Annotated in this window: 7 protein-coding genes (2 of these 7 cut by a window edge); all 7 read left to right on the forward strand. The window is 75.0% G+C overall.

Annotated elements, in window-relative coordinates; genetic code table 11:
- On the forward strand, window positions 1-524 hold the end of the coding sequence (locus OHB56_RS37145; protein WP_406358249.1) for a type I polyketide synthase. It extends 11,857 nt beyond the left edge of the window; 524 of the gene's 12,381 nt are visible here — the last part of the coding sequence; its start codon lies off the left edge, out of view; its stop codon occupies window positions 522-524.
- Between the two features lie 45 nt (window positions 525-569).
- The gene (locus OHB56_RS37150; protein WP_406358251.1) at window positions 570-15,425 is read left to right on the forward strand and encodes a type I polyketide synthase; all 14,856 of its coding nucleotides are present in this window, start codon (window positions 570-572) and stop codon (window positions 15,423-15,425) included.
- 99 nt (window positions 15,426-15,524) lie between these two features.
- On the forward strand, window positions 15,525-16,592 hold the full coding sequence (locus OHB56_RS37155; protein ID WP_359735361.1) for a glucose-1-phosphate thymidylyltransferase: 1,068 nt from the start codon (window positions 15,525-15,527) through the stop codon (window positions 16,590-16,592).
- Window positions 16,589-17,374 carry a futalosine hydrolase gene (locus tag OHB56_RS37160; protein ID WP_326756100.1) on the forward strand — a complete coding sequence of 262 codons (786 nt, stop codon included), beginning with the start codon at window positions 16,589-16,591 and terminating at the stop codon, window positions 17,372-17,374. The genes OHB56_RS37155 and OHB56_RS37160 overlap by 4 nt, the downstream gene beginning before the upstream one ends.
- A gap of 507 nt (window positions 17,375-17,881) precedes the next feature.
- On the forward strand, window positions 17,882-41,938 hold the full coding sequence (locus OHB56_RS37165; RefSeq protein WP_406358253.1) for a type I polyketide synthase: 24,057 nt from the start codon (window positions 17,882-17,884) through the stop codon (window positions 41,936-41,938).
- Between the two features lie 66 nt (window positions 41,939-42,004).
- Window positions 42,005-52,138, forward strand: coding sequence for a type I polyketide synthase (locus OHB56_RS37170; RefSeq protein WP_406358255.1), 10,134 nt, complete (start codon window positions 42,005-42,007; stop codon window positions 52,136-52,138).
- Window positions 52,139-52,175: 37 nt separating this feature from the next.
- A protein-coding gene (locus tag OHB56_RS37175; protein ID WP_406358257.1) for a type I polyketide synthase crosses the window boundary here: on the forward strand, window positions 52,176-57,671 show its 5' portion. It continues 5,325 nt past the right edge of the window; only the first 5,496 of its 10,821 coding nucleotides appear in the window; its start codon is at window positions 52,176-52,178; its stop codon lies beyond the right edge, outside the window.

Genomic DNA, 57,671 nt, shown 5'->3' on the forward strand with positions numbered 1-57,671 from the left:
GCGCTGCGAACGGACTGCGCGCCGAGCTGGCCGCCCTCCCGCCGGCCAAGCGCGGACGGCGACTGGCCGAGCTGATCCGGACTCACGTCGAAGCGGTGCTCGGCTCCGGTTCGGCGAAGGCAGTCAGGCCCGGAAAGGCCTTCCGCGACATGGGCTTCGACTCGCTGACGGCAGTGGAACTGCGCAACCGGCTCGGCGCGGCCCTGGGCACCAAGCTCTCCGCGACGCTCGTGTTCGACCACCCCACGCCGAACGCGCTCGCCGACCACCTGGGAGCGGAACTGTTCCCCGCCGACGACGGCGACCCCGCCCTCGACCCCCGGCTCAGGGAGGTCGAGGCGGCCTACCGGGCCACCACCGACCCGGTCGGCAGGAAGGAACTCGCGGACGCACTGCGAGGCCTGCTCGACTCCTGGGCGGCACCCACTGACGAGCCGACTTCCGTGGGCGTCGACGAGGAACTGGTCGGCGCCTCCGACGAAGACATGTTCGACCTGATCGACAAGGAACTCGGGATCTCCTGACGGTCCCCCCGACACGACTTCCCGATTCTCGAAGGGCTGACTGGCATGGGCAACACGGGCAACACCGAGGACAAGCTGCGGGACTACCTCAAGCGCGTCACCACGGACCTGCGGCAGACCCGCCGCAGGCTCGGCGAGCTGGAGACGCGGGCGCACGAGCCCATCGCCATCGTGGCGACCGCCTGCCACCTGCCCGGCGGAGTGCGCAGTCCCGAGGAGCTGTGGCAGCTGGTCGTCGACGGCGTCGACACCGTCTCGGACCTGCCCACCGACCGCGGCTGGGACATCGACGCGCTGTACGACCCGGACCCCGAGCGCATCGGCACCAGCTACGTCCGCCACGGTGCCTTCCTCTACGACGCGGCCGAGTTCGACGCCGGGTTCTTCGAGATCTCGCCGCGTGAGGCGACCGCGATGGACCCCCAGCAGCGGCTCCTGCTGGAGACCACCTGGGAGGCGTTCGAGCGGGCCGGCATCGATCCCACCATCCTGCGGGGCAGCGACACCGGTGTCTTCGTCGGCGCCAGCAACCAGGCGTACGCACCCGACGGCACCCGCGCCCCCGAGGGCATCGAGGGACACCTGCTGACCGGTGGTTCCGCCGCCGTCCTGTCCGGCCGCATCGCCTACAGCTTCGGCTTCGAGGGCCCGGCCGTCAGCCTCGACACCATGTGCTCGTCGTCGCTGGTCGCCCTCCACCTGGCCGTGCGTGCCCTGCGGTCGGGCGAGTGCTCCATGGCCGTCGCGGGCGGCGCCACCGTCATGGGCAGCATGCGCAACTTCGTCGAGTTCAGCCGCCAGCGCGGACTGGCCGCCGACGGCCGCTGCAAGCCCTTCGCCGCCGACGCGGACGGCACCGGCTGGGGCGAGGGCGTCGGCGTGCTGCTCCTGGAGCGTCTGTCGGACGCCGAGGCCAACGGACACCAGGTCCTCGCCGTCATCCGGGGCTCGGCGATCAACCAGGACGGTGCCTCGAACGGCCTGACTGCCCCGAACGGCCCCTCGCAGCAGCGGGTCATCCGCGCGGCACTGTCCGACGCGGGCCTGTCGGCCGCTGACGTGGACGTGGTGGAGGCGCACGGCACGGGCACCAAGCTGGGCGACCCGATCGAGGCGCAGGCGCTCCTGGCCACCTACGGGCAGGAACGCGACGCCGACCACCCGCTCTGGATCGGATCCCTGAAGTCCAACATCGGCCACACACAGGCCGCCTCCGGTGTCGCGGGCGTCATCAAGATGGTCGAGTCGCTGCGGCACGGTGTGGCGCCCAAGTCGCTGCACGGCGAGGAGATCACCCCGCACGTCGACTGGTCCTCCGGCACCCTCCGCCTGCTCACCGAAGCCGTCGACTGGCCCGAGAGCGGACGGCCGCGCCGGGCCGGCGTCTCCTCCTTCGGAGGCAGCGGCACCAACGCCCACGTCGTCCTCGAACAGGCGCCGGCCCCCCAGCCCGCCGAGGAGCCGACCACGAGCGATGCCGTCCTGCCCTGGCTGCTGTCGGCCCGCTCGGAAGCCGCGCTCAAGGAGCAGGCCCAGCGGCTCGCCCACCGTGTGGAGACCGCCGACCTGTCCGCGCTGGACGTCGCCCACACGCTGGCCACCGGACGCGCCGCTCTGGAGGAGCGCGCCGTCGTGATCGGCGCCGACCGCTCCGCCCTGCTGGCCGGCCTGCACGCCCTGGCACGGGGTGAACGGCCCGCGACCGTGACCCGCGGCCTCACGGAGAGCCCCGACGCACCTGTGGACCCCGTGTTCGTGTTTCCGGGGCAGGGGGCGCAGTGGGTGGGGATGGCGGTCGAGTTGCTGGACTCGTCGCCGGTGTTCGCGGTTCGGTTCGGGCAGTGTGCCGAGGCGCTGGGTGAGTTCGTGGAGTGGTCGCTGGTCGATGTGGTGCGGGGTGTGGAGGGCGCGCCGGGCTTGGACCGGGTGGACGTCGTGCAGCCGGTGTTGTGGGCGGTGATGGTGTCGCTGGCGGCTGTGTGGGAGTCGTTCGGTGTGAAGCCGGCTGCGGTGGTGGGGCATTCTCAGGGTGAGATCGCTGCTGCGGTGGTGTCGGGTGCGTTGAGTGTGCGTGATGGTGCGCGGGTGGTGGCGTTGCGGTCGCGTGCGATCGTGGCGTTGGCCGGGTGTGGGGGCATGGTGTCGGTGGCGCTGCCCGCGCAGGGTGCTGTGGAGTTGGCGGGGCGGTGGCCGGGGCGGGTGTCGGTTGCGGCGGTGAACGGGCCGACGTCCACGGTGGTCTCCGGTGACGCGGACGCGTTGGATGAGCTGGTGGCGTGTGCGGAGGCCCAGGGTGTCCGGGTGCGTCGTATCGACGTGGATTACGCCTCGCACTCGGCTCATGTGGAGGCCATTGAGGGTGAGTTGGCTGAGGTGTTGGCGTCGGTGGTGGCGTTGGAGCCGTCGGTGCCGTTCCTGTCGACGGTGACGGGGGAGTGGATCGACTCGGCTCGGACCGATGCCGGGTACTGGTACCGCAACCTGCGGCAGACCGTGCAGTTGGAGCCGGCGGTTCGGCGGCTGGTGGAGGCCGGGCACGGAGCCTTCCTGGAGATGAGCCCGCACCCCGTGCTGACCGTGCCGGTCGCCGAGACGGTCGAGGACGCGGGCGTGGACGCGGTGGTCATTGGTTCGTTGCGCCGGGGCGAGGGCGGTCTGGACCGCTTCTGCCTCTCCCTGGGTGAGGCGTGGGCGCGGGGTGTGGCCGTGGACTGGGCGCCTGCTTTCGAGGGGGTGTCACCGCGCTTGGTCGATCTGCCGACGTATGCCTTCCAGCGCAGTCGTTACTGGCTTGAGGTGCCCAAGGCCCAGGCGAGCGCCGACCCCGCGGAGGAGCAGTTCTGGCGCAGTGTCGAGGAAGGCGACGTGGAGGCGCTGGCCGGCACCCTCGGGCTGGACGGCACCGACGGTCTCGGCGACCTCGTTCCGGCGCTCTCCGCCTGGCACCGGGGGCGGCGGGGCCGTGCCCGACTGGACAATTGGCGCTACCGGGTGGTGTGGCGGCCGTACGGTCTGCCCGACGGGGACAGGCTCGACGGCACCTGGCTGCTCGCCGTGCCCGCCGAGCAGTTGGCGTCACCGTTGGTCAGCGGTGTGGCCCGCGCACTGGGCCGGGCCGGGGCGACCGTCGTCACCTTCGTCATGGCCGCCGACGACCTCGACCGCGAGCAGATCGCCTCCCGGCTCGGCGCCATCCCCGGGGCCGACGGGGCCCCCGTGCGGGGCGTCGTCTCCCTGCTCGGACTCGATGAGCGCCCGGCGGCGGCCCACTCCGGCGCCACCGCGGCCATGGTCTCCTCGCTGCTCCTGGTGCAGGGTCTGCTGGATGCCGGCATCGAGGCCAGGACGTGGATCCTCACGAGTGGGGCCGTCGCAACCGGTGCGGAGGGCGACGTCGTCGACCACCCGGTCCAGGGCGCCCTGTGGGGCCTCGGTCGTGTCGTGGCCCTCGAACAGCCCCGGCGCTGGGGCGGATTGATCGACCTGCCCGCGGACGTCGACGACGACACCGCACGCGCAGTGGTCGCCCTCCTGGCCGCCGGGGGTGACGAGGACCAGGTCGCCCTGCGCCCGGGTGGCGCGTATGTCCGCCGCCTGATCCGCACGCCGCTCGCCGGTCGCGGCGCGCCGCGTACCTGGCGCACCAGCGGCGCCGCGCTCGTCACCGGCGGCACCGGTGGCCTCGGCGCCCACGCCGCCCGGCTGCTGGCCCGCAACGGTGCCGAGCACCTGGTGCTGACGAGCCGGCACGGTCCCGAGGCCCCCGGAGCGGCCGAACTGGAACGCGAGTTGACCGACCTCGGCTGTCGGGTGACCATCGCCGCCTGCGACGTGGCCGACCGGGACGCGCTCCGCCGCCTCGTCGAGCACGTCGAATCCGACGGGCCCGCCATCCGCACCGTCGTGCACACCGCGGGCGTCGGAATGCTCGCCCCGCTCGCCGACACCGACCTCGACTTCTTCGCCGAGGGCGCCCGCGCCAAACTCCTCGGGGCGGCGAACCTCGACGAAATCTTCGACCACGACCGGCTGGACGCCTTCGTCCTCTACTCGTCCGTGGCCGGAACGTGGGGCAGCGGCGACCACGGCGCCTACTCCGCCTCCAACGCCTACGTGGACGCCCTCGCCGAGAACCGCAGGGCCCGCGGTCTGACCGGCACGTCCCTGGCGTGGGGCATCTGGAGCCCCGAGGGCGGCGGCATGGCCGTCAACGTCGTGCGCGAGCAACTGCGGTGGCGCGGCATCCCGTTCATGGACGCCGACATCGCCGTGACCGGTCTCCAGCAGGCACTCGACCACGACGAGACCTTCCTCGCGATCGCCGACATCGACTGGGAACGCTTCGTCCCCGTCTTCACGGCCGCCCACCCCAGGCCGCTGCTGCACGAGGTTCCCGAAGTCGCCGAGGCCATGAAGGCCGACGAAGCCGTCCTCGACCGCGCCGCCGACTGGCGCGGAGGACTGCGCGCCGAACTCGCCGCCCTGCCCGCCGCCGAACGCGACCGCGTCCTGACCGACGTGGTCCGCGCCCAGGTCGCCGCCGTCCTCGGCTACGCCGACGGCGACGACATCGCCGCCACCCGCGCCTTCCGCGAACTCGGCTTCGACTCCCTCACCGCGGTCGAACTGCGCAACCGGCTCAACGAGGCGACCGGCCTGGCCCTGCCCGCCACCATCGTCTTCGACCACCCCAACGTCCGTGATCTCGTACGCCACCTGCGCGGACACCTCGTCGACGACGGCGCCGACGAGCAGCCCGCCGCGCTCCCGGCACTGCCCGCGGCCCGCCCGGCGCACGAGGACGAGCCGATCGCCATCGTCTCCATGGGCTGCCGCTTCCCCGGCGGGGCGCACTCGCCCGAGGACCTCTGGCGGCTCGTCCTCGGCGAGACCGACGCCATATCCGGTCTGCCCGTCGACCGCGGCTGGGACGTGGAGAGCCTGTACGACCCCGATCCCGACCGGGCGGGAACCACCTACGCCCGTGACGGCGGTTTCCTGCACGACGCGGCCGAGTTCGACGCCGCCTTCTTCGGCATCTCGCCGCGTGAGGCGACCGCGATGGACCCGCAGCAGCGCCTGCTGCTGGAGACCACCTGGGAGACCCTGGAGCGGGCCGGCATCGCGCCGGACAGCCTGCGCGGCAGCGACACCGGCGTCTTCGTCGGCGTCTCCCACCAGGGCTACGGTGCGTCCGGCGAGGTCCCGGAGGGCCTCGAAGGCCACCTGATCACCGGCACGGTCACCAGCATCGCCTCCGGCCGCATCTCGTACACCCTCGGCCTCGAAGGGCCGGCCGTGACCATGGACACCGGGTGCTCCTCCGCACTCGTCGCCATGCACCTGGCCATGCGCTCCCTGCGGTCCGGCGAATGCTCCCTCGCCGTGACGGGCGGTGCCGCCGTCATGGGCGAGCCGGTCGGCCTGATCGGCTTCAGCCGTCAGCGTGGCCTCGCCGTCGACGGCCGCTGCAAGGCCTTCGGCGCGGGCGCCGACGGCATGGGCATGTCCGAGGGCGTGGGTGTGCTGCTGCTGGAGCGTCTGTCGGACGCGCAGGCCAACGGCCATCAGGTCCTTGCCGTGGTGCGGGGCTCGGCGATCAACCAGGACGGTGCGTCGAACGGCCTGACCGCTCCCAACGGTCTGTCCCAGCAGCGTGTCATCCGTGCGGCGTTGTCCGATGCGGGTCTGTCGGCTGCGGACGTGGACGTGGTGGAGGCGCACGGTACGGGTACGAAGCTGGGCGATCCGATCGAGGCGCAGGCGTTGCTGGCCACGTACGGGCAGGAGCGTGAGGGTGACCGGCCGTTGTGGCTGGGCTCGGTGAAGTCCAACATCGGGCACACACAGGCGGCATCCGGCATGGCCGGGGTCATCAAGATGGTGCAGGCCATGCGCAACGGCATCCTGCCCAAGTCCCTGCACACCGACGAACTCTCCACGTTCGTCGACTGGTCCGTCGGCCAGGTCAGGGTCCTCACCGAGGCACGCCCCTGGGAACGGAACGACCGACCCTGCCGGGCGGGCGTCTCCTCCTTCGGCGTCAGCGGCACCAACGCCCACGTGATCCTCGAAGAACCGGAGCCCGCCGAGGGCCCGGCGCCGGCCGTCGTCGACCGGCCGGGGGTGACGGTGCCGTGGCTGGTGTCGGCTCGCTCGGAGGCGGCGCTGCGTGAGCAGGCCTCGCGGCTCGTGGCCCGGCTGGAGGGCACGGAGACCGACCCGCTCGACGTGGCGCACGCGCTTCTCACCGGTCGTGCCGCTCTGGAGGAGCGCGCCGTCGTGATCGGCGCCGACCGCTCCGCTCTGCTGGACGGCCTGCGTGCCCTGGCCACCGGAACCGCCGACACGGGCTCCGTCCGGGGTGTCGCGCCCCACAACGGTGAGTCCGTGCAGCCGGTGTTCGTGTTTCCGGGGCAGGGGGCGCAGTGGGTGGGGATGGCGGTCGAGTTGCTGGACTCGTCGCCGGTGTTCGCGGTTCGGTTCGGGCAGTGTGCCGAGGCGCTGGGTGAGTTCGTGGAGTGGTCGCTGGTCGATGTGGTGCGGGGTGTGGAGGGCGCGCCGGGCTTGGACCGGGTGGACGTCGTGCAGCCGGTGTTGTGGGCGGTGATGGTGTCGCTGGCGGCTGTGTGGGAGTCGTTCGGTGTGAAGCCGGCTGCGGTGGTGGGGCATTCTCAGGGTGAGATCGCTGCTGCGGTGGTGTCGGGTGCGTTGAGTGTGCGTGATGGTGCGCGGGTGGTGGCGTTGCGGTCGCGTGCGATCGTGGCGTTGGCCGGGTGTGGGGGCATGGTGTCGGTGGCGCTGCCCGCGCAGGGTGCTGTGGAGTTGGCGGGGCGGTGGCCGGGGCGGGTGTCGGTTGCGGCGGTGAACGGGCCGACGTCCACGGTGGTCTCCGGTGACGCGGACGCGTTGGATGAGCTGGTGGCGTGTGCGGAGGCCCAGGGTGTCCGGGTGCGTCGTATCGACGTGGATTACGCCTCGCACTCGGCTCATGTGGAGGCCATTGAGGGTGAGTTGGCTGAGGTGTTGGCGTCGGTGGTGGCGTTGGAGCCGTCGGTGCCGTTCCTGTCGACGGTGACGGGGGAGTGGATCGACTCGGCTCGGACCGATGCCGGGTACTGGTACCGCAACCTGCGGCAGACCGTGCAGTTGGAGCCGGCGGTTCGGCGGCTGGTGGAGGCCGGGCACGGAGCCTTCCTGGAGATGAGCCCGCACCCCGTGCTGACCGTGCCGGTCGCCGAGACGGTCGAGGACGCGGGCGTGGACGCGGTGGTCATTGGTTCGTTGCGCCGGGGCGAGGGCGGTCTGGACCGCTTCTGCCTCTCCCTGGGCGAGGCCTGGGCCAAGGGGCTCGCCGTCGACTGGACGCCCGTCTTCGAGGGCCACGCGCCGCGCCGGGTCGACCTGCCCACCTACGCCTTCCAGCGCAAGCACTACTGGCTGGAGCCGGTCGTCCGACGACAGGACGCCGACGACGTGCGCTTCGGCGGCGTGGACCTCGTCGACGACGGGTTCTGGGCCAACGTGGAGAACCAGGAAGTCGATTCCCTCGCAGAGAGCCTGGGGATCGAGGACGTACGCTCGCTCGCCGAGGTGGTCCCCGCGCTGTCCTCGTGGCGGCGTGACCGGATCAACCGCTCGACGCTGGACGGCTGGCGCTACCGGGTCACGTGGCGGCCGCGCGTCGAGCAGTCCGCCCGCGTCGAGGACCTGCCCGGCAGCTGGCTGATCGTCGTGCCCGCCGGACACGAGAGCGACCCGGTGGTGCGGCAGATCCAGGAGGCGGTCGACGAGCGGTCGGCCGGGGCGCTGCTGCTGGTCGCGGGGCCGGAGGCCGCCGAACGTGACCGTATGGCCGACCTCGTACGACAGTGCGCGGACGACGCCGAGATCGGTGGCGTGCTCTCGCTGCTCGCCCTGGACGAGTCGCCCTGGTCCGCCGAAGGCGTGCTGCCGACCGGACTGGTGCTGACCACCGCGCTGCTCCAGGCGGTGGGTGACGTCCGGGTCGACGCGCCCGTGTGGTGCGCGACCCGCGGTGCGGTGTCCGTGCACCGCGGTGACGTGCTGCGCACCCCGCTCCAGGCGATGAGCTGGGGCCTGGGCCGCATCGCGGCCATGGAGTACCCGCAGCGCTGGGGCGGTCTGATCGATCTTCCCGAGACGCTGGACACCCGGGCCGTGCGCCGTCTGCTCGCCGCGCTGTCGGGAACACTGGAGGAGGACCACCTGGCCGTACGGCCGTCCGGGCTCCTCGCCCGTCGGCTGGTCCGGGCCGGTGACGGCCCCCGCCCCGACGGCAACTGGCGGCCGTCCGGCACCGTCCTGGTCACCGGTGGCACCGGTGGACTCGGCCGGCACGTCGCGCGCTGGCTCGCCCGGGGCGGCGCCGAGCACCTGGTGCTCGCCTCCCGGCGCGGCCCGGACGCTCCCGGGGCGGGCGAACTCGTCGCGGAGCTGGCCGAGCTGGGCGCCACGGCGACCGTGGTCGCCTGCGACGTCGCCGACGCCGACGCGGTACGGCAGCTCGTCGACGAGCTGCCGGGCGGCGGCACCCTGACCGCCGTCGTGCACACCGCCGGCATCATCGACGACGGACTCATCGACGCGCTGACGCCACAGCGGGCGCACGGCGTGCTGCGTCCCAAGGTGGACGCGGCGCTCGCGCTCGACGCGGCCACCCGACACCTCGACCTCGACGCGTTCGTCCTGTTCTCCTCCATGGCCGGCACCCTCGGCGGCCCGGGCCAGGGCAGCTACGCCGCGGCCAACGCCTTCCTCGACGCCCTGGCCGCGCGCCGCCGCGCGGAAGGGCTGCCCGCAACATCCGTCGGCTGGGGCACCTGGGCCGGCGGCGGCATGGTCGGCGAGGAGGTCGCCGAGCGGCTGCGCCGCGACGGCGTGCCCCCGATGGACCCCGAGCTGGCCATCGCCGCCCTGCAGAAGGCGCTCGACCAGGACGAGGAGTTCCTGATCGTCGCCGACGTCGACTGGAAGCTCATCACCGCCCGCGCGTTCGCCGCGCTGCGGGAGTTCCCCGAGGCCCGTGCGGCCGCCGTCACCGACAGCGCGGAGAAGAAGAAGGAGGCCGACGCCGTGGACGGGCCGCCGCTGGCCCGGCGGCTGGCCGCCCTGCCGCCTGCCGAGCGCCGTGCCGCGCTGCTGGCCGAGGTCCGCGCCCAGGCCTCCGCGGTGCTCGGCCACACCGACGCCGACGCCGTCCCCGACGGACGCGCCTTCCGCGACCTCGGGTTCGAGTCGCTGACCGCGGTCGAACTGCGCAACCGGATCGCCGAGGCCACCGGCCTGCGCCTGCCCGTCACGCTCGCCTTCGACCACCCGTCCGCGAGCGCCCTCGCCGCCCACCTGGACACGGAACTGTTCGGCGCGTCCACCACCGCCGACGACCTGCCCCAGCTGCCAACGGCGGCCGTGGACGACGACCCGGTCGTCATCGTCGGCATGGGCTGCCGCTTCCCCGGCGGGGTCACCTCGCCGGAGGAACTGTGGCGGCTGGTCGCCGACGGCACCGACGCCATCACCCCCTTCCCCGCCGACCGCGGCTGGAACGTCGAGAAGCTCTACGACCCCGACCCCGAGCGCACCGGCCACTCCTACGCCCGGCACGGCGGTTTCCTGCACGACGCCGACCGGTTCGACCCGGCCTTCTTCGGCATCGCGCCCCGTGAGGCCGTCGCGATCGACCCGCAGCACCGGCTGCTGCTGGAGACGTCCTGGGAGGCGTTTGAACGCGCCGGGATCGACCCCGACCGGCTGCGGGGCGCCCGCGCGGGCGTGTTCGTCGGCTCGAACTACAACGACTACGGCAGCCGTGTCCGACAGGCCCCCGAGGAGCTGGAGGGCTACCTGGCCACGGGCAGTGCGAGCAGTGTCGCCTCGGGCCGCATCGCCTACACCTTCGGTCTGGAGGGCCCGGCGGTCACCGTCGACACCGCCTGCTCCTCCTCGCTGGTCGCCCTGCACCTCGCCGTGCAGGCCCTGCGGTCCGGCGAATGCGAACTCGCCCTGGCCGGCGGCGTGACCGTGATCTCCACGCCGGACACCTTCGTCGAGTTCAGCCGGCAGCGGGCCCTGTCGCCCGACGGCCGCTGCAAGGCGTTCGGCGCGGACGCCGACGGAGCGGGCTGGGCCGAGGGCGTCGGCCTGCTCCTGCTGGAGCGTCTCTCCGACGCCCGCCGCAACGGCCACTCCGTGCTCGCCACGGTGGCCGGGTCGGCCGTCAACCAGGACGGCGCCTCCAACGGACTGACCGCTCCCAGCGGACCCGCGCAGCAGCGCGTCATCCGGCAGGCCCTCGCCTCCGCCGGGCTGTCCCCGCAGGACGTGGACGCCGTCGAGGCGCACGGCACCGGCACCACCCTCGGCGACCCGATCGAGGCGCAGGCCCTGCTCGCCGTCTACGGAGCGGACCGGCCCGCCGAACGGCCGTTGTGGCTGGGCGCGCTGAAGTCCAACATCGGCCACACGCAGGCCGCCTCGGGCGTCGCGGGCGTCATCAAGATGGTGATGGCGATGCGGCAGGGCGTCCTGCCGCGCACCCTGCACGCCGAGCGGCCTTCCCCGCACATCGACTGGTCCTCCGGGGCCGTCCGCCTGCTGCACGAGGAGCAGGACTGGACCCCCGGCGACACCCCGCGCCGCGCGGGCGTCTCCTCCTTCGGCGTCTCCGGCACCAACGCGCACGTCATCCTCCAGGAAGCGGACGCTCCCGGCCTCGCGGAGCCGGCCCGGCCGGCCGAGCGGACCCCCGGCGTCCTGCCCTGGCTGCTGTCCGCGCGCGGCACCGCCGCACTTCGCGCCCAGGCGCGACGTCTGTTCGACCACCTGGCCGACCACCCCGACACCGCCCCGGCGGACGTCGCCGTGTCCCTGGCCACCACCCGCGCCCACCACGACGACCGGGCGGCCGTCGTCACCGACGACACGGCCGGCCTCGCCGAGGCGCTCACCGCGCTCGCCGACGGCCGTGAGCACCCCCTGCTCACCACAGACCGGGCCCGCGGCGGCAAGGTGGCGTTCCTGTTCTCCGGACAGGGCGCCCAGCAGGCCGGCACCGGACGGGTCCTGTACGAGCGGTACGACGTGTTCGCCGACGCCCTCGACGAGGTCTGCGCCCACCTCGAGGCGCACCTCGAACTGCCGCTGCGGGACGTGCTGTTCGCGGACCCGGGCACGCCGCAGGCGGCTCTCCTCGACCGCACCACCTACACGCAGGCCGGGCTCTTCGCCGTGCAGGTCGCCCTGTACCGGCTCCTGGAGAGCCTGGGCGTACGGCCCGACGCGCTGCTCGGTCACTCCGTCGGCGAGATCGCCGCGGCCCACGTCGCGGGTGTCCTCACCCTGGAGGACACCTGCCGGCTCGTCGCCGTGCGCGGCAGGCTCATGGGCGAACTCCCGACGGGCGGCGTCATGGTCTCCGTCCAGGCCGGCGAGGACGAGGTGACCCCCCTCCTCGCCGCCCACGAGGGCCGGGTGGCCGTGGCCGCACTCAACAGCCCCCACGCCACCGTCCTGTCCGGCGACGAGGACGCGGTCACCGCGGTCGCCGCCGAACTGGCCGCCCGGGGACGCAAGACGCACCGCCTCAACGTCAGCCACGCCTTCCACTCGCACCACATGGACGGCATGCTCGACGCGTTCACCGCCCAAATCGCCCAACTCGCCCACTCCGCACCAGTGTTGCCCGTCGTGTCCACCGTGACCGGCCGTGCCGTCACCGCCGACGAGCCGTTCGACGGCGGCTACTGGGTACGCCAGGTCCGCGACGGCGTCCGGTTCCGCGACGGCGTCCGCGCCCTGGAGGAGCAGGGCGTCACCACCTACGTCGAGATCGGCCCCGGCGGTGTCCTGACCGCACTGGCCGGGGACAGCGTCGAGGGCGACGCCACCCTCGTGCCGACGCTGCGCCGCGACACCGAGGAGGAGACCTCGCTGACCTCCGCCCTCGCCCGGCTGCACACCCACGGCCACCGCGTCGACTGGGACGCCTGGTTCGCCCCCACCGGTGCCCGCCGCACCGACCTGCCCACCTACCCCTTCCAGCGACGCAGCTACTGGCTGGAGGCGACCGGACCCGACACCCACCGCTCCGACCTCGAACCGGTACGCCACCAGCTGCTGACGGCGGCCGTGCCGCTGGCCGACAGCTCGGCGACCGTGCTCACCGGCACGGTGTCCGTGGACGGCAGGCCCTGGCTCGCCGACCACGCGCTCGACGGCCGGGTCCTCTTCCCCGGCACCGCGTTCCTCGACCTGGCCCTGGAGGCCTGCGCCCACACCGGGGCCGCCCGCGTCGCGGACCTCACCCTGCGGACCCCGCTGGTGCTCCCCGACAACGGCGCCGTCCACCTCCAGGTCTCCGTCACCGCACCCGACGACAACGGCGACCGCGCGCTGACCGTGCACTCCCGGCCCGCCGCCCGCGACGACGGCGCCCCCACCCCCTGGACCCGGCACGCCGAGGGCACCCTCAGCGACACCCGCGCCGCCACCGCCCCGGCACCCCTGCCGGCCGCGTGGCCGCCGCCGGCCGCCGAACCGGTGGACGTGAGCGGGCTGTACGAACGCATCGCCGCCGGAGGCTTCGCCTACGGACCCGCGTTCCGCGGCCTGCGCGCCGCCTGGCGCGACGGCGACACCGTGTACGCCGAGATCACCCCCGAGGACGGCGAACACCTCCAGGGCACCGACCGGTTCCGCATCCACCCCGCCCTGCTGGACGCCGCCCTGCACACGGTGGCCCTGGCCGCCGACGAGGCGAGCGGCACGGTCGTCCCGTTCACCTTCTCGGACGTCACCGTGCACCGGGCCGGACCCACCGCCCTGCGCGTCCGCCTCACCCCCGAGGCCGAGCACACCTACCGGGCGACCCTCCTCGACGGCACCGGACAGCCGGTCGCCGACATCGACACCCTCGTGCTGCGCCCCGTGGACACCGCGGCCCTCCCGGCCGCCCCCGGCCGCGGAGCCCTGCACCGGATCCGCTGGACACCCGCCGCGCCCGGCACGGCCCCGGCAGGGCCCGCGCACCTCCTCGGCGCGACCGCACCGGCCCTCGCGGACGCCGTCCGCCACGCCGACGCCGCCGCGCTGGTGACGGCCACCGCCACGACGGCCGTACCCGACACGGTCCTCGCCGCCGTGCCCGTAACCGATGGGGAGACCGACCTCGGCACCGCCACCCGGAACACCACCGCGCACGCCCTGCGCCTGGTCACCGAGTGGCTCGCCCAGGACGCCCTCACCGGCTCCCGGCTGGTGGTGCTCACCCGCAGCGCCGTCACCACCGGCCCCGACGACACCCTGCGCACCGACCCCGCCCAGGCCGCCGTCTGGGGCCTGATCCGCGCGGCACGCGCCGAGAACCCCGGACGCTTCGCCCTCGTCGACCACGACGGCAGCCCCGCCTCCCTGGACCGGCTGCCGTCCGTACTGGCACTCGGGGAGAGCGAGATCGCCCTGCGCGACGGCACCGCGCTGACGCCGCGGCTCACCCGGGTCGCACCCGCCGACGCCACCCGCCCCGTGATGGGCGCCGACGGCACCGTGCTCGTCACCGGCGCAGGCGGCATCCTGGGCCGTCGGGTCGCCTGCCACCTGGTCACCGCGCACGGCGTCCGCTCCCTGGTCCTCGCGGGCCGGCGCGGAGCCGCCGCCGACGGCATGCCCGAACTGCGCGAGGAACTCACCGGACTCGGCGCCCACGTCACCGTCGCCGCCTGCGACGTCGCCGACCGCGACGCCCTGACCGCGCTGCTCGACGCGGTGCCCGCCGACCGTCCGCTGACCGCCGTCGTCCACACCGCCGGCGTCCTCGACGACGGCATCGTGCAGTCCCTCACCCCCGAACGCGTCGACACCGTGCTGCGCGCCAAGGCCGACGCCGCCGTCCTGCTGGAGGTACTCACCCGCGACACCGGCGCCGCACTCGTCCTGTTCTCCTCGCTCGCCGGCACCCTCGGCGGCGTGGGGCAGGCAAACTACTCGGCCGCCAACGCCTTCCTCGACGCCTTCGCCGCCCGCCACGACACCCCCGGACGCCGGATCCGGTCACTCGCCTGGGGGCTGTGGGCCGAACGCAGCGGCATGACCGGGACACTCGAGGAGTCCGACCTGCGCCGCATCGCCCGCAGCGGGCTGCGCCCCATGGACACCGACCACGCACTCGCCCTGCTCGATGCGGCACTGCGCGCCCCGGAACCCTGGTACGCACCCGCCGACCTGGACCCTAACGCCCTGCGCGCCTCCGACGGCACCGTCCCCGACCTGGTCCGCGACCTCGTCCCGGACCGCACCCGGCGCCCGGCCGCCACGACGGCGACCGACACCCCAGCCACGCCCGCCGGCGGTGAACTGCGCGCACGCCTGGCCCGACTCGCCCCGGCCGACCGGCACACCCCCGTCCTGGACGCCGTACTCGCCCAGGCGGCCCTCGTCATCGGCCACGACAGCCCCGACTCCCTCGACCCCGAAGGAGGCTTCCTGGACAGCGGGTTCAACTCCCTGACCGCCGTCGAACTCCGCAACCGCATCGGCGCCCTCGCCGGCGTACGACTGCCCGCGACCCTGATGTTCGACTACCCGACGCCGGAACGGCTCGCCGCGTACCTGCTGGAGCGCATCGCTCCCGCGGACCAGCCCGCCACCTCCCCGCTCCTCGGCCAACTCGACTCCCTGGAGGCGCAGTTCACCGAGGCCGCGGTGGACGGCACGCTGCACGACCAGCTCCGCGCCCGGCTGCGCGGCCTCCTGGACCGCCTGGACGGCGCCCCGCTGCCCGACCCGGCCGGCCTCCCGGTGACGGCGACCGCCGACCGGGACACCGACGAGGTCTCCGACGACGAACTGCGCGCCTTCCTCGAGGGCGACCTCGAGGCCTGACCCCAGGCCCCCGGTCGTCCCGGCCCACGCCCCGACGTCCCGGGCCGGGACGACCGTCCCACCCAGCCCCTTGCCCGTCACCCGTGATCTGGATGGAACATGAAGGCTCTCGTGCTCGCGGGGGGATCCGGTACGCGGCTGCGACCGATCACCCACACCTCCAGCAAACAACTGGTCCCGGTCGCCAACAAACCGATCCTCTTCTACGGCCTCGAAGCCATCGCCGAGGCAGGCATCACCGACGTCGGCGTCATCGTCGGCAGCACCGCCCCGGAGATCCAGGCCGCCGTCGGCGACGGATCCGACTTCGGGCTCGACGTCACCTACATCCCGCAGAGCGAGCCCCTCGGCCTCGCCCACGCCGTCCTCATCGCCCAGCCCTTCCTCGGCGACGACGACTTCGTCATGTACCTCGGCGACAACTTCGTCCTCGACGGCATCGGCGACGTCGTCGAGGAGTTCCGCAAGGACCCCCGCGACGCCCACGTCCTCCTCACCCGCGTCGACGATCCCACGGCCTTCGGCGTCGCGGTGACCGACGACCACGGCAACGTCGTCGACCTGGAGGAGAAGCCGCGCCGGCCGCGCAGCGACCTCGCCGTCGCCGGCGTCTACCTGTTCACCACCGCCGTCCACGAGGCCGTCCGGGCCATCCCGCCCTCCGCCCGCGGCGAACTCGAGATCACCGACGCCCTCCAGTGGATGATCGACCAGGGGATGACCGTACGGTCCACCGTCATCACCGGCTACTGGAAGGACACCGGCAACGTCACCGACATGCTGGAGGTCAACCGCACACTCCTGGAACGTCTCGAACCCCGCGTCGACGGGTCCGTCGACGCGGAGAGCGAGATCATCGGGCGCGTCAGGATCGAGGCGGGCGCAGAGGTCCGTCGCTCTCGCATCGTCGGCCCCGCCATCATCGGCGCCGGCAGCGTGGTCACCGACTCCTACATCGGCCCGTCCACCTCGGTCGCGGAGGAGTGCCGCATCGCCCACAGCGAGATCGAGTACTCCATCGTGCTGCGGGAGTCGTCCTTCGACGGCGTCAGGCGCGTCACCGCCTCCCTCGTCGGCCGCAACGTCAAAGTCACACTGACACCGCGGCTGCCCGCCGCGCACCGCCTCGTCATCGGAGACCACGGGCAGGTCCAGATCTCTTCATGAACCCCGTCCGCCTCCTCATCGTCACAGCGGTCGACGCCGAGCGCGACGCCGTCGGGCGGGGCCTGTCGCCCGCCGCCCCCGTCGCGGCCCCCGGCCCGCCGGGCCGCGAACTGCTCCGCCTCACCTGCAACGGGGGAGTCCCCTGCCCGGACACCCACCCGATGCCGTCGGCCGCCCGCCGCCGCCCGCTGACCGTGGACCTGCTGACCGGGGGAGTGGGCCCCGCCGCGGCAGCGGCCGCCACCGGCGCCGCGCTCGCCCTGGCGGCGGTCCGGGACGAGCCGTACGACCTGGTCGTCAGCGCGGGCATCGCGGGCGGGTTCGCCCCCGTCGCGGCGGTGGGCTCCGTGGTCGTGGCCGACCGGGTGATCGCCGCCGACCTCGGCTGCGAGACCGCCGACGGCTTCCTGCCCGTCGACAGCCTGGGCTTCGGAACCTCCGAGTACGCCTGCCCGCCGCACCTGGCCGCCGCCGTCGCCCGCGTCCTCGGCGCCGTCCACGCGCCGGTCCTCACCGTCTCCACCGTGACCGGGACCGAGGAACGGGCCCGGATGCTCCAGAAGAGCCACGGGGCCGCCGCCGAGGCCATGGAGGGATTCGGCGTCGCCGAGGCCGCTGCCGTCCACGGCACCCCGATCCTGGAGGTCCGCACCGTCTCCAACCCGGTCGGTCCGCGCGACCGCGCCGCCTGGCGCATCCCCGACGCACTCGCCGCCCTCCGCGACGCCTTCGCGGTGCTCCGCCCCGTCCTCGCCCACGGCGCCCCACCCCCCTACAGCTGACCCCGGGGCCCCGAACCACCGCACACCGCATGGTCGTTCGGGGCCTCCTGCCCCACACACGCCGCGGTCCTACGGGTGCTCTTGCCTCCGCCCGTCCCGTGGTCCTACGGGGCCGCTCGCTTCCGCCCGTCCCGCGGTCCTACGGGGCACGTGCTTCCGCCCAACCCGCGGTCCGGGGCCACGTGCCTCCGTCCACGTCGGCGGTGGTTCGGGGCCTTCTGCCTCCGTACACCCGGCGGGTGTCAAGGGCCCCGCACCTCCGCGCACGGCCCCGCGCGCACAGCTCCGGTCTGCGTGAACGACCCGGCGCGGCCGAACTCCAAGCGTTTCCCCAGAGAACCCCGCCGGGCGCCGAAAAAGCCTCGTCACCCGGGTCATGCTGTCCCCAACCGCACGCGGAGCACACCGTCGGACCTATGCCCACCGGGCGCCTCGCCTCGGGCCTACACCGGGAGCCCCGGCGCGCACTTTGTTCCGTCACCGAACCGAACAGCATGGGGGCAGTCCATGACGAATGAAGCGCAGCTTCGGGACTACCTCAAGCGGGTCACCGTCGATCTCCACACCACCCGGCGCAAGCTGCGGCAGCTGGAGGCCCGCGAGCAGGAGCCCGTCGCCATCGTCGGCATGAGCTGCCGGCTGCCCGGCGACGTGCGCACGCCGGACGACTTCTGGGACCTCCTGGTCTCCGGGACCGACGCGGTGACGGACTGGCCCGCCGACCGCGGCTGGCCCGCCCCCGGACCGGAGTCCGGCACCGACGGGGACCGCCGCCGCGGCGGCTTCGTGTCGGACGCCGACCGCTTCGACCCCGCCTTCTTCGACATCTCCCCGCGCGAAGCCCTCGCCATGGACCCCCAGCAGCGCCTGCTGCTCGAAGTGGTCTGGGAAGCCTTCGAACGCGCCGGCATCGACCCCACCACCCTGCGCGGCAGCCGCTCCGGCGTCTTCGTCGGATGCAGCGACCAGGGCTACGCTTCCGGCCTGCGCGAGGTCTCCGACGACGTCCGCGGTCACCTGCTCACCGGCAACTCCATGTCCGTGCTCTCCGGCCGCGTCGCCTACGCGCTCGGCCTGGAGGGCCCGGCGGTCACCGTCGACACCGCCTGCTCCTCCTCCCTCGTCGCCCTGCACCTCGCCGCCCAGTCCCTGCGCTCCAAGGAGTGCTCGCTCGCGGTCGTCGGCGGCGTCACCGTCATGTCAGGACCCGGTGCCTTCATCGAGTTCGGCCGGCAGGGCGGCCTGGCCGGGGACGGACGCTGCAAGGCTTTCTCCGACGACGCCGACGGCACCGGCTGGGCCGAGGGCGCCGGCACGATCATCGTCGAACGGCTCTCCGACGCCCGCCGCAACGGCCACCAGGTCCTCGCCGTACTGCGCGGCAGCGCCGTCAACCAGGACGGCGCCTCCAACGGTCTCACCGCCCCCAACGGCCTCTCCCAGCAGCGTGTCATCCTCGCCGCACTCGCCAACGCCGGCCTTCCCGCGACCGAGATCGACGCCGTCGAGGCCCACGGCACGGGAACCGCCCTCGGCGACCCCATCGAGGCCCAGGCCCTCCTCGCCACCTACGGACAGGGCCGCCCCGAAGACCGCCCGCTGCTGCTCGGCTCCGTGAAGTCGAACATCGGCCACACGCAGGCGGCCGCTGGCGTCGTCGGTGTCATCAAGTCCGTCCTCGCCCTGCGTCACGGCGTCCTGCCGCCCACCCTGCACGCCGGATGCCCCTCCAGCCACGTCGACTGGACCGCCGGGCACGTCACGCTCCTCAACGAGACCACCGACTGGCCCCGCACCGACCACCCGCGCCGCGTCGGCGTCTCCGCCTTCGGCCTCTCCGGCACCAACGCCCACGTCGTCATCGAGCAGGCACCCGAGCCCACCGCGGACGAGCCCGCCCCCGAACCGGCACCGCGTGCCGCTCTTCCGGTCCTCCCGTGGCTCCTGTCCGCCCGGGACGAGGACTCCCTGCGCGGCCAGGCGGGCCGCCTGGCCGCCCACCTGGCCGCACACCCGGACACCGACCTCTACGACCTCGCCGCATCCCTGGCTGGCACACGCACCGCTTTCGAGCACCGGGCCGTCGTCCAAGGCGGCGACAGCCCTGAACTCCTCGCGGGACTGTACGCGTTGGCCCAAGGGGAGCAGGCCGCGCCCGGCACGCTCGTCGGAACCGCCCGGCGGGGCGGCAGGACGGCGTTCCTGTTCTCGGGGCAGGGTGCGCAGTGTCCGGGTATGGGCCGGGAGTTGTACGAGGCCTTCCCGGTGTTCGCGGAGGCTTTCGACGCGGTGTGCGCGCAGGTCGGTGAGGAGCTGCGTGAGGTCGTGTTCGGTGAGGACGCAGATCGGCTGAGCCGTACGGAGTGGACGCAGCCCGCGTTGTTCGCGGTCGAGGTGGCCTTGTTCCGCCTGATGGAGTCCTTCGGTGTCCGTCCCGACGTCCTGATCGGCCACTCCATCGGTGAGATCGCTGCCGCGCACGTGGCGGGGGTGATGTCGCTGGAGGACGGGTGTGCCCTGGTGGTGGCGCGGGGCCGGCTGATGCAGGAGTTGCCTGCCGGTGGCGTGATGGTGGCCGTGGAGGCCGCCGAGGCGGAGGTGCTGCCCCTGCTCGAAGGGCGCACGGCTGAGGTGTCGGTCGCGGCGGTCAACGGTCCGCAGGCTGTCGTGATCGCAGGCGTCGAGGCGGCGGTCGAGCAGGTCGTGTCCGAGGTGAAGGGGCAGGGCCGGCGTACATCGCGTCTGCGGGTGTCGCACGCGTTCCACTCGCCGTTGATGGAGCCGATGCTCGACGCCTTCCGCGAGGTGGCCGAGCGCGTCGACTACGCCTCCCCGTCGATCCCGGTCGTCTCGAACGTGACCGGACAGCTCGCGAGCGAAGGCGAGTTGGCCTCCGCCGACTACTGGGTTCGTCATGTCCGCGAGGCGGTTCGTTTCGCGGATGGTGTGGGTGCCCTGGCTGCCGAAGGTGTGACGCGCTTCCTGGAGATCGGTCCGGACGGCACCCTCACCGCCCTGGCCCAGAACTGCGGGTCGGACAGCGACGCCCTGTACGTACCGGTGCTCCGCAAGAAGAGCCCCGAGGCCCACACCCTTGTCACCGCCCTCGCGCGACTGCACGTGCGCGGTGGCACCGTCGAGTGGAACGCCCTCCTGCCGGGTGCCCGCACGGTTGAGCTGCCCACGTACCCCTTCCGCCGCGACCGCTACTGGCTGGAGCGCTCCTACGCCGAGGACGGCACGGCGGCCGAGGGGCCGGGCCCGCACCACCATGCCGTGTGGCGGACCGTCACCAGTCTGCCCGAGGGCAAGCGCCTGTCCGGGCGCTGGCTGTTCGTGCGGCCCGTCTCCCTGGAGGGCGACGACGGATGGGACGGCGCGCTGGCCGAAGCCCTGACCGGGGCCGGTGCCGAACTGGCCGTCGTCGAGCACCACCCCCTCGACACCCGGACCGAGTTCGCCCGCCGCGTCGCCGCCGCCACCGAGGACGACCCGGTGAGCGGAGTCGTCTCCACCCTCGCCCTCGAACACGGGGAGAACGAGGGAGTGCCCCACGGGGTCCTCGCGACCGCCGTGCTGACCCAGGCACTCGGTGACGCCGAAGTCACGGCACCCGTCTGGGCGCTCACCCGCGGTGCCGTCACCGCCACGGTGAGCGACCCCGCCCCGGAACCGGACCAGGCCGCCGTGTGGGGTCTCGGACGCGTCGTCGCGCTGGAACACCCCGACCGCTGGGGCGGCCTCGTCGACCTCCCGCCCACGCTGGACCGGCGCTCGGCCGCGCGTCTCGTCGCCCTTCTCGCCGACGGCGTACGCGAGGACCAGGCAGCTGTCCGCCCCGGCGGACTGCTGGCCCGCCGACTCGTCGCGGCGTCGCCCCGGGCGGAGTCGGCGTGGCAGCCCTCCGGCACGGTGCTGGTCACCGGGGGCACCGGCGCGCTCGGCGCCAGGGTCGCCCGGTGGGCGGCCCGCAACGGTGCGGCTCACCTGGTCCTGGTGAGCCGCAGTGGCGAGCAGGCACCGGGAGCCGAGGAACTGCGGGCTGAACTGCGCGAGCTCGGCGCCGAGACGACCTTCGCGGCCCTCGACCTGACGGACCGCTCGGCCTTGGCCGCCCTGCTCGACGCCCACCCCGTGGACGCGGTGGTCCATACGGCCGGTGTGCTCCAGGACGGAGTCGTCGACGGTCTCACGCCGGACGCGTTCCGCAGCGTCTTCGCCGCCAAGGTGACAGGCGCCCACCACCTGGACGAACTGACCCGCGACCGCGACCTCTCGGCCTTCGTCCTGTTCTCGTCCTTCGCCAGCACCGTCGGCTCCGCCGGACAGGCCAACTACGCCGCCGCCAACGCCCTCCTGGACGCCCTCGCCGAACGGCGCAGGAGCGCGGGCCTGCCGGCCACGTCCATCGCGTGGGGCCCCTGGGCGGGCGGCGGCATGGCCGCCGACGCGGATGCCGAAGGCCGTCAGCTGCGCGGCGGTGTCGGCCTGCTCGCCCCCGAGAGGGCCCTGGACGCCCTCGCGGTCTGCGTCGGGGACGCACCGGCCGCCTCCCTCGTGGCGGACATCGACTGGGACCGCTTCGGTCCCGCCTTCACCGCCGTCCGCCACAGCCCCTTGCTCGTGGAGGTGTTCAGCGCGCCCGCCGGCGCCGAGGCGGCCGCCGAGACCGTCACCACCGGACTGAGGTCCCGCCTCCGGGACCTCGACCCCGAGTCCCGGCAGCGCGCACTCCTGACCGAGGTCCGCACCCGGGCCGCCGCCGCACTCGGCTACCCCGGTGCCGAACAGGTGGGTGCGGAGCGGGCGTTCCGTGATCTGGGCGTGGATTCCCTGATCGCGGTCGAGCTGCGCAACGTCCTGGCTGCCGTGTCGGGTGTGCCGCTCCCCGCGACGGCCGTCTTCGACCACCCCACGCCCCGGGTGCTGGCCGCTTTCCTGTACGGCGAGTTGTTCGGGGACGATGTCGTCACCGTGGTCGACGCGGAGAGCGGCAGCGCGGTCGAGCTGGACGAGCCCGTGGCGATCGTCGGGATGGCGTGCCGCTTCCCGGGTGGTGTGGAGTCGCCGGAAGACCTGTGGACTCTCCTCGTCGACGGCCGTGACGGCATCGGCGACTTCCCGACCGACCGCGGCTGGGACCTCGACGTGCTCTTCGCCCCTGCCCCGGACAACCCCTACGCCAGCCACACCGCACGCGGCGGGTTCCTGTCCGATGTCGGTGGTTTTGATGCGGAGTTCTTCGGGGTGTCGCCGCGTGAGGCGTTGGCGATGGATCCGCAGCAGCGGTTGTTGCTGGAGACGTCGTGGGAGGCGGTGGAGCGGGCCGGTGTGGATCCGGCGTCGTTGCGTGGCAGTCGGACGGGTGTGTTCACGGGGACGAACGGTCAGGATTATCCGGCGTTGTTGGGTGTGTCGGAGGGTGACTTCGGCGGGTACGTGGGCACGGGCAACGCGGCGAGTGTGGCGTCGGGTCGTGTGTCGTATGTGCTGGGTCTTGAGGGTCCGGCGGTGACGGTGGACACGGCCTGTTCCTCGTCGTTGGTCGCTTTGCATCTGGCGGTGCAGTCGTTGCGGGCGGGGGAGTGTGATCTGGCGCTGGCCGGTGGTGTGACGGTGATGTCCACGCCGGGGGCTTTCGTGGAGTTCAGCCGGCAGGGTGGGCTGGCTGGCGATGGCCGGTGCAAGGCGTTCGGTGAGGGTGCGGACGGTACGGGCTGGGGTGAGGGCGCGGGTGTGCTGTTGGTGGAGCGCCTGTCGGATGCCCGCCGCCTGGGGCACCGTGTGCTGGCGGTGGTGCGGGGTTCGGCTGTGAATCAGGACGGTGCGTCGAATGGTCTGACGGCTCCGAATGGTCCGTCGCAGCAGCGGGTGGTCCGGGCGGCTTTGTCGTCCGCGGGGTTGTCGGCTGCGGATGTGGATGTGGTGGAGGCGCACGGGACGGGTACGCGGCTGGGTGATCCGATTGAGGCGCAGGCGTTGCTGGCGACGTATGGCCGGGACCGTGATGCGGGTCGTCCGTTGTGGTTGGGGTCGGTGAAGTCGAACCTGGGGCATACGCAGGCTGCTGCGGGTGTGGCGGGTGTGATCAAGATGGTGGAGGCGTTGCGGCACGGTGTCCTGCCCGCCACGCTCCATGTCGATGAGCCGTCGTCGCATGTGGACTGGTCGTCGGGGGCGGTGCGGCTGCTGACGGAACGCCGGGTGTGGCCCGATGCGGGTCGTCCGCGCCGGGCGGGTGTGTCGTCGTTCGGCCTCTCCGGCACCAACGCCCACGTCATTCTGGAACAGGCGCCCGAGCAGAGCGTGGAGCCGGTGGAGTCGGCTTCCCTGCCGGTGGTGCCGTGGGTGCTGTCCGGACGGAGCGCGGACGCACTGCGCTCCCAGGCCGGCCGCCTCCTGGAGACCGTACGCTCGACGCCTGGGACCGACCTCGTCGAGATCGGCGCCGCTCTCGCCACCACGCGTACCGCCTTCGAGAACCGTGCGGTGGTCTGGGGTCGTGACCACACGGAACTCGTCGCCGGCCTGGCCGCGTTGACGCACCACGAGCCCCACCCCCACACGGTCACGGGCATGGCGGACGAAGGCGGTACCGCCTTCCTGTTCTCGGGGCAGGGTGCGCAGCGTCCGGGTATGGGCCGGGAGTTGTACGAGGCCTTCCCGGTGTTCGCGGAGGCTTTCGACGCGGTGTGCGCGCAGGTCGGTGAGGAGCTGCGTGAGGTCGTGTTCGGTGAGGACGCAGATCGGCTGAGCCGTACGGAGTGGACGCAGCCCGCGTTGTTCGCGGTCGAGGTGGCCTTGTTCCGCCTGATGGAGTCCTTCGGTGTCCGTCCCGACGTCCTGATCGGCCACTCCATCGGTGAGATCGCTGCCGCGCACGTGGCGGGGGTGATGTCGCTGGAGGACGCGTGTGCCCTGGTGGTGGCGCGGGGCCGGCTGATGCAGGAGTTGCCTGCCGGTGGCGTGATGGTGGCCGTGGAGGCCGCCGAGGCGGAGGTGCTGCCCCTGCTGGAAGGGCGTGCGGGTGAGGTGTCGGTCGCGGCGGTCAACGGTCCGCAGGCTGTCGTGATCGCAGGCGTCGAGGCGGCGGTCGAGCAGGTCGTGTCCGAGGTGAAGGGGCAGGGCCGGCGTACGTCGCGTCTGCGGGTGTCGCACGCGTTCCACTCGCCGTTGATGGAGCCGATGCTCGACGCCTTCCGCGAGGTGGCCGAGCGCGTCGACTACGCCTCCCCGTCGATCCCGGTCGTCTCGAACGTGACCGGACGCCTCGCCGCCGAGGGTGAGTTGGCGTCCGCCGACTACTGGGTGCGCCACGTCCGCGAGGCCGTCCGTTTCGCCGACGGCATCACCGCACTCAGCGCCCAGGGTGTGACCCGTTTCCTGGAGATCGGCCCCGACGGCACCCTCACCGCCCTGGCCCGCACCGCGCTCGCCGACGACGACCGTGTGGTCTGTCGGCCCCTTCAGCGCAAGGACCGGGACGAGGCCGACGCGCTGTTCGCCGCCGTGGCCGCACTGCACACCGCCGGGGTTCCGGTGGGGTGGGACACGATCTTCGCCGGCGTGCGTCCCGCGCCCCTGTCGACGTACGCCTTCCAGCGATCCCGGTACTGGCCCGAGCCGCGCCGGGGCGCCCACCACGCGACGACCGGTGCGACGTTGGTGACGTCGGCCGCGGAGGACGCGTTCTGGAACGCCGTCGACCGGGGCGACACCGAGGAACTTGCCGGTGTGCTGGACCTCGACGACGGTGTGCTGGACGGTGTCGTGCCCGCGCTGTCCGCGTGGCACCGTGAGCAGGCCGAGCGGGCCGCGGTGAACTCCTGGCGCTATCGCGTGCTGTGGGACCGTCTGCAGCCGGGCGACGGCCGTACGGTCCACGGGCGGTGGCTGCTGCTCCAGTCCGGCGACGCCACGGCCCTGCCCGGTGTCGAGGAGTTCGTGCCGGGGATCGAACGCGTGCGGTGCGCCGCCGGCGTGGAGCGGGAGGCGCTCGCCGAGCTGCTGCGTGTGGTGGCCGCCGACCGGGAGCCCCTGGCCGGTGTGCTGTCCTGCCTGCCGGACGTCGACACCGCCCTCGCCGTCGTGCAGGCCCACTCGGACGCGGGGCTCACGGCCCCGCTGTGGCTGGTGACCAGCGGTGCCGTCGCCGTGGGGGGCGGTACCGAGGCGGCCGTCGAGCCGGGGCAGGCCTCCGTGTGGGGCCTCGGCCGGGTCGCCGCGCTGGAGCGCCCGGATGTGTGGGGCGGCCTTCTCGACCTGCCCGCCCGGCCGGACCGGCGCGCGCTCGCCCGGGCCGCCGCGGTGCTCGCCGCCGCCGACGAGGACCAGGTCGCCGTACGCGGTGGCGACGCCCACGCCCGCCGGCTCGTGTCCGCCCCGGCGCCCGCCGCCACCGGCGGGTGGACGTCACCGGAGCGTGTCCTGATCACCGGCGGCACCGGCGCCCTCGGGGCGCGTGTCGCCCGCTGGGTCGTCGAGCACGGCGCCCGTGAGCTCGTGCTGACCGGCCGTCGCGGGGCCGCGGCACCGGGCGCGGACGACCTGCGGGACGAACTGCTCGGGCTCGGCGCGCGGGTGACCGTGGTCGCCTGCGACATGAGCGACCGGGACGCCGTCGCCCGGCTGCTCGCCGAGCACCCCGTCGACGCGGTGATGCACTGCGCGGGCGTGCTCGACGACGACATGATCGCCTCGTACACCCCCGACCGGCTCGCGGCCGTACTGGCCGCGAAGGCGGACGCCGCCGACCACCTCGACGAACTGACCCGCGACAGCGGCCTGTCGGCCTTCGTGACGTTCTCCTCCATCGCCGGCGTGTGGGGCAGCGGCGGGCAGGCCGCCTACGCCGCCGCCAACGCCCACCTGGACGCGCTCGTCGAGCGCCGCCGGGCGCGTGGCCTGGCCGGCACGTCCGTGGCCTGGGGCCCCTGGGACGGCACCGGCATGGCCGCCGACGAGGCCGCCCAGACGCTGCTGCGGCGGCGCGGCCTGCGCCCGCTCGACCCGGATGCCGCGCTGACCGCGCTCGACCGCGCCCTGGCCGCTCGGGACGTCGCCGTGGTCGTGGCCGACGTGGACTGGGAGCGGTTCGCGCCCGCCTTCACCACCGGCCGGCCCAGCCCGCTGCTCGCCGCCCTGACGTCCGGCACGGTCGCCCCCGCGGCGTCGACTCCTGCCGCGGGCAGGGATGGTGGGCTGCGCGAACGGCTCGCGCCGCTCGACGCTGAGGAGCGCGACGCGGCGCTGCTCGACCTGGTGTGCCGCAGGGCCGCCGCCGCGCTCGGCCACGCGGACCCGGCCGCCGTCACCGTGGGACGGGCCTTCCGCGAGATGGGCTTCGACTCGCTGACCGCCGTCGAACTGCGCAACGACCTGACCGCCGAAACGGGCGTCGCCCTGCCGACCACCCTGGTCTTCGACCACCCCACCCCGCTCGCCGTCGCCGCCCACCTCCGGGACGCGCTGTTCGGGACCGCCGAGGAGCGGCACGAGGTGACCGCGGCGGCCACCGACACCGATCCGGTCGTCGTCGTCGGCATGGGCTGCCGCCTGCCGGGCGGCATCGACGGCCCCGACCAGCTGTGGGAGCTGCTCGCCGCAGGCGGTGACACCGCCGGAGGGTTCCCCGAGGACCGGGGCTGGGACCTGGCGGCGCTGCTGGAGGCGAGCGACACGGCGGCCGGCGGCTTCCTGACGCAGGCCTCCGCGTTCGACGCCGCGTTCTTCGGCATCAGTCCGCGCGAGGCGCAAGCCCTCGACCCGCAGCAGCGGCTCGTCCTGGAAACCTCGTGGGAGGCCCTGGAGCGCTCCGGGATCGCCCCCACCACGCTGAAGGGCTCGCGCACCGGCGTCTTCGTCGGTGCCGGAAGCTCCGGCTACGCCACCGGTCTGACCGAGGTCCCGGAGGGACTCGGCGGTCACCTGCTGACCGGTCAGGCGGGCAGCGTGGTCTCCGGGCGCGTCTCCTACGCGCTCGGCCTGGAGGGCCCGGCCGTCACCGTCGACACGGCCTGCTCCTCCTCGCTGGTCGCCCTGCACCTCGCCGTGCAGTCGCTGCGCGCCGGCGAGTGCGACCTCGCCCTCGCGGGCGGCGTCACTGTCATGGCCGACCCGGGCGCCTTCGTCGAGTTCAGCGTCCAGGGCGGTCTCGCGCCCGACGGCCGCTGCAAGGCGTTCTCCGACGACGCCGACGGCACCGGCTGGGCGGAGGGCGTGGGCGTCCTCGTCGTCGAGCGGCTGTCCGACGCACGCCGCAACGGCCACCGGGTGCTCGCGGCGGTCGAGGGTTCCGCCGTCAACCAGGACGGCGCCTCCAACGGGCTGACCGCGCCCAACGGTCCCTCCCAGCAGCGGGTCATCCGTCAGGCGCTGGCCTCCGCCGGACTCTCCCCGCAGGACGTGGACGCCGTCGAGGCGCACGGCACCGGCACCACCCTCGGCGACCCCATCGAGGCGCAGGCCCTGCTCGCCGCCTACGGCCAGGACCGCGCCGAGGACCGGCCGCTGTGGCTCGGCTCGGTCAAGTCCAACCTGGGGCACACCCAGGCCGCCGCCGGTGCCGTCGGTGTCATCAAGATGATCCTGGCCCTGCGCCACGCCACCCTCCCGCGCACCCTGCACGCCGGACAGCCGTCCTCGCGCGTCGACTGGGACAGCGGGAGCGTCCGGCTGCTGAACGAGGACGTCGCCTGGCCCGCGGGCGACCGTGTCCGCCGGGCCGGTGTCTCCGCGTTCGGCCTGTCCGGTACGAACGCACACGTCATCCTCGCCGAACCGGCCCCGACGGCCGACGGGTCCACCGCGCCGGTGCGCGGGGGTGAGGACACCGGACGGGCCGCCCTCCCCTGGCTGCTGGGCGCCCGCAGCGCGCCCGCCCTGCGCGGCCAGGCCGCCCGGCTCCTCGCACACGTGGAACGGCACCCCGACGCGGACCCCGCCGACGTCGCCCACGCGCTCGCGTTCACCCGGGCCCCCCTGGAGCACCGGGCGGTCGTGGCCGGCGGTGACCGGGCCGCGCTGCTGGCCGGGCTCCGCGCGCTCGCCGACGGCGACATGCATCCCGCCGTGGTCACCGGGGACACCCTCGCCCCCGGCGGCACCGCGTTCCTCTTCGCCGGCCAGGGCACCCAGCGGCCCGGCATGGGACGCGGCCTCCACGACGCCTTCCCGGCCTACGCCGACGCCTTCGACGCCGTCTGCGGCCACTTCGACGGACTGCTGCCCCGCCCGCTCGCCGAGGTCGTGCACGGCGACGACGCCGAGCTGCTGAACCGCACCGAGTACGCCCAGCCCGCGCTGTTCGCCGTCGAGGTCGCCCTCTTCCGGCTCCTGGAATCCTTCGGGGTGCGCCCCGCCCACCTGCTCGGCCACTCCGTCGGCGAGCTCGCGGCCGCCCACGTCGCCGGGGTGCTCGCCCTGCCCGACGCGTGCCGGCTCGTCGCCGCCCGCGGACGGCTGATGCAGGAACTGCACGAGGGCGGCGCGATGATCGCCCTCCAGGCCGCCGAGGAGGAGGTCCTGCCACTGCTCGACGGGCGGGAGGACGTCCTCGGTGTCGCCGCCGTCAACGGCCCGCGCTCCGTGGTCGTCTCGGGCGACGAGGACGCCGTGCTCGACGTCGCGGCCCACTTCGCGGCCCAGGGCCGCAGGACGACCCGGCTCCGGGTGAGCCACGCCTTCCACTCGCCGCGCATGGAGCCCATGCTCGACGCGTTCCGCGCCGTGGCGGCCTCCGTCGCGTACGCGGAGCCGCGCATCCCCGTCGTCTCCGACCTCACCGGCCGCCTCGCCGAACCCGGAGAGCTGACCGACCCCGAGTACTGGGTGCGGCACGTGCGGCACGCCGTGCGGTTCGCCGACGGCGTCGCCACGCTGGAGGAGCGTGGCGCCGGCCGCCTGCTGGAACTGGGGCCCGACACCACCCTGACCGCCCTCGCCCAGAGCGCCTGGCGGGGCGCCGCGCCCGTCGCCGCCGCCACACTGCGCGACGACCGTGACGAGGCGCAGACGCTGCTGACCGGCGTCGGAGCCCTGCACGCGCTCGGCACCGACGTCGACTGGCGCGCCGTCCTCGACACCGTCGCCCCCGGTGCCCGTCCCGTCGAACTGCCCACCTACGCCTTCCAGCACCGGCCGTACTGGATCGAGCCCACCGCCTCCGCGGACCCGGCCTCCGCCGGACTGGTGCCCGCCGGGCACCCGCTGCTCGGCGCGGTCGTGCCGTCCGCCGTCGACGACACCCTGCTGCTCACCGGCCGTCTCACCACCCGCGGCGCGGGCTGGCTCGCCGCGCACCGCATCGGCGGGGCCGCCGTCGTACCGAGCACCGCCCTCCTCGAACTCGCCCTGGCCGCGGGCGCCCACGCCGGGCGCCCGCAGCTCGGCGAACTCGTTCTGGAACGCCCGCTGGCGCTGCCCGAGCACGACGGCGTCGCCCTCCAGATCCGCGTCGAGTCGCCCGACGCCCGCGGCGACCGCGCCTTCGCCGTGCACGCGCGACCCGCCGGTGACACCACCGCGCCGTGGATCCGGCACGCCACCGGAGTCCTCACCGCAGAGACCGCACCCGTACTCGACCACGACCTCACCGCCTGGCCGCCGCCCGGCGCGCGGGAACTCGCCACCGACGGCCTGTACGCACGGCTGCGCGAGGCCGGACTCGACTACGGGCCCGTCTTCCAGGGCTTGCTGGCCGCCTGGCAGGACGACGACGCCGTGTACGCGGAGGTCGCCCTGCCCGAGTCGGCGGCCACCGAGGCCGCCCGCCACGACCTGCACCCGGCGCTCCTGGACGCCGCCCTGCACCCGCTGGGGCTCGGCGCGTTCGACGGTCTCGGCGACGGGCGCGTGCTGTTCTCCGCCGGCCCGGCCCGCCTGTTCGCCACCGGCGCCACCACCCTGCGCGTCCGCCTGGAGCGCACCGGCCCGGACACCCTCGCCCTCACCGCCGCCGACGCGGTCGGCGAACCCGTCCTCACCATCGGCTCCCTGCTGCTGCGCCCCGCCCCGGACACCCGCGGGCAGGCCATCGCCCCGGCCGCCGCCGAGCCCGTCACCGGGCAGGGGGAAACCCCGGCCGCCGAGCTCGTACGCCGTCGCGCCGCCGCCCGTACCCAGCCGCCCGGCAGCCTCCTGGAGCGCCTCGCCACCCGGCCCGCCGCGGAACGCGAACGCACCCTCCTCGCCACCGTCCGCGACCGTGTCGCCGCCGTCCTCGGCCACGGCGGGCCCGACGAGGTGGAACCGGCGCGCCCGTTCACCGACCTCGGCCTCACCTCGCTGACCGCGGTCGAACTCCGCAACGGCCTCAGCGCCGCCCTCGGCGTCACCCTGCCCGCCACCCTGGTCTTCGACCACCCCACCCCGGCGACACTCGCCCGGCACCTCGCCGACGACCTGTTCGGCACCGCCAACGCCGACACCCCGGCCGCCGTGCGGCGCGCCGTCGACGACGACCCGATCGCCGTCGTCGGCATGGCCTGCCGCTACCCCGGCGGCGTGGCCGCACCCGAGGACCTGTGGAACCTGGTGCGCGCCGGGGCCGACGGCATCTCGCCGCTGCCCACCGACCGCAACTGGAACCCCGAGCGGCTCTACCACCCCGACCCCGACCACCCGGGCACCGTCTACACCCGCGAGGGCGGCTTCCTGCACGACGCCAGCCGTTTCGCCCCGGCGTTCTTCTCCATCAGCCCCCGCGAGGCCCTCGCCATGGACCCGCAGCAGCGGCTGCTCCTGGAGGTCACCTGGGAGGCGCTGGAGCGCGCGGGAGTCGACCCGCTCGGAGCGCGCGGCTCCGCCACCGGCGTCTTCGCCGGCGTCACCTACCAGGACTACGTGACGATCCTCGCGGCCTCCGACGACAACTTCGAGGGCTACGTCGGCACCGGCAACTCGCCGAGCGTCCTGTCCGGCCGCATCTCCTACGCGCTCGGCCTGGAGGGCCCGGCCGTCACCGTCGACACCGCCTGCTCCTCCTCCCTCGTCGCCCTGCACCTCGCCGCGCAGTCCCTGCGCCAGGGCGAGTGCGAACTCGCCCTGGCCGGCGGCGTCACCGTGATGTCGACACCCGGTTCCCTCATCGAGTTCAGCCGGCAGCGCGCCCTCGCCGAGGACGGCCGCTGCAAGCCGTTCTCCGCGGACGCCGACGGCGCCAGCTGGGCCGAGGGCGTCGGCATGATCGTCCTCGAACGGCTCTCCGACGCGCGCCGCAACGGCCACCAGGTCCTCGCCGTCATCCGCGGCTCCGCCCTCAACCAGGACGGCGCCTCCAACGGGCTGACCGCGCCCAACGGTCCCTCCCAGCAGCGGGTCATCCGGCAGGCGCTGGCCTCCGCCGGACTCTCCCCGCAGGACGTGGACGCCGTCGAGGCGCACGGCACCGGCACCACCCTCGGCGACCCCATCGAGGCGCAGGCCCTGCTCGCCGCCTACGGCCAGGACCGCGCCGAGGACCGGCCGCTGTGGCTCGGCTCCCTCAAGTCGAACATCGGGCACAGCCAGGCCGCGGCCGGTGTCGGCGGCGTCATCAAGATGGTCATGGCGCTGCGCGAAGGCGTCCTGCCGCGCACGCTGTACGCCGACAACCCGACCCCGCACGTCGACTGGAGCGCCGGACACGTCCGCCTGCTCACCGACGAACAGCCCTGGCCCGAGACCGGCCGCGCCCGCCGGGCCGGCGTGTCCTCCTTCGGCATGAGCGGCACCAACGCCCACGTCATCGTCGAACAGGCACCCGACGCCGAACGGCCCGCCGCGCACACCCCACTGCCCGCCGTGCCCGTCATGCTGTCCGCGCGCACGCCCGCCGCGCTGCGCGCCCAGGCCGCCCGCCTGCGCACCCACCTGCGCACCCGGCCCGGGACCCCGCTCACCGACCTCGCCTACACCCTCGCCGTCGGCCGCGCCGCACTCCCGCACCGCGCCGCCTTCCTCGCCGACGACAGCGAGCGGCTCGACGAGACACTGGCCGCGCTGGCCGCCGACGGGCCGCTCACCGCGCCCGCTGCCGTCGGCAGTGTCGTGCCCGGCGGCGCCGAACCCGTCCTCGTCTTCCCCGGGCAGGGCGCCCAGTGGGCCGGTATGGCGCGTGAACTCCTCGACGATTCACCGGTGTTCGCCGACTGGATCAACCGTTGCGAGCAGGCGCTCGCCCCGCACGCCGACTGGTCGCTGACCGCCGTGCTGCGCGGCGCGCAGGACGCCGCCTCCCTCGGCCGTGTCGACGTCGTCCAGCCCGCGCTGTGGGCCGTCATGGTCGCCACCGCCGCCCTGTGGCGCGCCCACGGCGTCCGCCCGGCCGCCGTCGTCGGCCACTCCCAGGGCGAGATCGCCGCCGCCTGCGCGGCCGGGGCGCTCACCCTGGAGGACGGCGCCCGCGTCGTCGCCCTGCGCAGCCGGGCCATCACCCGCATCGCCGGCACCGGCGGCATGATGTCCGTGCCGCTGTCGGCCGACGACACCCGCGCCCGCATGGAGCCGTGGGCCGACCGTCTCGCCGTCGCCGCCGTCAACGGACCCGCCTCCGTCGTCGTCTCCGGCGAGGCCACGGCCCTGGACGAACTGCACGCCGCCCTCACCGCGGACGGAGTGCGCGCCCGCAAGGTCAACGTCGACTACGGCTCGCACTCCGCGCAGGTCGAGGCGATCCGCGAGACCGTCCTCGACGCCCTCGACGGCATCGCCCCGCGCGAGGCGGAGATCCCCTTCCGCTCCTCGCTCACCGGCGACTGGCAGGACACCACCGGACTCGACGCCGCCTACTGGTACACCAACCTGCGCGAGACCGTCCGCTTCGAGGACGCCGTCCGCGGCCTGATCGCCGCCGGACACCGCACCTTCATCGAGGTCGGTCCGCACCCCGTGCTCGCCGTGGGACTGCGCGAGACCCTCGACGCGGCCGGCGTCGAGGGAGCCGTCCTCGGCTCGCTGCGACGCGACCAGGGCGACCTGCGGCAGTTCCTCACCGCCCTCGCCGAGGCCCACGTGCACGGCGTCGACGTCGACTTCGAGAAGGTCTTCGCCGGCACCGGCGCCGTCCGCACCGACCTGCCCACCTACCCCTTCGAGCACCGGCGCTACTGGCCCACCGTCCGCGAGCAGGCCGCCGCCGACCTCGCCGCGAGCGGCGCCCTGACCGCCGACTCCGTCGAGGCGCGCTTCTGGGAGACCGTCGAGCAGGAGGACCTGGAGAGCCTCGCCGACACCCTCGAACTGCCCGCCGACGCCCCCCTCAGCAGCGTCCTGCCCGCCCTCTCCCACTGGCGGCGCACCCGCAGGGAACGCGCCACCACCGACGCCTGGCGCTACCGCGTCGCCTTCAGCCCCCTCGACACCGGCCCCGCCACCCTCGGCGGCACCTGGCTGCTCGTGACCCCCGCCGACGAGGCCGGCCACACCGCCCTCGCCGACACCGTCGCCGACGCCCTCACCGCGGGCGGCGCCCGCACCGTGCGCCGGATCACCGCGCCCGACGGAACGCCCGACCGCGCCGCCCTCACCGGCCTGCTCACCGGCGCCGAGGACGCCGGACGGCCTGCGGGCGTCCTGTCCCTGCTCGCCCTCGACACCCGCGACCACCCCGCACACACCGCCGTCCCCGTGGGACTCGCCACCACCCTCGCCCTCGTCCAGGCCCTCGGCGACCTCGGCATCGAGGCACCCCTGTGGTGCGCGACCCGCGGAGCCGTCGCCGTCGGCGGCGCCGACCCCGCGCCGGACGCCGCCCAGGCGGCCGTGTGGGGCCTCGGCCGGGTCGCCGCCCTGGAACTCTCCGACCGCTGGGGCGGCCTGATCGACCTGCCCGCCGACCTCGACGCCCGCTCCGTCACCCGCCTCGCCGCCGTCCTCGTCGACCCCGGCGAGGAGGACCAGATCGCGCTGCGCGCCACCGGCGCACACGGCCGCCGCCTGGTCCACGCCCCCGGCGCGGACCTCCCCGCCGACACCTGGCAGCCTCGCGGCACCGTCCTGGTCACCGGCGGCACCGGCGCCCTCGGCGGCCACGTCGCCCGCTGGCTCGCCGACCGCGGCGCCACCCACCTGGTGCTGGCCGGCCGCCGGGGCGCCGACGCGCCCGGCGCCACCGAGCTGCGCGACGAACTCGCCGGCCGCGGCGTCGACGTCACCCTCGCCGCCTGCGACGTGTCCGACCGCGCCGCACTCACCGACCTGCTCGCCGCGCTGCCCGCCGACCGGCCCCTGGACGCGGTGTTCCACGCGGCCGGATCCCTCGACGACGGCGTGCTCGACTCGCTCACCCCCGACCGCATGGACCCGATCCTGCGCGGCAAGGCCACCGCCGCCCGCGTCCTGCACGAGCTCACCTGCGACCTCGACCTGTCCGCGTTCGTCCTGTTCTCCTCCACCGCCGGCGTCCTCGGCGGCGCGGGACTCGGCAACTACGCCCCGGGCAACGCCTACCTCGACGCCCTCGCCGCCGAACGCCGCGCCGCCGGACTGCCCGCCACGGTCGTCTCCTGGGGCCTGTGGGCCGACGGCGGCATGGTCGGGGACAGCGCCGGAGACCGCATGCGCCGCCACGGGGTCCACCCCATGGACACCGCCGCCGCCTGCGAGGCCCTCGGCCACGCCCTCGACCTCGACGACACCCACGTCGTCGTCACCGACCTCCGCTGGGACACCTACGCCCCGTCGTTCACGGCGCCGCGCTCCAGCCACCTGCTGGACGAACTGCCCGCCGCCCGCCGGGCGCTGGACACCGCCCGGGAGAACGCCGGCCCCGCCGTGGCCGACACCTCCTCGCTCCACGCCCACCTGGCCGCCCTGCCCGAGTACGAGCGGGCCGACGCCGTCCTGCAGATCGTGCGCGGCCACGTGGCCGGCGTCCTCGGCCACCCTGGCGCGGACGCCGTGGAACCGGACCGCCCCTTCACCGACCTGGGCATCGACTCGCTCAGCGCCGTCGAACTGCGCAACGGAATGAACCGCATCACCGGCCTGCGACTGCCCAGCACCCTCGTCTTCGACCACCCCACCTGCCGCGCCCTCGCCGACTTCCTGCTCGCCGAGGTCGCCGACGACACCGCCCCCACCACCGCGGACGCCGGCCCGGCCCGGCCCGCCGTCGACGACGACCCGATCGCCGTCGTCGCCATGGGCTGCCGCTTCCCCGGCGACATCCGCACCCCCGAACAGCTGTGGCGGATGCTCCTGAACGGCGAGGAGGGCCTGGTCCCCTTCCCGGAGGACCGGGGCTGGGACCTCGACGCCCTCTACCACCCCGAGCCCGGCAAGGCCGGCACCGTCTACACTCGCACCGGCGGCTTCCTCGGCGACGCGGGCGGATTCGACCCGGCGTTCTTCAACATCTCGCCCCGTGAGGCCGTGGCGATGGATCCGCAGCAGCGTCTGCTGCTGGAGATGGCGTGGGAGACGTTCGAGCGGGCGCGCATCGATCCGCGCACCCTGCGCGGCAGCCGCACCGGCGTGTTCGCCGGCACCAACGGCCAGGACTACACCGGTATGCTCGCCGCCTCCGGCGAGGACTTCGAGGGCTACATGCTGACCGGCAACGCCGCCAGCGTCGTCTCCGGCCGGCTCTCCTACACCTTCGGGCTCGAGGGCCCGGCGGTCACCGTCGACACCGCCTGCTCGTCGTCCCTGGTCGCCCTGCACCTTGCCGTGCAGTCCCTGCGCGCGGGGGAGTGCGACCTCGCCCTCGCCGGCGGCGTCACCGTCATGGCCTCGCCCGGTCTGTTCGTGGACTTCAGTCGTCAGCAGGGGCTGGCGGCGGACGGGCGGTGCAAGGCGTTCGCGGACGCGGCGGACGGGACGGGGTTCTCCGAGGGTGGTGGTCTGCTGCTGGTGGAGCGGTTGTCCGATGCGCGTCGCAACGGGCATCCGGTGCTGGCGGTGGTGCGTGGTTCGGCGGTGAACCAGGACGGTGCGTCCAACGGTCTGAGTGCGCCGAACGGTCCGTCGCAGCAGCGGGTGATCCGTGCCGCGTTGGCGGATGCGGGCGTGTCGGCTGCGGATGTGGACGCGGTGGAGGCGCACGGGACGGGGACGCGGCTGGGTGATCCGATCGAGGCGCAGGCGTTGCTGGCCACGTACGGCCGGGAGCGGGATGCGGGCCGGCCGTTGTGGCTGGGGTCGGTGAAGTCGAATGTGGGTCACACGCAGGCGGGTGCCGGTGTGGCGGGTGTGATGAAGATGGTGCTGGCGATGCGGCACGGTGTGCTGCCGGCGACGCTGCACGTGGATGCTCCGTCCTCGCATGTGGACTGGGGTCAGGGTGCGGTGGAGCTGCTGACCGAGGCCCGACAGTGGCCAGGGACGGGGGAGCGTCCGCGTCGTGCGGGTGTGTCCTCGTTCGGGATCAGCGGCACCAACGCCCATGTGGTGGTGGAGGCCGCGCCCGAGGAGGAGCGCGGGGCGGATACGCAGGAGGGGGGCGTGTGGTCGGGGCCGGTGCCCTGGGTGCTGTCCGCCCGCTCCCGTGACACCCTGCGCGCCCAGGCCGCCCAACTCCTCGACCACGCACAGCAGTTCCCCGACCTCACCGACGCCGACCTCGGCCTCTCGCTCACCGCGACCCGCGCCGTCTTCGAGTACCGCGCCGTCGTTCTCGGCCGGGACCGCGCCGCCCTCACCGACGGACTGCGGCTGCTCGCCTCCGGTGAGACCGGACCGCACACCGTCACCGGCACCCACCGCGGCGAGGGCAGGACCGCGTTCCTGTTCTCCGGACAGGGCGCCCAGCGCCCGGGAATGGGCCGCGGCCTGTACGAGGCGTTCCCCGCGTACGCGGACGCCTTCGACGCGGTCTGCGCCCACTTCGGCGACGACCTGCGGGCCCTCGTCCTCGGCGACGACGTCGAGCGCCTGAACCGCACCGAGTGGACCCAGCCCGCGCTGTTCGCCGTCGAGGTCGCCCTCCACCGCCTCCTCGAATCCTGGGGCGTGCGACCCGACTTCGTCGCCGGGCACTCCATCGGCGAGATCGCCGCCGCCCACGTCGCCGGGGTGATGTCGCTCCCGGACGCCTGCGCCCTCGTCGCCGCCCGCGGCCGGCTCATGCAGGAACTTCCCCCCGGTGGCGCCATGTTCGCGGTGGAGGCCACCGAGGAGGAGGTCCTGGCGCTGCTGGAGGGACAGCCGCACGCCGGAGTCGCCGCCGTCAACGGCCCCGGCTCCGTGGTGGTCTCCGGCGCCGAGGACGTCGTCGCCGACGTCGCCGCACGGCTCGCCGCCGAGGGGCGCCGCACCACCCGCCTGCGGGTCAGCCACGCCTTCCACTCGCCGCTCATGGAGCCGATGCTCGACGCCTTCCGGGAGGTCGCCGCGGGCATCTCCTACGCGCCGCCGCGGATGGCCGTCGTCTCCAACGTCACCGGTCGTGTCGCCGCTCCCGGTGAACTCCAGGACCCGGAGTACTGGGTGCGCCACGTACGCGAGGCCGTGCGCTTCGCCGACGGCATCGGCCGGCTCGCCGAGCACGGCGTCGACCGGTTCGTCGAGGTCGGACCCGACGGCACCCTCACCGCGATGGCGCAGAGCTGCCTGCCGGACGCCGAGCACACCCTGTTCGTCCCGGCCCTGCGCAAGGACCGCGACGAACGCGAGACGCTCCTCGACGCCCTCGCCCACGCCTTCACGCACGGAGTGGGCGTCGACTGGCCCCGCCTCTTCGACGGCACCGGCGCCCGCGTCGCGCAGCTGCCCACCTACCCCTTCCAGCGCCGCCGCTTCTGGCCCGGCCCGCCCGTCCTGCTCGGCGACGTCACCACCGCGGGACTCGGCACGAGCAGCCACCCGCTGCTCGGCGCGGCCGTGGAACTCGCCGACGGGTCCACCCAGGTGTTCACCGGCCGCCTCGCGCTCGGCTCCAGCCCTTGGCTCAGGGACCACGCGCTCACCAGCACCGCCCTGTTCCCCGCCACCGGCTTCCTGGATCTGGCCCTGCACGCGGGCGCCCGGACCGGCTGCGAGCAGGTCGCCGAGCTGACCATCCTGTCCCCGCTCACCCTGCCCGAACGGGGCGGCGTGCAGGTCCAGGTCCGCGTCGAGGCGCCGGACGCCACCGGCGCCCGCCCGCTGACCGTGCACGGCCGGCCCGACGGCACCGAGCCGGGCACACCGTGGACCCTGCACGTCAGCGGCCTGCTCACCCCTGCCGCCGAACCGGCCACCACGCCCTACGACTTCACCGCCTGGCCGCCCGAGGGCGGCGAGGAGGTCCCGCTCGACGGCTTCTACGAGGCGTTCGCCGACCGCGGCCACCTCTACGGCCCTCTGTTCCAGGGCCTGACCCGGGTGTGGACGCGCGGGGAGGAAGTGTTCGCCGAGGTGGCCCTGCCCGCCGACGCGGACCCCGCCGCCGACGCCTTCGACCTGCACCCCGCCCTGCTGGACGCCGCCCTGCACGCGGTGATGTTCGTGCCGATGGAGGACGCCGGACGCCTGCCGTTCTCGTGGAACGACGTACGCGTGGACGCCGTGGGAGCCTCCGCGCTGCGGTTGCGCATGGTCCAGGAGGGCCCGGAGGCCATCGGCCTCGCCCTCGCCGACCCGGAAGGCCGGCCCGTCGCGTCCGTCGGCTCGCTCACCCTGCGCGAGCTGACCGGCGACCTCGCCGGCTCCACCGTCGGCGCCCCCGCCCAGCGGGGCCTGCACGAACTGGACTGGCAGCCCACGGCCACCCCGGTCACCGCCCCCGCCACGACGGCCGCGTGGACCGTCGTCGGCGCGGGGGAGGCGGACGAACTGGCCGCCGCGCTGAACGCCGCCGGACACACCGCGCGCTCCGTGCCCGACCTGGACACCCTCGCCGAGGCCGACGAGATCCCCGACACCGTCGTGTACGCCGTACCGGTCGCCGCCGTCGGTCCGCAGACCGGGGCCGGCGCGGGCGCCCTCGCGGACGCGGCCCGCACCACCGCCGGCCACGCCCTGGACCTCGTACGGCGCTGGCTGGAGGAGCCCGCCTTCCTGCACGCCCGGCTCGCCGTGGTGACCCGGTGCGCCGTCCCCGCCGCACCCCGCCCCGCCGACCCGGCACAGGCCGCCGTCTGGGGCCTGGTGCGGGCCGCCCGCTCCGAGAACCCCGGCCGTCTCGTCCTCGCCGACACCGACGGCACCGCCGCCTCACTGGCGGCACTGCCCGCCGCGCTCGACGACACCGCCTTCGAACGCGCCGTCCACGACGGCACGGTGAGCACCCCGCGCATCGTGCCGCTCGCCGCCGACCGGGCCCTCGCGCCACCGGACGGCACCGAGGCCTGGCGGCTCGGGATCGAGCGCAAGGGCACCCTGGACGGCCTGCGCCTCACCCCCTGCCCGGAGGTCACCGCCCCGCTCGCACCGAACGAGGTGCGCATCTCGATGCGCGCCGCCGGCGTCAACTTCCGTGACGTCCTCACCGCGCTCGGCATGTACCCCGGCGACGCCACCGCGATCGGCCTGGAAGGCGCGGGCGTCGTCACCGAGGTGGGCGACGCGGTCACCGGACTCGCCCCCGGCGACCGGGTGATGGGCATGTTCGCCGGAGCCTTCGGGCCCGTCGCGGTCGCCGACGCCCGCATGGTCGCGCCGATCCCGAAGGGCTGGAGCTTCGCCGAGGCTGCCACCGTCCCGATCGTCTACCTCACCGCGTACTACGCGCTGGTCGACCTCGGCGGGCTCCGGCCCGGCGAGAGCCTGCTGGTGCACGCCGCGGCCGGCGGGGTCGGCTCCGCCGCCGTCCAGCTCGCCCGCCACCTCGGCGCCGAGGTGTACGGCACGGCGTCCCCCGCCAAGTGGGACGCCCTGCGGGCCGCCGGCCTGGACGACGCCCACCTCGCCTCCTCCCGCGAACTCGACTTCGAGGAGCGGCTGCGCACCGCCACCGACGGCCGGGGCTTCGACGTCGTCCTCGACTCCCTGGCCCGGGAGTTCGTGGACGCCTCACTGCGGCTGCTGCCGCGCGGCGGCCGGTTCCTGGAGATGGGCAAGACCGACGTACGCGATCCCGCACAGGTCGCCGCCGACCACCCCGGCATCACCTACCGCGCCTTCGACCTGGTGGAGGCCGGACCCGACCGGATCGGCGAGATCCTCACCGACCTCGTCGACCTCTTCGGACGCGGTGTCCTCGAACCGCTGCCGATGGCCGTGTGGGACGTACGCCGGGCACCGGACGCGTTCCGCTTCCTCAGCCAGGCCCGGCACATCGGCAAGGTGGTCCTCACCCTGCCGACCGCGCCCGACCCCGAGGGCACCGTCCTGCTCACCGGCGGGCTCGGCGGGCTCGGCCGGATCACCGCGCGCCACCTCGTCGCCGAACACGGCGTCCGGCACCTGCTCATCGCCGGCCGGCGCGGCCCGGACGCGCCCGGCGCCGCCGAACTGCGCGCCGAACTCGCCGGCCTGGGAGCCGAGGTGACCATCGCGGCCTGCGACGTCGCCGACCGCACCGCGCTCGCCGCGCTCCTCGAGGGCATCCCCGCCGACCGGCCGCTGACCGCCGTGGTGCACACCGCCGGCGTCCTCGCCGACGGCGTACTGTCCTCCATGACGCCGCAGCGGCTCGCCGAGGCGCTGCGCCCCAAGGCCGACGCGGTCGTCGCCCTGCACGAACTGACCCGCGACCTCGACCTCGCCCGGTTCGTGGTCTTCTCCTCCGTCGCCGGCACCTTTGGCGGCGCGGGGCAGGCCAACTACTCCGCGGCCAACGCGTTCCTGGACGCCTTCGCACACCACCGGCGCGCCCAGGGCCTGCCCGCCGTGTCCCTCGCCTGGGGCACCTGGCTGCCGGACGCGGGGATGACCGGGGAACTCACCGACGCCGACCGCGAACGCCACGCCCGCACGGGCATGGTGCCGCTCGACGCAGCCCAGGGCATGCGCCTGCTGGACGCGGCGGCCGACTCCGACCGGGCCGCGCTGCTGCCGATGGACCTCGACCCGGCCGCGCTGCGCGAACACCACGACGTGCTGCCGGTGCTGATGCGCGGCCCGGTGCGCATCCCCGCCCGGCGCCGCGCCGGCACCGCCGCCACCGCGGCGCCCGCCGCGCCGGCACCGCGGTCGCTGGCCGACCGGCTCGCTCCGCTGTCCGCGACCGACCGCGAGCAGCTGCTGCTCGAGATGGTCGCGGAACAGGCCGCGGCCGTCCTCGGGCACGGCTCCGCCGCCGAGATCGACCCCGAACAGACCTTCAAGGAGCTCGGCTTCGACTCGCTGACCGCGGTCGAGCTGCGCAACCGGCTCGCGTCCGCCACCGGACTGCGGCTGCCCGCCACCCTGGTCTTCGACCACCCGACCGCTCTCGCCCAGGTCCGTCACCTGCTGGGCGAACTGACCCTGCCCGAGCCGCCCGGCACCGCACAGGCGCTGCTCGGCGAGATGGACCAACTGGAGAGCGCCCTCGACGACTCCGGCGTGACCGGCGAGGACCGCGAGAAGGTCACCGCCCGGCTGCGCGACCTGCTCTCCCGCTGGCAGGGCGAGCCCGTCGCCCCGGCCGCCACCCCCGTCGACGAGGACGAGGAACTGGCCGGTGTCGAGACCGCGGGTGACCTCTTCGACCTGATCGACCGCGAGCTGGGTGACGCATGAGCACACCGCCGCTCCCCCCGCACGCCCCCGACGCCCCGGCCCGCCCGGTTCAAGGAAGTGACACACGTGGCTGACGACGACAAGTACGTGGAATACCTCAAGCGGGTCACGGGCGAACTGCGGCAGACCCGCCGCAGGCTCCGCGAGGTCGAGGACCGCGGCCGCGAGCCCGTCGCCATCGTCGCGATGAGCTGCCGGTTCCCCGGCGACATCCGCACCCCCGAGGACCTGTGGCGGCTGGTCGACGAGGGCGGCGACGCCATCGGTCCGCTGCCCGAGGACCGCGGCTGGGACATCGCCGACCGCTACGACCCCGACCCCGACCGGCCCGGCACCTTCTCCACCCGCGAGGGCGGCTTCCTCGGCGACGCCGCCTCCTTCGACGCCGCGTTCTTCGGCATGAGCCCCCGCGAGGCGCTCGCCACCGACCCGCAGCAGCGGATCCTGCTGGAGGCGTCCTGGGAACTGCTGGAGCGCGCCGGGATCCGCCCGCAGACCCTGCGCGGCAGCGCCACCGGCGTCTTCGTCGGCGCCGCCACCTCCGGCTACGGACAGGGCCCGGTCGAGGTGCCCGAGGACGTGCACGGCCTGATGCTCGCCGGGAACGCGACCTCCGTCGCCTCCGGCCGCATCTCCTACGTCCTCGGCCTGGAGGGCCCCACTGTCACCGTCGACACCGCCTGCTCCTCCTCCCTCGTCGCCCTGCACTGGGCGGTGCAGGCGCTGCGCGCGGGCGAGTGCGACCTGGCGATGGCGGGCGGTGTGGCGGTGATGGCCACGCCGGGCCTGCTGTTCGAGTTCAGCCGGCAGCGGGGACTGGCGCCCGACGGCCGGTGCAAGGCGTTCGCCGACTCCGCGGACGGCACCGGCTGGTCCGAGGGCGTCGGCCTGCTCCTGGTCGAGCGGCTCTCCGACGCCCGCCGCAACGGACATCCCGTCCTGGCCGTCATCCGCGGCTCCGCCGTCAACTCCGACGGCGCCTCCAACGGCCTGACCGCGCCCAACGGGCCCGCCCAGCAGCGGGTCATCGAACAGGCCCTCGCCAACGCCGGGATCACCGCCGACGGCGTCGACGCCGTCGAGGCGCACGGCACCGGCACCATCCTCGGCGACCCCATCGAGGCCCAGGCGCTCCTCACCACCTACGGCCGCGCCAAGGACGCCGAGCACCCCCTGTTCCTCGGCTCCCTCAAGTCCAACCTCGGCCACACCCAGGCCGCCGCCGGAGTCGCTGGTGTCATCAAGACGGTCATGGCGCTCCGCCACGGCCGGCTGCCGCGCACCCTCCACGTGGACACGCCGTCCCGGCACGTCGACTGGGGCGCCGGCCACGTCCGGCTGCTCACCGAACCCGCCGACTGGCCCGTCACCGAGGGCCGGCCGCGACGCGCCGCCGTCTCCTCCTTCGGCATCAGCGGCACCAACGCGCACACCATCCTCGAGGCCGCCCCCGAGGAGAACGCGGAGACCGCGGACGGCGAGGAGACCACCGACGCCGGCACGGGACCCGCCACCGCCGTACGACTGCCGCTCGCCCCCTGGCTGCTGTCCGCGCGCGGCACCGAGGCCCTGCGCGGTCAGGCCGCCCGCCTCCTCGACCACGTCCGCGCCCACCCCGGAAACGACCCGCACGTCACCGCGCGCGCCCTCGCCACCACCCGGCAGTCCTTCGAGCACCGCGCCGTCGTCCTCGCCGAGGACACCGCCGCGGCGGCCGACGCCCTCGCCGCGCTCGCCGCGGGTGAGGAGCACCCCGCCGTCGTCACCGGTCGCGCACTGCGCGGGGCCACCGCGTTCCTCTTCTCCGGGCAGGGCGCCCAGCGCCCCGGCATGGGCCGCGACCTGTACGCCGCCTTCCCCGCCTTCGCCCGCGCCTTCGACGAGGTCTGTACCCACCTCGACCCCGAACTCGGCCTGTCCCTCAAGGACGGCGTCCTCGACGGCGCCCCGGACGACGAGGCACTGCAGGGGACGGCCCTCGCCCAGCCCGCCCTGTTCGCGTTCGAGGTCGCCCTCTTCCGCCTCCTGGAGTCCTGGGGCGTCACCCCCAAGTACGTCCTCGGCCACTCCTTGGGCGAGCTGTCCGCCGCGCACGTCGCCGGCGTGTGGTCGCTGCCCGACGCCTGCCACCTGGTCGCCGCCCGCGGCCGGCTCATGCAGACACTGCCCCCGGGCGGCGCCATGGCCGCCGTCGAGGCCGCCGAGGACGAGGTGACCGCGCTGCTGGCCGCGCACGGCGACGCCGTGTCCGTCGCCGCGGTCAACGGCCCGCGCGCCACGGTCGTCTCCGGCGACACCGCCGTCGTCGAGGCCGTCGCCGCCGAACTCGGCGCCCGCGGCCGCACCACCCGCAGGCTGCGCGTCTCGCACGCCTTCCACTCCGCGCGCATGGACGCCGTCCTGGACGACTTCCGCGCGGTCGCCGAGACCGTCACCGCGCACCCGCCGCGGCTGACCGTCGTCTCCAACCTCACCGGCCGCCCCGCCACCGCCGACGAACTGGCCTCCCCCGACTACTGGGTGCGCCACCTGCGCCACCAGGTCCGCTTCGCCGACGGCGTCGACTGGCTCGCCACCCACGGCGTCACCCGCTTCCTGGAACTCGGCCCCGAGGCCACCCTCACCGCCCCGGCCCGCACCTGCCTGCCCGACGACACCACCGACCGGGTGTGCGTGCCGCTGCTGCGCAGGAACCGCCCCGAGACCGCCACCCTCCTCGCCGGCGTCGCCGCCGCCCAGGCGCACGGCGTGCCCGTCGACCTCGACGCCCTCCTGGGCAGCGACCCCGCCGACCCGCGCATCGACCTGCCCACCTACGCCTTCACCCGGGACCGCTACTGGCTGCGCCCCGCCCTCACCACCACCGACGTCACCGGTGCCGGCCTGACCGGCACCGGGCACCCGCTGCTCGGCGCCGTCGTCCGGGTCGCCGACGACGACCGGGTGCTGCTCACCGGCCGCCTGTCCACGCGCGCCCAGGCGTGGCTCGCGGACCACACCGTGTCCGGTGCCCTCCTGCTGCCCGGCACCGCGTTCGTCGAACTCGTCCTGCGCGCCGGTGACGAGGTGGGCTGCGGCCTGCTCGACGACCTCACCCTGGAGGCACCGCTCGTCCTGCCGGACGACACCGGCGTCCAACTCCAGATCGCCCTCGGCGCACCCGACCCCTCCGGCCGCCGCCCGGTCACCGTGCACGCCCGGCCCGACGCCGACGACGACAGCCCGTGGACCCGCCACGCCACCGCCGTCCTCGCCCCGGCGCCGGACGCGCCCGCGACCGAACTCACCGCCTGGCCGCCGGCGGACGCACGGCCGGTCCCCCTCGACGGCTTCTACCCGGCCCTCGCCGCCCAGGGCTACCAGTACGGCCCCGTCTTCCAGGGCCTGCGCGCCGTCTGGCGCTCCGGCGACACCTGGTACGCCGAGATCGCGCTCCCCGAGGACCAGCACCGCGACGCCGCACGCTACGGACTGCACCCCGCCCTGCTCGACGCCGCCCTGCACGCCCAGCTCGCCGGCCACGGCACGGACGGCGACGGGGAAGGCGGCGGCCTCGGACTGCCCTTCGCGTTCAGCGGTGTCACCCTGCACGCCGTCGGCGCCACCGAACTGCGGGTCCGTCTCGACCGGGCCCCCTCCGGCGCCGTCCGCCTGACCCTCGCCGACGGCACGGGACAACCCGTCGTCACCGTCGGCTCCCTCGTCAGCCGCCCCGTCTCCGACACCGCCCTGACCGCCGCACGCCCCGCCGAGGGCGCCCTGTACGCGGTGCGCTGGACCGGCGCCGAACTCCCCGCCGCGCCGGACACCGACGGCTGGCGCCGCGCCGGACAGGACCCGGCCGACGGCCTGGTCCCCGCGTGGCCCGCGCTCGGCACCGGCGACACTCCCTGCGCCGCCGCCGTCCTGCCGTACGCCTCGGCCCCCGGGGAGCGGCCCGCCGACGTGGCGGCCCGTGTCCTGGCCGACCTCCAGGCCCTGCCGGCCGACCCGCGCACCCAGGACGCGCCGCTCGTCGTCGTCACGCGCGGCGCCGTCGCCGCCGACGGCGAGGACGTCACGGACCTGCCCGCCGCCGCCGTATGGGGCCTGGTGCGCGCCGCGCAGACCGAGAACCCCGGCCGCATCGTCCTCGCCGACGTGGACGACACCGAGGCCTCACGCGACGCGCTCGCGGCCGCCGTCGCCACCGGCGCACCCCAGTTCGCCCTGCGCGCTGGCCGACTGCTGACACCGGCGCCGGCCCGCATCCCGGCCGCCGACGGCGCGCCCGCCTGGGACGCCGAGGGCACCGTCCTGATCACCGGCGGCACCGGCGCCCTCGGCGCACTGGTCGCCCGCCACCTGGTCACCACGCACGGCGTGCGCTCGCTGCTGCTGCTCTCCCGCCGCGGCGCCGACGCCCCCGGAGCCGCCGACCTCGCCGCCGAACTCACCTCCAACGGCGCCGCCGTACGCGTCGAGGCGTGCGACGCCGCCGACCCCGAAGCGCTCGCCGCCGTCCTCGCCACGGTGCCCGCCGACCGGCCGCTGCGCGCCGTCGTCCACACCGCCGGCGTCCTCGACGACGGCGTCCTCGGCTCCCTCACCCCCGAGCGGCTCGCCACCGTGCTGCGCGCCAAGGCCGACGCCGCGCTCGCCCTGCACACCGCGACCCGCGGCGCGGACCTCACCGCGTTCGTGCTGTTCTCCTCCGCCTCCGGCCTGCTCGGCGGCGCCGGACAGGCCAATTACGCCGCCGCCAACACCGTCCTGGACGCCCTCGCCCACCACCGCCGGGCCGCGGGCCTGCCCGCCACCTCCCTCGCCTGGACCCTGTGGGACCACGACAGCGGCATGACCGGCGGACTCGGCGAGGACGACCGGCGTCGCATCGCGGCCTCCGGCCTGCCGGCCCTCGACCCGGCCGGGGCGTTGCGCCTGCTCGACGAGGCCCTCGCCACCGACGAACCGCTCCTCGCGCCGCTGCGCACCGACCCCGCCGCCCTGCGCTCCGCGGCCTCCGCCGGACGCCTGCCCGCCCTGCTGCACGGCCTCGCTCCCGCGCCCCCCCGCCGTGCCGCCCGCGCCGCCGGCACCGACGCCTCCGCCCTCGTCCGCCGCCTGGCCGGTCTCTCCGCGCCCGAACAGGAGCGGCTGCTGCTGGAGGTGGTGCGCCGGCACGCCGCCGTCGCCCTCGGCCACGGCTCGGCCGGCGCCGTCGACGGCGAACAGTCCTTCAAGGACATCGGGTTCGACTCCCTCACCTCCGTCGACCTGCGCAACCGCCTCAACGCCGAAACCGGGCTGCGGCTGCCCGCCACCCTGGTCTTCGACCACCCCAGGCCCAGCGCCCTCGCCCGCCACCTGGCCCGTGAACTCCTCGGATCCACCGAGCAGTTCGCCGCCACCACGATCACCTCCGGCGAGGACGACCCGGTCGTCGTCGTCGCCATGGCCTGCCAGTACCCCGGCGGCGTCACCTCCCCCGAGGACCTGTGGCGGTTCGTCTCCGAGGGCGGCGACGCCATCGGCGCCTTCCCCACCGACCGCGGCTGGGACCTGGACCGGCTGGCCGGCCTGGAGGCCGGGTTCCTGTACGGCGCCACCCACTTCGACGCCTCCCTCTTCGGCATCGCACCCCGCGAGGCCCTCGCGATGGATCCCCAGCAGCGCCTCCTCCTGGAGACCTCCTGGGAGACCTTCGAACGTGCCGGGATCGACCCGCTGTCCCTGCGCGGCAGCAACACCGGTGTCTACGTCGGCGCCATGGGCTCCGGATACGCCTCCGGCCTGGCGGACATCCCCGAGGGCATGGAGGGCTACATCGGGCTCGGCGTCTCCGGCAGCGTCATCTCCGGCCGCGTCGCCTACACCTTCGGCCTGGAGGGGCCGACCATGACCGTCGACACGGCCTGCTCCTCCGCGCTGGTCGCCCTGCACCTCGCCGCCCACGCGCTGCGGCAGGGCGAGTGCTCGATGGCCCTGGCCGGCGGCGTCACCGTGATGGCCACCCCCGGCACCTACACCGAGTTCACCGCGCAGAACGGCCTGGCCGCCGACGGCCGCTGCAAGGCGTTCGCCGCGTCCGCCGACGGCACCAGTTTCTCCGAGGGCGTCGGCATGCTCCTGCTGGAACGCCTCTCCGACGCCCGCCGCAACGGCCACCCCGTGCTCGCGGTCGTCCGGGGCTCCGCCACCAACCAGGACGGCGCCTCCAACGGGCTCACCGCCCCCAACGGCCCCTCCCAGGAACGCGTCATCCGGCAGGCCCTCGCCTCCGCCGGACTGTCGGCCACCGACGTCGACGCCGTCGAGGCGCACGGCACCGGCACCACCCTCGGCGACCCCATCGAGGCGCAGGCACTGTTCGCCACCTACGGCCGCGAACGCCCCGACGGACAGCCCCTGCTGCTGGGGTCCGCCAAGTCCAACTTCGGGCACACCCAGGCGGCGGCCGGAGCGGCCGGCGTGATCAAAATGATCATGGCGATACGCCACGGCGAACTCCCGCGCACCCTGCACGTCGACGAGCCCTCCCCGCACATCGACTGGTCCAGCGGCACCATCGAACTGCTCACCGAGGCCCGCCCCTGGCCCGCCCGCGACGACCGCCCGCGCCGCGCCGGAGTCTCCTCCTTCGGCATCAGCGGCAGCAACGCCCACGTCGTCCTGGAGGAGCCGCCCGCCGCCGGGCCCGCCGCCGAACGCCCGGCGCCCGCCGCCGTGCCGCGCGTCCACCCCGTCTCCGGAGACACCCCCGAGGTGCTGCGCGCGCAGGCCGCACGGCTGCGCACCCACCTCCTCCGGCACGACGACGACGCCCGCGACCTCGCCCACAGCCTCACGACCACCCGCCACCCGCAGGCGCACCGGGCCGCCGTCGTCGCCGCCGACCGGGACGAACTCCTCGCCGGACTCGCCGCCGTCGCCGCCGGCGAACCGGCCCCGCACGTCGCCACCGGCACCGCCGACGGCGGCCTGCTCGCCGTCCTGTTCAGCGGCCAGGGCGCCCAGCACCCGGGCATGGGCCGCGACCTGTACGCCGCGCAGCCCGTCTTCGCCGAGACCTTCGACGCCGTCTGCGCCGAACTCGACCGGCACCTCGACGGACCGCCGCTGCGCGACGTGGTCTTCGCCGCCGAGGACAGCGCCGAGGCCCCGCTGCTGGACCGCACCGCCCACACCCAGGCCGCCCTGTTCGCGTTCGGCACCGCGGCACACGCCCTGACCGCGTCGTGGGGGATCCGCGCCGACGTGCTCGGCGGCCACTCCATCGGCGAGCTGACCGCCGCGCACGCCGCCGGGGTCTTCGACCTGGCCGACGCCTGCGCCCTCGTCGCCGCCCGCGGCCGCCTCATGCAGAACCTCCCCGAGGGCGGCGCCATGACCGCCCTGGAGGCCACCGAACAGGAGGTCCTGCCCCTCCTCGACGGCCGCGCCGGACGCGTCGCGATCGCCGCCGTCAACGGGCCCGCCTCCGTGGTGGTCTCCGGCGAGGCGCGGGACGTCGAGGACGTCGCCGCCGAGTTCGCCGGGCGCGGCCGCAAGACCCGGCGCCTGCGGGTCAGCCACGCCTTCCATTCGCCCCTGATGGACGCCATGCTCGACGACTTCCGCGCCGTCGCCTCCCGCGTGAGCTTCCACGCCCCGACGGTCCCGGTCCTGTCCAACCTCACCGGAGCCCTCGCCACCGGCGACGACCTCGTCACCGCCGACTACTGGGTGCGCCACGTGCGCCAGGCCGTCCGCTTCGCCGACGGAGTCCGCGCACTGGAGGACACCGGCGTCACCCACTGCCTCGAACTCGGCCCCGACGCCACCCTCACCACCCTCGTCCAGGACGGCGTCGCCGACCCGGCGGCGGTCACCGCCGTGCCCCTGCTGCGCCGCGGGCTGCCCGAGGAGCGGTCCGCCCTGCTCGCCGCCGCGGCCCTGCACGTCCGCGGCCGCGCCGGGGTCCCCGCCGCGCCCGCCGACGCCGGGGCGCGGACCGTGCCGCTGCCGACGTACGCCTTCCAGCGGGAGCGTTTCTGGCTGGAGTCGTCCGCGGCCCCCGCGGCGCCCCGTGAGGACTCCGCCTTCTGGGACCTCGTCGAGACCGCCGACCCCGCCGCACTCGCCGAGCGGCTCGCCGTCGACCCCGACGCCCCGCTCAGCGCCGTACTGCCCGCCCTCGCCGCCTGGCGGGGCGAGGACCGCCGGCAGGAGGAGATCCGCCGCTGGGAACACCGCGCGGTGTGGCGGCCGGCCGCCGAAGGCGGAACGGCCACGCTCACCGGCACCTGGCTCCTCGCCGTCCCCAGCCGGCTCGTCGGCGGCCCCTGGGCCTGCTCCGTCGCCGACACGCTCGCCGCGCACGGCGCGCACGTGCGCGTCCTGCCCGTCGACTGCGCCGCCGCCGACCGCGCCGACCTGACCACCGCCCTCACCGACCTGCGCCAGGAGGGCGACCTCGCCTGGACGGGCGTACTGTCCCTGCTCGCCGTGGACACCGATCCGCTGCCCGGGCACACGGCCGTACCGGCCGGACTGGCCGCGACCACCACCCTCCTGCAGGCGCTCGCCGGCAAGGCCGCGGGAGCGGACCCGGTCCGCCTGTGGGCGCTCACCGCGGGCGCGGTCGGCGTCCTCGGCGCCGAGGCGCCCGCCGTACCCGAACAGGCCGCCGTGTGGGGCCTGGGCCGCACCGCGGCCCTCGAACACCCCCAGCTGTGGGGCGGGCTGGTGGACCTGCCCGCTGGCACGGGCGCCGCCGTCGCCCCCGACGTGGCCCGGCGCCTGGCCGCCGCACTGGCCGGCACCGCGGGGGAGGACCAGGTCGCCGTCCGGCCCGCGGGCACCTTCCTGCGCCGCCTCGAACACGCCCCGCCCGGCACGCCGACGACGGCCGGCCCCAACTGGACCGGCACCGTCCTGCTCACCGGCGCCACCGGCGCGCTCGGCCTGCGCACGGCCGCCTGGCTCGCCGAGCGGGGCGCCACCCGCATCGTGGCCGTGAGCCGTTCCGGTGCCGGCTCCGAGGGCGCCGCCCGACTCAAGGACGCCCTCGCCGACACCGGCACCGAACTCGTCCTGGCCGCCTGCGACACCGCCGACCGGGACGCGCTCGCCGCGCTGCTCGCCGAGCACCCCGTCGACGCCGTCGTGCACACCGCGGGCGTCCTCGACGACCGGCTCCTGGACGGCATGGACGCCGCTGCCCTGGACCGCGTCCTGCGGCCCAAGCTGGCCGCCGCCCGCAACCTCGACGAGCTGACCCGCGACCGCGACCTCACCGCGTTCGTCCTGTACTCGTCGATCTCCGGCACCCTCGGCACCATCGGCCAGGCCAACTACGCGGCCGCCAACGCCTGTCTGGACGCCCTCGCCGAGACCCGCAGGGCCGCCGGACTGCCCGCCACCTCACTGGCCTGGGGGCCCTGGGCCGGCGGCGGCATGGCCACCGCCGACGCCGCCACCGAGGCCCGGATGCGCCGCAGCGGCATCACCCCCCTCGACCCCGGGAAGGCCGCCGACGCCGTCGGCCGGGCCACCGCGCGCACCGACGCGGTCCTCGCCCTCGCCGACGTCGACTGGGCACGCTTCGCGCCCGGCTTCACCACCTCCCGCCCCAGCCCGCTGCTCGCCGACCTCCCCGAGGTACGCGAACTGCCCGCCCGGAGCTCCGAGACCACGGCGGGCGCCCCGCAGGCCCTGCGGGACCGGCTCGCCGGACAGTCCGCCGCCGAACGCGAACGGACCCTGACCGCGCTCGTCCGTGCCGAGGCCGCCGCCGTCCTCGGTCACACCGGCACCGACCGGGTGGGCGCCACCACCGCGTTCAACGCGCTCGGCTTCGACTCCCTCATGGCCGTCGAACTGCGCAACCGCATCGGCGCCGCCACCGGCCTCGCCCTGCCGGCCACGCTGCTGTTCGACCAGCCGAGCGCGACGGCACTCGCCGGGTACCTGCGCGGCCGGCTCACCGAGGACACCGACGGCGCCGCCGCGGTCCTCGCCGGGCTCGACTCCCTGGAAGCCGCCCTCGACGGGCTGCCCGAGGACGACGCCCGCCGTGACCGCATCGGCGCACGGCTCCAGTCGCTCCTCGGACGGTTCGGCGGCGGCGCGGCCGTCGCTGCGGCGCCCGCCGGTGGCGACGACGTGAGCGACCGGATCCGTTCCGCCGGCGCGGACGAGATCTTCGACTTCATCGAGAACGACCTCGGCATCTCCTGACGGCACGGCCACGGGACCTGAGAACGGGTGAGAACACATGACCGATGAGGACAAGCTCCTCAGCTACCTGAAGAAGGTCACGGCCGACCTCCACCAGACGCGGCAGCGCCTGGCCGCGGCCGAGGCACAGCACAACGAACCCATAGCGATCGTCGCGATGGGCTGCCGCTTCCCCGGCGGCGTCAGCGACCCCGACGACCTGTGGCGGCTGCTCGACGAGGGCGTCGACGCCATGTCCGAGTGGCCGCGCGACCGCGGCTGGGACATCGACGCGCTCTACGACCCGACGCCCGGCACCCCCGGGCGCAGCTACACCCGCACCGGCGGATTCATCGACCGCGTCGGCGACTTCGACGCCGGGTTCTTCGGCATCTCACCGCGCGACGCCGTCGGCACCGACCCGCAGCAGCGGATCCTGCTGGAGATCTGCTGGGAGGCCCTGGAACGCGCCGGCATCGACCCGCTGTCCCTGCGCGGCAGCCGCACCGGCGTGTTCACCGGAACCAACCTCCAGGACTACACCACCCTGCTCAGCCACTCCGACAACGCCGGCGACGACGGCGTCGGCAACGCCCCCAGCGTCCTGTCCGGCCGCATCTCCTACACCCTCGGCCTGGAGGGGCCGGCCGTCTCCGTCGACACCGCCTGCTCCTCCTCCCTGGTCACCCTGCACCTGGCGGCCCAGGCCCTGCGCGCGGGGGAGTGCGACCTCGCCCTCGCCGGCGGCGTCACCGTCATGTCGACACCCACCATCTTCCTGGAGTTCAGCCGCCAGCGCGGACTGTCGCCCGACGGCCGCTGCCGCGCCTTCGCCGACGCGGCCGACGGCACCGCCTGGGGCGAGGGCGCCGGCGTCCTCGCCGTGGAACGGCTCTCCGACGCCCGCCGCAACGGCCACCCCGTCCTCGCCGTGCTGCGGGGCTCCGCCGTCAACCAGGACGGCGCCTCCAACGGACTGACCGCCCCCAACGGCCCCTCCCAGGAACGGGTCATCTGGCAGGCCCTGAAGTCCGCCCGGCTCGTCCCCCCCGACATCGACGCCGTCGAGGCGCACGGCACCGGCACCACCCTCGGCGACCCCATCGAGGTCCAGGCCCTCCTCGCCACCTACGGCCAGGACCGGCCCGCCGACCGGCCGCTGCTGCTCGGCTCCGTGAAGTCGAACATCGGCCACACCCAGGCCGCCGCCGGAGTCGCCGGCGTCATCAAGACCGTGCTCGCCCTGCGCGCGGGACGGCTGCCTGCCACCCTCCACGTCGACCGGCCCAGCCACCACGTCGACTGGTCCGCCGGACACGTCGAACTGCTCACCGAGTCCCGCGCCTGGCCCGACACCGGGGACCGGCCGCGCCGCGCGGGCGTGTCCTCCTTCGGCGTCAGCGGCACCAACGCCCACGTCATCCTGGAACAGGCCCCGCCGCCCGAGCAGGAGGACACCGCCCCACCCGCCGACGACACGCCCCGGCCCCGCGCCTTCACCGTCTCCGGCCGCACCGCCGCCGCCCTGCGCGCCCAGGCCAGCCGCCTCGCCGCCCACCTGCGCGCCGCCCCGGACGGCACGCCCCGCCCCGCCGACCTCGCCTGGTCCCTCGCGGCCACCCGCCCCGCCCTCGAACACCGTGCCGCCGTCGTCGCCCCGGACCTCGACGTGCTGCTGCGCGGACTGACCGCGCTGGCCGACGGCACCCCCGACCCGGCGGTGGTGCGCGGCGTCGCCGACACCGAGGGCGACCCGGTCCTCCTCTTCCCCGGCCAGGGCCCCCAGTGGGAGGGCATGGCCCTCGAACTGCACGCCGCCGACGCCCGGTTCCGCGCCTCCTTCGACGAAGCCGCCGCCGCCGTCGAGGCGTTCACCGACTACCGCGTCCTCGACGTGCTGCGCGGCACCCCCGGCGCCCCGCCGCTGGAACGCCTCGACGTCGTCCAGCCCACCCTGTTCGTCGTCTGCGTCGCCCTCGCCCGCCTGTGGATGGCCTGCGGGGTCCGCCCCGCCGCCGTCGCCGGACAGAGCCAGGGCGAGATCGCCGCCGCGCACATCGCCGGCGTCCTCACCCTCGAGGACGCGGCCCGCGTCGTCGTCACCCGCTCCCGCGAACTGACCGCCATCACCGGCCGGGGCGGCATGGTCGCCGTCCCCCTGCCGCTCGCCCAGGTCGAACAGCTCCTCGCCCCCTACGAGGGCCGCGTCTCCGTCGGCTCCGTCACCGGGCCGCGCTCCGTCACCGTCTCCGGCGACGCCGAACCGCTCGCCGAACTCCTCGCCCGCCTCACCGACGACGGCATACGGGCCCGCCGCGTCCCCGTGGACTACGCCTCCCACTGCGCCCAGGTCGAGGAGGTCAAGGACGCCCTGCTCGCCGGGTTCGCGCCGGTCCGCCCACGCCCCGCCGAGATCCCCTTCCACTCCACCGTCACCGGCGCCCGCGTCGAGGACACCACCACGCTCGACGCCGCCTACTGGTACGAGAACATCCGCCGCACCGTCCGCTTCGAGACCACGGTGCGCGCCCTCGCCGGCGCCGGACACCGCGTCTTCGTCGAGGCGGGCCCCCACCCCGTCGTCACCACGGCCGTCGGCGACATCCTGGACGACCTCGGCATCACCGACGGCGCGGTCCTCGGCACCCTGCGCCGCTCCGAGGGCGGACCCGAGCGGTTCCTCGCCTCCGTCGCCGCGCTCGCCGTGCGCGGCGGACCCGTCGACTGGAGCGCCGTCCACGACGAACCCGCCCGCCGCGTCGACCTGCCCGTCTACGCCTTCCAACGCCGCCGCTACTGGCCTGCGTTCACCACCGACGACACCACCGCGACCGCCGCCGGCACCGCCGACGCACCCTTCTGGCAGGCCGTCGAGTCCGGTGACCTCACCGCCCTCGCCACGGCCCTCTCCCTCGACGAGCCCACCGTCGCCACCCTGGCCCCGGCCCTGGCCGACTACCGGCGCCGCAGCAACGACCGTGCCACCGCCGACCGCTGGCGCTACCGCATCACCTGGGCACCGCTGCACACCGGCGACACCGCACCCCTCACCGGACGGTGGCCCCTCGTCGTGCCCCGCGGCCACGAGGACGGCCCCGAGGCCACCGCCGTGCGCGACGCGCTCACCCGCGCCGGCGCCGAGTGCGTCCCCGTCGTGATCGACGGCCCCCTCGACCGCGCCACCGTCGCCGGCGCCCTCGCCGAAGCCGTCGACGGAGCCCGCGGTCTGCTCTCCCTGCTCGCCCTCGACGGCGCGCCGCACCCCGACCACCCGCGACTGCCCGCCGGATTCGCCGCCACGGTCGCCCTCGTCCAGGCGCTGGACGACCTCAACACCCGCCTCCCGGTGTGGTTCCTGACCCGCGGCGCCGTCGCCACCGGCCCCGGCACCGCCCCCGCCCACCCCGCCCAGGCCCTCGTTTGGGGCTTCGGACGCGTCGTCGCCCTGGAACAGGCCGACTGCTGGGGCGGCCTGATCGACCTGCCCGAGCACTGCGACCGGCGCGCCGCCGACCGGATCGTCACGGTCCTGGCCGGAACCGACCACGAGGACCAGGTCGCCGTCCGCGCCACCGGCGTCCTCGGCCGCCGGCTGGAGCGCGCCGCCGTGGGCGGTCTGCCCGGCCGCCGGGCGTGGAACCCGCAGGGCACGGTCCTTGTCACCGGCGGCACCGGCGCCCTGGGCCGGCACGTCGCCCGCTGGCTCGCCCGCGCGGGCGCCCCAAACCTCCTGCTGGTCAGCCGCTCCGGCCCCGACGCCGAAGGCGCCACCGAACTGCTCGCCGAGCTGACGGCCGCCGACGCCCGGGCCGACCTCGTCGCCTGCGACATCGCCGACCCGGCCGACCTCGCCGCCCTGCTGGCCGCCATCCCCGAGGACCGGCCCCTGACCGCCGTCTTCCACACCGCCGCCGTCCTCGACGACGGCGTCATCGGCTCCCTCACCCCCGACCGCCTCGCCGAGGTGCTGCGCGTCAAGGTGGGCGGCGCCCTCAACCTGGACGCGGCCACCGCGGACCTCGACCTGTCCGCGTTCGTCTTGTTCTCCTCGTCCTCGGGCGTCTTCGGCAGCGTCGGACACGGCAACTACGCCCCGGGCAACGCCTACCTCGACGCGCTCGCCGAGCACCGCCGCTCCCGCGGCCTGCCCGCCACGGCCATCGCCTGGAGCGGCTGGGCCGACGGCGGCATGGCCTCCGGCACCGTCGGCGAGCGCCTCCAGCGCCACGGCGTCCGCCTCATGGACCCCGCCGTCGCCGTCACCGCCCTCCAGGACGCCCTGGACCAGGACGACACCACGCTCGTCGTCACCGACATCGACTGGGAGACCTTCGGCGCCGAACTCGAAAAGGGACGCCCCCGCCGCCTCTACACCGGGCTCCCCGACCTGGAGCGGCTGCGCGCCCGCCGCCCGGCCCCCGCCCCGAGCGGCTCGGGCGAGGAGGACGGCGACGTCCTCACCGCCATCGCCGCCCTCTCGGAGACGGACCGGCGCCACGCCCTGCTGGAACTCGTCCGCGCGCACATCGCCTACGTCCTCAACCATCCCAGCCCCGACGACGTCGAACCGGCCCGCGCCTTCCGCGAACTCGGCTTCGACTCCCTCACCGCCGTCGAACTGCGCAACACACTCGGCGAGGCCACCGGTATGCGGCTGCCCGCCACCCTGGTCTACGACTACCCGACGCCCGCCGCGCTCGCCGAGCACCTCAGCGAGCGGCTCGCCCCGGCGGTCCCCACCGCGACCGGCGGCTCCGCCTCCGTGGCCCGGCGCGACACCGCCGAGGACCCCGTCGTGATCGTCGGCATGGCCTGCCGCTTCCCGAGCGACGCCGACACCCCCGAGCGGTTCTGGCAGCTCCTCGCCGACGGCACCGACGTGATGGTCCCCTTCCCGGAGGACCGCGACTGGGACGTCGCGGCCCTCTACGACCCCGAGCCCGGCCGGGCGGGCCGCACCTCCACCCGCACCGGCGGCTTCCTCGACGGCTTCGCCGACTTCGACCCCGGCGTCTTCAACATCTCGCCGCGTGAGGCGGTGGCGATGGATCCGCAGCAGCGGCTGCTGCTGGAGATGGCGTGGGAGACGTTCGAGCGGGCGGGCATCGACCCGCGCACCCTGCGCGGCAGCCGCACCGGCGTCTTCGCCGGCACCAACTACCAGGACTACACGTCCCGTCCGATCGCCCCGGGCGACGACGTCGGCGCCCACCTCGGCACCGGCAACTCCGCCGCCGTCCTGTCGGGACGCATGTCCTACACCTTCGGCCTGGAGGGCCCGGCGGTCACCGTCGACACCGCCTGCTCGTCGTCCCTGGTCGCCCTGCATCTTGCCGTGCAGTCCCTGCGCGCGGGGGAGTGCGACCTGGCGCTCGCCGGAGGCGTCACGGTGATGTCGACCCCCGGTCTGTTCGTGGACTTCAGCCGTCAGCAGGGGCTGGCGGCGGACGGCCGGTGCAAGGCCTTCGCGGACGCGGCGGACGGGACGGGCTTCTCCGAGGGCGGTGGCCTGCTGCTGGTGGAGCGGCTGTCGGACGCGCGGCGCAACGGGCAT

This window comes from Streptomyces sp. NBC_01635, assembly GCF_045209715.1.
In the GTDB taxonomy this organism is placed as follows: Bacteria; Actinomycetota; Actinomycetes; order Streptomycetales; family Streptomycetaceae; genus Streptomyces; species Streptomyces hirsutus.

Excerpts from the sequence above, each read along its gene's own strand:
- OHB56_RS37150 (WP_406358251.1), top strand. The coding sequence starts at position 570 with ATGGGCAACACGGGCAACACCGAGGACAAGCTGCGGGACTACCTCAAG.
- OHB56_RS37155 (WP_359735361.1), top strand. The coding sequence starts at position 15,525 with ATGAAGGCTCTCGTGCTCGCGGGGGGATCCGGTACGCGGCTGCGACCG.
- OHB56_RS37160 (WP_326756100.1), top strand. The coding sequence starts at position 16,589 with ATGAACCCCGTCCGCCTCCTCATCGTCACAGCGGTCGACGCCGAGCGC.
- OHB56_RS37165 (WP_406358253.1), top strand. The coding sequence starts at position 17,882 with ATGACGAATGAAGCGCAGCTTCGGGACTACCTCAAGCGGGTCACCGTC.